We start from the raw sequence: 57671 nt of genomic DNA on the forward strand, positions 1-57671 counted from the left end.
CGAATCCAAAAGGTTATGCTGGTGAATGATAGATAGGTTTCATAAGCACAATCTGTATCATTAAAAAATCCCTCTACACGCCTGCTGATAGCAGCAACGTTTAGAGGGATTTCAGCATTGTACGTATCTATTGCTTTCTCAAATAAGTTCTCTAGCAACGCACAACGCATACGTCTACATGTACATCTACATCTACATCTACATCTACATCTACATCTACATCTACATCTACATCTACATCTACATCTACATCTACATCTACATCTACACGTCAATTGTAGATGTAGTTTAAGAAACGCTCTATTATTTCACCAACTGACCACGCGTAACACCAAGCTGATTCGTTGCTTTCAACTTACGCCATACTTGCGTACCGCTAACCTGTCCACGCAAAGCCTGCTGATAAAGGTCAATAACCTCAGTTACCTGCTCTGGCGTCTCTTCCAAGAACTCAACGCGATAAGACGGCACGCCCAACTCCATAAAGTTGGCCAAGTATTCTGCACCCGATTGCTCGATTGCATTATACACCGTATTACGGCAGCCTTCATCAACACGAACTGGGTGAGACATACCGATACGGTCACGCAAAGAGATGTTGTGCTCTTCACAAGGACGGCCACAGTTCGTATAATCAGTACCTTCACTTAGGAATGTACAATACGTACAGTGCTCCGTATGGAACATCGGCAAATGCTGATGAATAACGATTTCAAGCTTAGACGTTTCAGAGCGCCCCAACATATCGACCATTTGCTGAATATTCAGGTCATACGAAGGTGTAATTTTGTCCAAACCTTCTTCCATAAACAATTGAACCGTTTTATGATTCGCTACGTTCAAAGAGAAGTCACCTATAATTTGCGGGAACTTACCGTACTCCAGCTGAACATCAGCAGGCACGATGCCTTCCGCTATTTGTCTCTCCCAATCCGCTTTCGCTTGTTGATAGAAATACAATGCTCCTGTATTACGCACCAACACTGCATCTGGCTTCAGCTTCAAAATGTTGCGATGGTATCCGTTCTCGTTCGGCATATGAATACGCGGTGTAACGAGCGCAATTGGCTTGCCAGCAGCACGACATGTTTCGATTGCAGCTGGGAATTGCTTAATGAATTCGAAGTCAGCGTAAATCATCGCTACATCGGTCTTCACCGCAGTTTGCACCTGCTCCAGCGTACGGCATAGCGCTGTTAGCTGCGCTTCGCCATAAGCGATACTAGTATGCTCAACAACCGCATCTGCCAATACATCCACGTCACGCTTCACATAGACAGGAGGCTTTGGTCGCTCGCCAGCCAAGTGATCTACAGCACGACGGCGAATCGCATTCAACTCGCGCATTGGTACGATAACGTCACCTTCCAGCGTTACGTCGATCTGTTCCAATTGGTACACCGTACCGCCAAGGCGGCCAAATTGCTCTTCTAGCAAAGCTTTGTCCATAGGACGCTTCTGCGCCGCTTCTAACGCGATCTCAGAAACTACTTCAACAGTTGTACCCTTTTGCACATCTGTCCACCACGTGCGCATTGGCTCACCTACACGGCCTTCTACACGCACATGCATCGGGAATACCTTATAAGGCTTCTCCGTGTCAAACGTAGCACGCATACGCTTATCCAACGCCTGGTCACTTGTCTTCCAAATCTTATCGCCAACCTTAACTCGACGAAGATCCACATCGCTGCGCCCTGGTACAATGTCCACGAGCCAGCCTTCTTCCGCTTCGCCTTCGAGCTTAACGCCCTTGCGACGAAGGTCATAGATGCGGCCGCCTTCTTCCTTCTTCGTCGGGTCACCCGCATCAAAGCCAATACCATCTCCGCGCTTCAATGGCGCTTCGATCTTACACACGACGCCGTCACGCAGCACCTGCTCAACGCGTCCCACATACACACCGCGGCTCTTCGGGAACGTACCGTCTACGAGCTGCTTATTGTTCGTGCCGTTCAAGAAGCCATGCGTAAAGCCGCGAGAGAAGCTCTGCTGCAGCTCACGTACTTCTTCCTTCGTCGGGCCAGTCCAAGTATCTGCGAAGTAATCATCGATCGCTTTGCGATACTTGCTCACTACGTTAGCAACATATTCCGGCTGTTTCATACGGCCTTCAATTTTAAAGGAAACAACGCCCGCTTCGATCAAATCAGGCACAAGCTCAATCGCTGCCAAGTCCTTCGGTGACAACAAGTATGTGATATCACCCATTGGCTGATGCTCACCGTCTACCATCATGTCATATGGCAAGCGACATGCTTGTGCACATTCACCGCGGTTCGCAGAGCGACCGCCCCACATCTCGGACGTCAAACATTGTCCAGAGTAGGATACGCACAATGCACCGTGAACGAACACTTCAAGCGGTACATTAGCCGAATCAGCAATTTTCTTAATCTGCTTTAAGTTATTCTCACGACCAAGCACAACCCGCTCCATATCATACGGTTTCGTAAACTCAACCGCTTCAGGAGACGTTATCGTCATCTGAGTCGAACCATGAATCGGGAAGTCTGGCGACATCTCACGAATCATTTTCACAAGACCCAAGTCCTGTACAATAACCGCGTCAACCCCAGCGTCGATACATGCATCAATTAGCGCTTGCGCGTCTTTTAATTCATCTTCAAATACAAGTATATTGAAAGTCAAAAACCCTTTAACTCCATAGCTATGCAAATAAGCCATAATGTCTGGTAGATCATCCATGCGGAAGTTATTTGCACGCGCACGCGCATTGAACTTCTCTACACCAAAAAATATCGCATCTGCTCCGTTTGCAACGGCAGCTCGCATGCAATCCCAATCTCCAGCCGGCGCCAACAACTCTATATCTTCTCGTCTAATATCTCTCATTCTCATCCTCCGTAAGTTGCGTTAAGCACTAACTATATAGTTTACCCCATTCCCCTGCTCCGATCTACCTAAAGTGATCATTTGCCATGAGTTCCATCACAAAAAGACACCCCTAGGGGTGTCTTTTTAGTTTAAAACTCGCAACGTTTAGCTATTGATATCGTGTCGAATTAATCTTCCAATTCTACCTTAAGGACTTTACCTGTCTCAGCACTTACGTATACCGTAGCATCGTCACCTTTTTTCACATCAATTTCTACTTCATATACGTACTCATACACATGATTACGAAACTTTTTCTCAAGTTCAACCTCTTCAACTTTACCAGTTACTTGAGTTAAAGCTATTTTCTTAGCTTGCTCCTTGCTAATGTTCACTTTGCCTGTTGGTATGTTTTTCTTCTCATCACGATCATCGCGGTCATCATTATCATCGTCGTTATCATCACGGTCGTCATGATCGTTATCGTCATCGTCGTTTTTGAAGTTCTTTTTAAAATCTTTTTCCCAAGTCACATGAGCTGTCGTTGCATCAATGATCACTTCATCTTCTTTATCTTTACGGTTCTCGAACTCAACATGATAAACGAGACGGCCATTGATTTTTTCCAATTCGATTTCATCAATTTTAGCATCCTTGTACAAGCCTTTAGCGATTATCTTCGCTTGTGCGAGAGATAGTTTTACTTCATTTTGATTAGCCGTTTGCACAGCTCTTGCCTTCGATTGGTCATTGTTATCCGCCATGACTACCGAACCAAATCCTACGCCACCTACTAATACTGCTCCTGCAACTGTTGCTACTACCCAATTTTTCATTTTGTTTTCCTCCTAATAATGTATCGTTTGAATTTTTAATTTGCGCTTATACTCATTTGGCTCTAAGATGCTGCCGTAAGTTCTTGTTGTTCTTTCCTATGACCTTATATTAACGCTGCAAAATGAGAACACATGGATAGAAAGATGAGAAATTGATGAGAAATAAGCTATAAAAAATGAGATGCTTTATCATGATTGCAATAACTCTGTACAGGCTGTTCGCTCATGTCTAAGCCCAAACATGCAAAAAAGACACCTCCTGGGGAAAGGTGCCTCTTATCAACCCTGCCAATTATATAAAAACAATCGCAATGACCTACATCGCACTAGCTAGCTATAGCTGTTTTTGCAATTGTTTCATCTGACAGAACACATCGAATAACTAGACTTCTAAATCTTAATCTTCGTCACCGTCATCGTCGTTATCATCATCTTGATCGTCATCGCTGTCGCCATTGTCGTCGTTGTCATCATCATCCTGATCATCATTGTCATCGTCTTGATCGTCGTTATCATCATGATCATCGCGGTCATCGTTTAGATCGTCATTGTCATCATTATCATCGTTGTCATCGCGATCATCATCGTCATTGTCATCATTCAATTTGAAATCTTTTTCGAATGTCACACTTCCCGTATCTGCATCAATGTAAATCTCATCTTCTTTATCTTTACGATTCTCAAACTCGACATGATACACAAGACGACCATTTTTCTTTTCCAGCTCGATCTCTTCAATCTTGCCACCGTTATATACTTGATTCGCAATCTGTTTCGCCAATGCTAACGAAATTCGAACTTCATTCTTTTTCGAAGTTTGCACGACCTTAGCTTGCTTATTATCATGATCTGCATTTACTACACTGCCATATCCAAGACCAAGTCCACTTACTACTAACGCACCTGCCACTGAAGTCGCAATCCATTTTTTCATTTTACAATTCCTCCTTGAAAGTTGAATTTTCGTTATACTTCCTGCTGTACGTTTCTACTGTTCTTGCTTACATCCTCATCATAGATGTTGAAAATGAGAAGAAAACAATAGCAAAATGAGAAATTGCTGAGAATATAAGACAACAAAAAACCTGCCCCGTGTAAAAACAGAAAGCAGGCATATACCATCTTCTTATTTTTTTCCTAACGTTACTTTCCTCTCAACTACTTTACCATTAACTCGCTGTTTCACCTTCACCTTAATCGTTTTACCCGGCAATACACCTTTTAGCGCCTCATTCACATCAACAATCGTTTGAACAGGTTGACCGTTTACAGCGAGCATTTTGTCTCCTTTACTCAAACCTGCCTTTTTGGCATTAGCCGCTTTTACCTCTGTAATCGTTAATCCTTCTTTCGTCGGCAAACCATAAGAAGCAGCCCAACTCTCTTCCAACATAATCCCAATCGAAGCTCGTCTTACCTTACTATGTTGGAGCATTTCAGCTACTACCCATCTCACCGTATCTACAGGCACAGCAAATCCAAGCGTATCAACATCCTCACCGAATGCCTTCAACGTATTCACGCCAATTACTTCACCACGTAAATTAACAAGGGGTCCACCACTATTACCTGGATTAATCGCTGCATCCGTTTGCAAATATCGATAGGGCTCATCAATGTTACGATCCAATCCGCTTACAATACCTGCACTGACACTATTTCGCAGCTTCACTTGTAGAGGGACTCCGAAAGCAACAACCGTTTCACCAAGCTCCACTTTCGCGCGGTTGGAAGCCAGCTTCAACGTCCTCAAGTTCTTCGCGTTTATTTTAACTAGAGCAATATCTGTCTCTACATCTACAAGAGACTTCACTACATCGTACTTCTTCCCATCCTGAAAAATAACTTTTGCATCTTTGAGCCCTTTCACCACATGTGCATTTGTAACGATCCAACCATCACTAGCAATGACAAAGCCACTCCCAAATCCTAATGCATCCCGCGGATCTTCCACTTCTTCTAATAGCAATGGATCTTGCCCAATAATCATCACTACCGCAGGGTTTACCTGTTTTACTAGATTCGGAATTACATGTGATGATACCTTCGATAAAGCAGCAGTAGATTGTGCAGCTCCCACAGAATGAGGCGTTACTGTTGCAGTTACAGCTATTACTAACGTTATTATGATCGTGATTAATGGCCAATTTCTTATTCTTTTCAAAAACAACACTCCCACCATGCATATAATCATATTCTCATATCTATTATAAACGTTCTCCTCCGTTCGGAAATAAAAAAACCCTTTGACGATAATCATCAAAGAGCTCAACACCATCCGACGTCTATGAATCGGTCCCCACTTGACCGAATTCTTCTATACATATGCATGAGACTACTTTCTAACGGCTCCTACACTACTTTAAAAAGAAGAAGTAATCTGGAGGAGTAATTCCAAGATATCCGCATACCATAACGACGTCTGCAAGAACAAATGTAAGCAAGCTTACTGCAGCAAACCCTAGTGCAAATAAGTTACGGGGACGCTGCTTCACTTGTCTAATCACTGCCCAGAACAAAATTAAAGTAAATGCGATCATAAATACATCGAACCAATCAAAGGCGACTTTGCCTGCCTCACCTGCAGCTATTAACATGGTGGACCTCCCTTTATGCAAAGAGTTTACCTATCTTATCCCATGTTATATTTATCCATTCTATCTTGCAACATAAATGTTGGAAATCGAACTAGATTGTCACGATTTAGTCACATTTCAGAGTGACATGTAAGCTGTATCGAGACTATATTTATGACCCCCACTGATTAACAACGTTAATTATATACTTCGTAAAACACTGAAGTTTACATGACATACGAATGCTCGCTATTTCAAAAAAAGAGATTTCGAATGAGCCGTAACATCTACTTATCTATGGAAGCAGTTCAATCTCATCATAAGAGCGAATCATTACATCTGCTGATGCCGGCTTCTGCTGAAAAAGACCATCCTCATCAATGAAAATGTGCATCGCACAGCCTGCGCTAGCGCTCATTTCCATATCCCCAGTAGAGTCTCCAATGACTACAACGTCCTTCGGCTCCAACCCAAGCTCCTCACAAGCCAAATACACCATATCTGGATATGGTTTGCCATGGGACACACAATCATCCCCAACCACACTATCAAAATGCTGACGAATCCCCATCTTCGTCAAATGATCTTGGGAAGGTTCTTTATCGTCGGCAGTAACTACGCCTAACTTCAAGCCAAGTTCTTTACAGCGCTCTAAGAACGCCACAACACCACGTACAGGCTCAATTTGAGCGTTCAATACATTATTTGCATTTGCATGTTCAAATACATCTGTAGCTCGACGCACCGCATCATTCCAAGGGACACCAGCACGGTATAAGTAATAAGCTGCGATGCCTATCATCTGTGAAGGAGAACCCATCGCCAGCGGGCCAAAGCGGTCATGAGATAATACGTTACGACCCTCATCAAGTTCAACACCTAGCAAAAAGCCAGGACCTTCAGGAAGTTCTGCCCCTTCTAGTCGCAGCTCCCGCTCCAAGCCATCTAGTACAGTCTCTGCCCAACGTCCCCATAAACTTATAAACCGCAATAAAGTACCGTCCTTGTCTAAAAGTACACCTTTTACTTGCACACGATTGCCGCCAACACTTAATTCTGCCATCTCTCTCACCCTTTATTCTGTAGTCCATTCGCGGGTATTTCGTCTATACTACGTGTTCGACATAAGTAGTGCATTTCCTTCCAAAAATCGCCTTCCTTAGACAACAGTTTAAAAAGCTTGCGTACCCAACATGTAATAGGGACACTAGACTAAAGTCGCCAGCTAGTATGCAAACAGCTCATAAGATGGTACGGACGCAGCCGACATCTGTACGCATATTAAAAGTGCGATGTAATCAGGAAAGGTTGCATAACACTCCCTTCCCTGTTACATCGCACTTTATCCAGATCACGATTAACAGTCACCAATTCATATACACAGATAACAACCCCATGATGAATGGTGTCCTGATTATCGTTGATTATCAATCATCGAATTCCACTTACCTTCCTAACTCTGCTTAACTAGCCTTAATTAAACCTTACGTTGAACTGCCAACTTCTTCACCTTCATCAACTTGCTGACCTTCCAACTCAACTGTACGCTCACGATCCCGCTCCATAATTGGCAGCAAATACTGTCCCGTATAAGACTCCTTTACTTGAACGACTTGTTCCGGTGTACCTTGTGCGACAATCATACCACCGCCACTTCCACCCTCTGGACCAAGGTCAATCATATAGTCAGCTGTCTTGATTACATCCAAGTTATGCTCAATAACAAGCACACTTTCACCTGACTCAACTAGACGATGCAGCACTTCCAATAATCGATCGATATCCGCCACATGCAGACCGGTAGTCGGCTCGTCCAAAATATACAGCGTCTTACCTGTACTTCGACGATACAACTCAGAAGCGAGCTTCACACGCTGTGCCTCACCACCGGACAAAGTCGTTGCCGACTGTCCCAATGTCATATAGCCAAGTCCAACATCAAGTAGCGTCTGCAGCTTACGATGAATACGCGGCACGTTCTGGAAGAAGACAACCGAATCCTCGATAGTCATGCCTAAAATGTCAGCAATGTTTTTGCCTTTGTACTTCACGTCCAACGTTTCACGATTGTAGCGTTTACCCTTGCACACTTCACAAGGCACATACACATCCGGTAGGAAGTGCATCTCAATCTTTATAATTCCGTCCCCGCGGCATGCTTCACAACGCCCGCCCTTCACGTTAAAGCTGAAGCGGCCTTTTTTATAGCCGCGAATCTTCGCTTCATTAGTCGTCGCGAACAGATCACGAATATCATCAAAGACACCCGTATACGTTGCTGGATTAGAGCGCGGCGTACGTCCAATTGGTGACTGATCAATATCGATAACCTTCTCAATATGTTCAAGACCTCGAATTTCACGATGCGCACCAGGACGAACTTTTGCCTTATGCAGATCACGTGCTAACGTCTTATAAAGAATTTCATTAATAAGTGTGGACTTACCTGAGCCAGATACTCCTGTCACAGCTGTAAAGACACCAAGAGGGATCTTCACATTAACGTTACGCAAGTTATTTTCCTTCGCACCGCAAATCTCAAGCCAGCGATCATCAGTCTGACGCCGCTGCAACGGTACAGGAATAAATTTGCGCCCGCTCAAATATGCGCCTGTTAAGGATTGTTCATCCTGCATCACTTCCTGCGGTGTACCTTGGGATACAATCATACCACCGTGAATACCCGCTCCAGGACCAATATCAATAATATAGTCAGCGGCAAGCATCGTGTCTTCATCATGCTCAACAACAATAAGCGTATTGCCCAAATTGCGCATATGCTCTAGCGTGCGAATCAAACGATCGTTATCACGCTGATGAAGTCCGATGCTCGGCTCGTCTAGAATATACAGTACACCCATCAGACTGGAACCTATTTGTGTGGCAAGACGAATCCGCTGCGCCTCGCCACCTGACAATGTGCCAGCTGCACGATTTAGCGTCAAATATTGAAGCCCGACATTTACTAAGAAACCAAGTCGAGCATTAATTTCCTTCAAAATAAGGTTCGCAATCAGCAATTCCTTCTCTGTAAGTGTCAAGGACTCAAACCATTGCTGTGCTTCACCAATCGACAATGCTGTCACGAATGCCATGTTCTGATCGTTAATCGTAACCGCTAGACTTTCTTTGCGTAGACGGTGACCTTTACAGCCGCCGCATGGCTTCGCACTCATAAATCCTTCGATAAATTCGCGGATGCCTTCAGAAGCTGTCTCGCGATAGCGACGCTCTAAATTATGAATAACGCCTTCAAACGTAACTTGTGCTTCCTTGCGATGCCCGAAGTCATTTTCATAGACGAATCGAATCTTCTCAGCTCCTGTGCCATGAAGAATCTTCGTCATATGCTCAGGTTCCAGTTGTGAAACCGGAATGTCTGTCGGGATGGAATAATGTTCGCAAACAGCACGAAGAAACTGTGGATAATAATTCGACGTACTTCCCGCCCAAGCTTCGAATGCTCCATCATCAATTGATTTATCTCGATCCGGTACAAGCAGTTCAGCATCGACAATCATTTTCTGTCCCAGTCCATCACAATCTGAGCAAGCACCGAAAGGACTGTTAAATGAGAACATACGTGGTGCCAACTCATCAATGCTAAATCCACACTCTGGGCAAGCAAGGTTGGAACTAAATACAAGTTCTTCCTGATCGATAATATCAACGATAAGCTTGCCCCCGGACAAGTTCAACGCAGTTTCAATAGAATCTGCAAGTCGTGCTTCAATATCGTCCTTTACAACGATACGGTCAACAACCACTTCGATATTGTGCTTCTTGTTCTTCTCTAACTCAATCGTATCAGACACTTCGCGCATTTCTCCGTCAACACGGACACGAACGAAACCTTGTTTTTGAATGTCAGCAAACACAGACTTATGCTCACCTTTACGCCCTGAAACGATAGGAGCAAGCAATTGCAGCTTCGTTCGTTCTGGATAAGTCATAATTCGATCGACCATTTGCTCAACCGTCTGAGATGTAATCTCAATACCGTGATCTGGACAGTGTGGACGACCAATTCGTGCAAATAGTAGACGAAGGTAGTCATAAATTTCCGTTACCGTGCCTACTGTAGAACGAGGATTACGGCTAGTTGTCTTCTGATCGATTGAAATCGCAGGCGAAAGCCCATCAATTGAATCTACATCCGGCTTCTCCATTTGTCCAAGGAATTGACGTGCATAGGCAGACAAGGACTCTACATAACGACGCTGTCCTTCCGCATAAATCGTATCGAAAGCCAAAGATGACTTACCAGACCCACTCAAACCCGTCAATACGACAAACTTATCACGCGGGATCGTGACGTCAATATTTTTTAAGTTATGGGCTCTTGCCCCTTTTATGACGATATTCTCACTAGCCAACTTACACCCTCCGCTCTAGGTTCGCGCGAACCACAATTTCAAGCTTCTATATCATTCAAGTAGAACGAAATATCGTTCTTACCTATTCATAACTTCGTTAATTACTTATTACTTAATCCATTGCACGCAATTCCAACAATGCATCACGCAGCTCCGCAGCACGTTCGAACTGCAAGTTTTTCGCAGCTTCTTTCATATCCTGCTCTAAGCGCTCAATGACAGCATGGCGATCCTTCTTCGACATCTTCTCGATTGGCTTGTTTGTTGTATACTCTTCCTTCGATTCAGCAGCCTTCGTTGCTTCGATCACATCCCGCACTTTCTTGCGGATCGTTTGCGGCGTAATGCCATGCTTCTCATTGTATGCGATCTGAATCGCACGGCGGCGTGCTGTTTCTTTAAGTGCCTTATCCATCGAATCTGTAATCTTATCACCGTACATGATTACGAATCCGTCCGCATTACGCGCCGCACGTCCAATCGTCTGAATGAGTGATCGTTCCGCACGCAGGAATCCCTCTTTATCTGCATCGAGAATGGCCACCAATGATACCTCTGGCAAATCCAATCCTTCTCGCAGCAAGTTAATGCCGACTAATACATCAACAACACCGAGACGCAGATCACGCAGAATCATCATCCGCTCTAACGTCTTAATATCCGAGTGCAAATACTTAACCTTAATTCCTATCTCTTTCAAATACTCGGTCAAGTCCTCTGACATCTTCTTCGTCAACGTTGTAACGAGTACACGCTCATCCTTATCAATGCGCGCGCGTATTTCTCCAATAAGATCATCGATTTGCCCCTTCGTAGGACGAACCTCGATAACAGGATCAAGCAATCCTGTTGGACGAATAATTTGCTGTACCATCACTGGTGTATGCTCTAACTCAAACGGTCCTGGTGTTGCCGAAATAAACAAAGCTTGGCTCACTTTACCCTCGAATTCCTCGAACCTAAGTGGTCGATTGTCCAGCGCAGATGGCAAACGGAAGCCATGATCAACTAGAACGGTCTTCCTTGCTCGGTCACCATTGTACATACCTCGAATTTGCGGAAGCGTTACATGTGACTCATCGACAACAACAACAAAGTCATCAGGGAAGTAATCCAACAAGGTGTATGGCGTTGCACCAGGCTCACGGAACGTGAGCGGACCCGAATAGTTCTCAATACCAGAACAGAAGCCCATCTCCTGCATCATCTCAATATCATAGCGCGTACGCTGTTCAAGACGCTGAGCTTCTAATAACTTATTCTCACTGCGCAGCACTTGCAGGCGCTCTTCCAATTCACGCTCGATATTAACGAGCGCCACCTTCATCGTTTCCGAAGCTGTAACGAAGTGAGATGCTGGGAATATCGCCACATGATCACGTTCGCCAATAATTTCACCCGTAAGCACATCAATTTCCGTAATGCGCTCAATCTCATCGCCAAACAACTCGACTCTAATGGCCTGCTCTCCCTTAGACGCTGGGAAAATCTCGATTACATCGCCTCTAACACGGAATGTTCCACGCACGAAATTCAAGTCATTGCGCTGATATTGAATATCTACCAGCCTAGACAGGATTTCATTGCGCGACCGTTCCATACCCGTTCGTATAGAAAATACTAGATTCCCGTATTCAATCGGAGAACCCAAACCATAAATACAAGATACACTCGCCACGATAATAACATCCCGACGCTCAAATAGAGATGATGTTGCAGAGTGACGCAGCTTATCGATCTCTTCATTAATACTTGAATCTTTCTCAATATACGTATCCGATGATGGAATATAGGCTTCAGGCTGGAAGTAATCATAGTAACTTACGAAGTATTCCACTGCATTGTTAGGGAAAAATTCCTTGAACTCGCTGCACAACTGAGCAGCCAATGTCTTATTATGTGCGATGACAAGTGTAGGTCGATTGAGCTGGGCAATCGTGTGAGCAATCGTAAATGTCTTACCCGTACCTGTTGCACCAAGCAGCGTTTGATATCGCTTCCCCTCATGGACGCCCTTTACCAGTTCTTCAATCGCCTGCGGCTGGTCTCCTTGGGGGCTAAAATCCGACACTAACTCAAACGACTTCGAACTCATCTGAATATGTTCCATACTCGCTTATCACCGCACCCTTCATCATTAATCCTAATCTAGTATTGCCGTGCTTCTAGGTCTTGAGATTCATTTCCCTCAACCACCGTCATTATGCTAAAGTTTCGCTTCCGAACACCCGATATATGAAACAGTATAGCCTTATCACAACAGCAAATATCAATGCTCAACAGCTATATTTGAAATGAGCGGATTTATTAGTAATCCATCATCACTTACATATGTTAAAATAAGAATGTTTGTTCCCTTTTATTATACTCCTAACACGGTTTGGATGCAAATGGGAACTTCATTTAGGAGGATATGATTTATGGACAAAACGACGATAATCGGAATTGCCGCTGGGCTCATCGCACTTATCGGCGGATTTATTATGGAAGGCGGACATTTGAGCGGTTTGTGGGAAAGCACAGCAGCTATCATCGTATTTGGCGGTACGATTGCTGCAGTCGTTGTCAGCTTCCCAGCCAATCGTTTGCGCACGATACCTGATGCGTTGAAGATGGCTTTCACACAGCCTAAGTCAGAAATGCCTCAACTAATTGATGATATGGTTGCCATGGCTACGCAAGCGCGTCGAGATGGTGTACTCGTTCTGGAAGATGCAGCACACAAACACAACAATCCCTTCCTGAAAGAAGGGCTGCTGCTCGTCGTTGACGGCACAGAAGCGGAAACGGTGAAAGAACTGACTGATTTAGATATCGACGCTATTGAACAAAAGCACGAAGGCTATGCCAAAATTTTCGAAGCTGCAGGTGGATATGCTCCAACTATGGGGATTATCGGTACGGTTATGGGTCTTATTCACGTACTAAGCAGCTTGAATGATCCTGCCAACCTTGGACCTGCCATTGCAGTTGCATTTACAGCTACTTTGTATGGGGTAGCGACAGCCAATGTCATCTACTTGCCGGTATGCTCCAAGATCAAAGTTCGCAGCAGTCAAGTCATTCGAGAAATGGAAATGATCCAATACGGTGTTCTTTCTATTCAAGCAGGTGAAAATCCACAGATCATCCGCAAAAAACTAAGTTCCTTTATGCTGACTGAAACTTCTCATCAACCGTTAGCTCGTATGCCAGAAATGAAGCGAGGGATGAAGGTTGAGACGCAGAAGTAGAAGGCGCGGACAAGCCGCTGCAGCGGAAAATCAAGAAAGATGGCTCATCACCTACGCCGACCTGATTACGCTGCTTATGATTTTCTTTGTCGTTATGTATGCAATGAGTCAGGTTGACTTAACGAAATATGAATCTCTATCCTCCACCCTTTCATCTACTTTTAGTGACGGTGGAGGCACAGGCCCACTTCCTGACGGAAGCGGTATTTTAGAAGGTGCCCACTCTAAGCCAGGAGAAACAAGCGGATTAGAAACGAAGGTGGACGGGGGTTCTGGCGACCAGAACACGGACAATCGCGACGGCAAGCAGCCAGCATCGAGCCAAGGCGTTATGATCGGTCAAATTACACAGCAAGATTTGGCTTTCCGCAAGCAAGAGCAGCAGCTTCAAGACACGATGAAGAAGATCCAGCAATATATCGATGAAAATGATTTGCAAAATTCCATCAGCGTCAACGATGTGCCTAAAGGAATCGAAATTCGTCTAAGTGACCGACTATTATTCAGTCTCGGACAATCCGAGCTAACTGCTCAAGCAGAGCCAACACTTAAAAAGCTTGCTTCCCTGTTCAGTCAACTTGACTCTATGATTAGTATTGAAGGTCATACAGACAATTTACCATTTGCTTCAGGCAGCCGTTACAAAGATAACTGGGAGCTGTCAGCTGAACGCGCATTGTCTGTGCTTCGCTTCTTTATTACAGAGCATAACTTAAAGACCGAACAATTCCAGATCGCAGGTTATGGAGACACACGACCTGTAGCAACTAACGATACGCTAGAAGGACGACAAAAAAATAGACGTGTAGAAATTATCATTCTACGAAACGTCATGCGCCCAACTTCATAATGGTATAACCAACAACGCACCGGGGATAACCCTCGGTGCTTTTTTCTTCCATTTTTACATTACACACATTTTATCCACATTTTCACACAACTTATTCACATATACTTTTTGGTTATACACATTATCCACTTACTTATGCACAAACATTGAATAACTTCTGTGTATATTCCATGAAAGCACTTTCTTATCCACAAAAATGCCCTGATTCCTTATTGGAGTCAGGGCATAAATGACACTATTAACAGCTTATTAAGAATTAATAAGAAAATTAAGAAAGCATTTGTTCTTCCGAAGCTTGCTCGAGCCGTTTATTGGATTTTCTCCACGGAGATAAGAACAACTGGCGCACAGATAACGGCTTCATTGCAGCAACATAAGATACGTTGTCGTCTGGAGCTAATAGAACACCTAATTGATGATGCTCATCCGCATACATAGCACGTTGTACGAACTTCACGTCCCCGTTTCCATTTAACACTTCAAGCTTACAAAAGGCCGCATTTGCACGTAACGCCTGATGTAACGCTTCTTTCGTATGAACAGGGATACCGTTGACTTTCGAAATAATTTCTCCCGGCTGAAGCTTCAATTCCTCCGCTGGGCTTCCAGGCAGCACCGCTTGAATAAGCAACCCTCGCTTGTCATGCGTATAGATCGGGCTTCGCCCTAACTCCTCGCTGCGGCTTTGATAAACAAGCCATTCATGCATCGCTATAGCTACTAGCGCTCCAATCGGAGCTAACGGATACCACCAGTTGGATAGCAATGCCGCTGCCAGCAAAGCTGCGGCATACATATACAACCTGGATGCTGTTACTTTTGCTTTATCCTGCGGTAAATACGTATAGGTCATATCGCTAAATCCAATGACAATTGGCAGCGCAGCAAACGCCCATCCCGAAGTCCCAAGCCCTTCTGCAAACAAAGGAATCCAAGGTAGCGTCAATCCATCGGTTGCAGGAACGAGCAGCAACAAGGGCATCGGCCAGAACATGTTCATCTGATAACCACCTACGATGCGACCACGCTTACTATCCATATAGAAAGGACTTGCAAAGCGTGCTGCTTGCTTGCGCACAAGCCAAGCCTCCGCTCCATGAACGAGCGCGATAATGACGAGCAGGCCTGCTGCATTCATGTCTCTTAGATCCGTTACCCACGATGCCATCCACCCTGCTGGCTGCCAATCTGGCATAAGCCGCAATAAAAGCTGTAGAAGCACAAGTGCTCCGCCTGCATAAGCGAGACAGATCCAACGCACACGAAACAGTACAAGTACAAAAGTTATTATCCAAAGTAATATCATGACAGAGCTAGGAATGAGTGCACCAAGCCCTACAGCTGCAAAGCTGACAATGACTCCGGCCACTAGTCCCCCAAGCCAAGCCCTCCATGTCTGCTCAAGCCAGCTCCGCATCTTAACTGCATATAACCGTCGCTCCAACAGCATTTGACGACGATATTGTATCGCTATAAACACAATTGCTAACCAATAAAATGGATTCAACAACCCTAATAGGATTGCTTGAGCGATTCGAGTACCGAATGCAACGATGAGGTCCACATCTTTCGCCCCTTCCTTATCTGACAACCTTTTTTACCTTACCATATAAAATAAACGAACCGATACCAACCAAACAAAAAAGAGAAGGCACAAGCCGAAGCCCGCAACCTTCTCTTTATTCGACAACGACTAGCGAATTTCCTTCTGTACCGCTTTAATTGCAGCATCCAATTGTGCATCGTTCTTCGGATCACGGATCGCTTTAATAACCGCTTGTTCCAACTTCTCCGCAGTCAGCTTATTCACTTCCCCCGTTACCGGAACATGATGATCGCGCTGGAACTTCTCTACAGCCACTTTCGTATCGGGCGAGAAGTAACCATCTACTCGATCAACCGAATAGCCAATGCCCTTTAAAATGTGTTGAACGTTCGCCACATCTGCGGATGTCAAATTAAGCTTCAATGTTTTATCTTTGGGAATAGGCGCTGCTTGGAAGTAGCTTGGCTGAGCTACCTTCACATCAGGTTCAATTCCTTTTTCATGTATCCACTTACCCTCCGGCGTCAGCCATTTCGCAATAGTAAGTTTGATAAGATCCCCATCGTTTTTGGATACAAGATGACTTGATTGCACCGTACCTTTGCCAAAAGTGTTATCCCCTACAAGAATGGCACCAGCCGACTCTTGCAAAGCAGCTGCCATAATTTCCGACGCGCTAGCGCTACCTTTATTCGTTAGCACCGCAATCGGATATGGTTTCACATCTTTCGCACCTTTGGACTTGTATACATCCCGCTTCTTATCTCTATACTCTATTTGCAAAATAGGCTTACCAACTGGAACAAAGTGCTCTGTCATTTGCTTAACCGTATCCAGCACTCCACCCGGATTGTTTCGAACATCGATAATAAGCCCTTTCATCTGCTTCGCTTCAAGCTCTTTAAGTGCCTTCTCGAAGCGTTCCGCTGTATTCGCAGAGTATTGACGAAGCTCAATATAACCGATGTTACCTTCCAACATCGATGGATATACCGTCTCTAAGTCTACCTTATCCCGCTTAATTTGGAATACCATAACTTGCTCATGGCCAGGTCGCTTCACCTCAATCTTAACGGTAGAACCTTTAGGACCGCGGATTTTGCTAACCGCCTCCGTCAACGTTTTGCCATCAAGACTTTCGCCATCAACCGTTAGGAGTACATCCTTAGGCTGCAAGCCTGCTTTCTCAGCTGGAGAGTTCTTGATAGGAGAAACGACCGTCACCGCACCATCCTCTAAAGAAACTTCAGCCCCGATTCCTGTAAACTCTCCCTCCACACTTTCATTAAAGGAAGTAGCTTCACTTCTTCTCATATAAGTGGAATAAGGATCTTTCAATACAGCAAACATTCCGTCCAACGCACCAGACAATAACTTTTCCCGTTCAACTGGCTCTATATAATTGCTCTCAATAGTATGAAGCACAGAGTTAAGCTTCTGCATCTGCTGCGATGAGAACCCCGTACCTGTTGCATTCACATGGCCGGAAAGAGCCGGTACGTTCATTACAGCCACCGTCAGTAGGCTGCTCAACACGATTGCACTGCCTACCATGAGCGCTACTGTCCGTCCTTTGAATGACATCTGCTCACCGCCTTCATGAATTAGAGCTTGTAATATGCTCCACCATTGTAGTATATGTCTATGTCTATCTTATCCATTCAAATAATTTTCTGGATCTACCTTATTTCCATTTAAACGAACTTCAAAATGAAGGTGGTTACCTGTCGAGCGGCCTGTTGTTCCAACCTCAGCAATCTTCTGCCCTCGGCTCACAACATCACCCTTACTTACTTTGATACCACCGTTGCGAATATGGCCATAAAGCGTCCACAAACCGTTGCCGTGGTCAATAATGACTGTATTGCCGTATCCATTCCACAACTCTGCCATAATGACAGTACCACCCTCAGCAGCATAGATTGGTGTACCTGAAGGAGCAGCCATATCTATACCACTGTGATTAGAAGCTCGACCTGTAATTGGGTCCGAGCGCCCTCCGAAACGAGAAGTCAGCGTATAGCCATCTTTTAGCGGAACTGCTAGTTTACCGCCGCTATATGTTGGTACACTCGTCACATAAGAAGTTGTCGATTTTTTCGCTCGCTCTGCAGCTTCACGCTTTCTGCGCGCATCTTCTGCTGCTTTCTCTTTCAACAATTTAGAACGTTCCATCGCGAACTCTACAAGCATTTTATCTTGTTCTTCACTCAAACCGTGAGCCTCTTCAATTTGCTTATCGAGACTTGCGATCATGACTTCCTTTTCGCGCTCTTTCTGCATAAGATCCTGCTTCGTTTCATCTAACTGAGCGTACAGGCTTTTGACACGTTTAAGATCCTGCTCAATTTCTTTTTTCTTCTCAATGACAAGCAGCTTATCCTTTTCATGATCCTCTAGAATCTTCTGATCTTGGTTTGCGATCATTTCTAATGAATCAAGACGATCTAAGAAATCTTTAAAGCTAGTCGCGCTAAATATAACATCTAAATAAGAAACATTGCCACTCGTATACATCAGCTTCACACGTGTATCCAACATTTTGCTCCGCTCATCAATACGTCGATTTGCTTCTTCTAATTGGAATGCATTCTCGCTCAACTTAAGCTCAGTCTTATCAATATCAAGCGAAACTTTGGTCATTTCTGCTACCTTAGATTCGATCTGACCAGAAATTGCTTTCATATCCGCTTGGGTCTTTTTTTTACTTTTAGCTGCCTTAGCAGCCTTAGCATCAGCATTTTGCTGGACTTGCTCGGCTTTACGCATTTCCTGTTGTAAATCTTTTAACTTGCGGTCAATGGAACCAGCCTGAGAAGCTTCTGTGACTGCAGCAGGTGTCATCGTAAGCAGCATAGCTCCGCACAAAGCAACCGCGATACTTTTCTTCTTCAACCAAGTCTCCTCCTCTTTCCATTACATCGATATAACGATTGTCCAAGCTATATCCGCTGTAGGATTGAATCCAGCTTACACTTTCAAGAACTTGCGAATCGAAATGGTACTTCCCCATACTCCGATCAAAATTCCTAAAGCCAGCAAGCTACCAAATGCAAACACCCAAATGTCGCTCAAAGGCAGCATATCTATAAACTGAATGCCCATCGTATTCGCCGTAAGTGCAAACAACTGGTTGTAAGCTAAGAATAAAATAGCAATCGTTACAACAGAGCCTATAAGTCCAATCAATGCACCTTCAACAAAGAACGGCCAGCGGATAAATGAGTTTGTTGCACCTACCATTTTCATGATGCTAATCTCACGCTGACGCGCCATAATCGTAATCTTGATCGTGTTCGCAATTAAGAACATAGCCGTGAAGCCTAATCCGATAACAAGAATTAAGCCAAAGTTACGGATCATCTCTGTCAGTTTGAATAGTTTCTCTACATGACCTTGTCCATAGTTAACAATATCGATAGGCTTGTCCTTATTCGTTTCGTTCAGAGCTTGAATCTTCTTCGCTACCATCGGAACCGTCTCTGGCTTGTATACCTCAACGGTGAATGAATCAGGAAGTGGATTCGTCTCAGGCGTATATCCTTTAACAAGATCCTTTCCTTTATCGCCAAGCTTCTTCTCTAGAATCTTCAACCCCTCTGCTTTAGGGATAAGTGTCACTTGGCTCACTTCCGACATATTTCCGATGTCGGTTTCCAGCAGATCAACTTGTTCTTTAGATGTTCCGACTTTTAGATATACACTTATCGTAATCTTACTATCAACCTGACTCATCAAATGGTTCAAGTTAAATGACAATAGAATAAATACACCTAAAATAAACAATGAAATAACGATAGAACTTATAGAAGCAACTGACATCCAGCCGTTGCGCACAATGCTTTTGCTTCCTTCTCTAAGATGGCGGGATATTGTATTAAGTGTCATAACCGTAATCCCCCCGAACCTCATCGCGCACAATCGTACCTTCTTCAATCGCAATGACACGACGCCGTATTCGGTTGACGATGTCTTTGTTATGCGTTGCCATAATAATGGTAGTGCCTCGATAATTAATCTCTTCTAACAGTTTCATAATCTCCCACGATGTTTCAGGATCCAAGTTCCCTGTAGGCTCATCCGCCACAAGTACTGCAGGATTATTAACGATCGCACGTGCAATCGCTACACGCTGCTGCTCTCCACCTGAAAGCTGAGATGGCAAGCAGTTCATCTTCTGCTTCAAACCAACCAATTCCAGCACTTCTGGGACACGACGTTTAATCACTTTCTTAGGGGCTTCAATAACCTCCATCGCAAATGCGACATTTTCATATGCCGTCAGCTTCGGAAGCAATCTGAAATCTTGGAAAATGACGCCGATATTGCGGCGTACATATGGAATTTTGCGCTGCTTCAATTTCCCAATGTTAAATCCATTTACGAAGAGCTGGCCCTTCGTAGGCACTTCTTCTCTATAAATTAACTTCATAAATGTAGATTTACCCGCTCCTGATGGACCAACTAGGTATACGAACTCATCTTTGTCAATGAGGACATTGACGCCGCGCAATGCATGCGAGCCGTTCGTATAGGTCTTCCAAATATCTTGCATCTCAATCAAAAGTTATCACTTCCTATGTGTATAAGATCAGCCCTTATATATTCGACACTAGGCCGCTAAATCCTCTTCAATTATTACAATTTCTACACCATTTTGCAGTTGACAGGTAAGAAATTCATTATTTCCCGGGAAAATGTCTTAACATGTCCAACATTAGCCAAATAAATCGATATAAATGGAATAATCACCCTTATTTAAATAGACTTATAATAGTTCTAAATGGCTTTAATCGATATGGAAATATTCACAGCTTATCCGCATAAGATGGGGAAGACGACCTTGATGGACAGGGGGTAGCTTCCTATGCTAAAAAAATGGTATGCATGGATAGTTGGTATTTCACTTCTTTTCGTCCTTTCGTGCGCTGCCTTATGGTACTGGGCTGAACGTTATACACAATCTAATACCATCCCCGCACATGTGCAGTTATCCGGCTGGCTAATCAGTGGAATGGATATCCCAACATTCGAGCAACAACTAGCTGAACGAGTACGCAAACTCGAGCAAAGGCCGATTGTATTCACTTTCGATGCCGCTAAGCTCCCTCCCGTTCGGACCACGCTTGCAGATATTGGCGTACGTTATCAAGCTGCAGCACTCGTGGAGCAGCTTAAGCAATTACAGCAAGGTTCTTTATGGCAGAAAATACACAAACGAGTACACTTCCAAGAAAAGTGGTCGCTAACATTTGATTGGGAGCAGTCTATTTGGAGAAAAAGATTCACTCCACAATGGGAATCAAAAGCATTTGGTACACCTATCTCTGCTGAGCGAATCATCACAGCAAGCGATACGATTGAGTACAAAGCAGATATGCCTGTTTATCGCCTCGACCGAATACAGATGGAGCAAACCATTCGGGCTGCCTTACCAGCTCAATGGACCACAACCCATTCTGTCATGGTAGAGGTACCGCTTCAGCGATATGACGCACCTGTTACCCTTCGCTCCCTACAAGCAGAAGGGATCGAACGCAAAATTATGGAGTTCTCGACAACTTTTGTTCAAGAAGAAGACGGAAGAACCCATAACGTCAAAGCAGCGGCTCAAACGATTAACAATATGATACTCAAGCCCGGTGACATTTTTGACTATGATCGCATTATTGTTGACACCGAACGACAACATGGCTTTAAGGAAGCCCCCGTCATCTTCAATGGAAAATTAGTACCGGGGGTGGGCGGCGGAATCTGCCAAGTTTCGAGCACGCTGTACAATGCTGTACTACGTTCAGGGCTCCACATCGTAGAACGCAGAAACCATTCCTTACCTGTGAAATATATTCCACTAGGATTAGACGCCACTTTTTCACAAGGATATATTAATTTCAAGTTTAAAAATACGACTGGTAAACACCTACTTATTCGAACAGCAACAGAAGAGGAGCGGCTCACGATTAAGCTCTTTGGAACGATGGATTCAAACGTACAGTACAAAATGGAGACGAAAACGATTAAAATCATGAAACCAGATGTCAAATACGTACGGAATAATCAACTTACACCCGGAACACAAGAATTGCTACAGCCTGGAAAGAACGGCTTCCAAGTCGAGACCTACCGTTTAAAGCTCGTAGACGGTAAAGAAGTATCACGTGAACGAGTTTCGTTAGATACATACAAACCACAGCCTTCCTTAATTGCTGTCAATAATGGAGGCACGCCTGAACGTGAAAAGACAGAAGAGCGCAAGCCAATTGTAGAAGATGGCTTACATGGTCCAAACTTTGATCAAGGCAGATAAAGAGAAGCTTTTCTAAAATAAACGAAACAGCACGCGTTAGCGCCTCACGGGACGCTATTAACGCGTGCTGTTTCTAGTGAGCATCATGCTGCCCTTGAATTAGTTACCTAACCCTAAGCATAATGCTGATTAAATTCTGTACCTCATCCCTTTGCAGTCACGGGTTGAACTTGGGCTGCAACTGCTTCAGCTTGCTTCTGCTCACTCCAAGCAATCGTAACTTGCAAAGCCTCCATTGCACGAACAATCGCCGCTTCCACTTGCGGCTTAGCCGTTCCGCCGTAAACATTTCGTGCATTCACGACCTGCTCAGGCTGCAGTACATTATAAATCTTCTCATCGAACAACGGAGAGAACTGCTGGAATTCCTCAAGCGACAAGTCCAGCAAGTAAACGCCTTTTTGAATACAATACAGCACCGACTTGCCAATAACTTCATGCGCTTGGCGGAAAGGCAAACCCTTGTTCACAAGAAAATCTGCAATATCCGTCGCGTTTGAGAAGTCTTGGTTAACCGCTTGACGCATGCGGCCACGGTTTACTTTCATCGTAGCAATCATTGGAGCAAACAGACGCAATGCACCATCCAACGTTGCAACCGTATCAAACATGCCCTCTTTGTCTTCCTGCATATCTTTGTTATAAGCTAGCGGAAGTGCCTTTAGTACCGTCAACATACCGATAAGATTGCCATATACACGTCCTGTCTTGCCTCGTACAAGCTCGGGTACGTCTGGGTTCTTCTTCTGCGGCATAATGCTAGATCCCGTGCAGAAAGCATCATCCAATTCAATGAATTGAAACTCTGTACTGGACCACAGTACAAGCTCTTCACACAATCGCGATAAGTGCGTCATAATAAGCGAAGCATTGGCTAGAAACTCCACAATGAAGTCTCTATCGCTGACCGCATCTAGACTGTTCTCGTAAATACGCTCGAATCCAAGCTGCTCAGCAACAAAATGGCGGTCAATCGGGAATGTCGTCCCCGCCAAGGCCCCTGCGCCTAATGGCAGCGTGTTGATACGCTTGTAACTGTCTTTCAATCGCTCAATATCACGTTCAAACATGGATACATAAGCCAATAGATGATGTGCAAATAGAATTGGCTGCGCACGCTGGAGATGTGTATAACCCGGAATAATGGTGTCCACATTCTCCTTCGCCTGTGCGATTAGCGCTTCTTGTACATCGCCTAACAACTCAACGAATTGAACAACATGCTTGCGCAAATAAAGATGCATATCCGTAGCAACCTGGTCGTTGCGGCTGCGACCTGTATGCAGCTTGCCCCCAACAGGTCCGATCAGCTCAATCAGCTTCTTCTCGATATTCATATGAATATCTTCATCCGACACCGAGTACTCCATCTCACCTGCTTGAATTAGTGCCAGCACTTGCAGCAGCCCATCCTTGATGCGATCCGCATCCTGCTGCGGCACGATTCCGCAGCGACCGAGCATCGTAATATGAGCGAGACTGCCTTGTATATCTTCTTCAGCCATCTTCTTATCGAACGTAATCGATGCCGTATATTGTTCCACCAGTTCATCCGTCTGCTTCGTAAAACGTCCGCCCCAAAGCTTACTCACACTGTCCCCTCCTGCCCATGAGAATATCTGTCTACATCCGAATCCGAATGGTATGCTCTCCTACAATACATATCACATATCGTTACGAGTTACGGTCCGTATAATGCTCAATTCGTGTATACCGCTTCAGCCGATTGCTTTGGAACTGCTGCCGTCAAGTTCGCACCGTGCACTCCAGCAGATACTTTCAAGCGCAATGCATTCAACTGAATAAAGCCAGTTGCATCATTCTGATCGTAAGCCTGCGTCGGATCAGCTTCCATCGTTGCAATATCTGGATTATAAAGGCTGACTGGACTCTTAACCCCAGCACCAATCACATTTCCTTTATAAAGCTTCAAACGCACCGTACCTGTAACGTTTTTCTGACTTTCTTGCACCAATGCTTGAATAGCCAAGCGCTCTGGCGCAAACCAAAAACCGTTATAAACGATATTGCTATATTTCGCAATTAATGAATCACGCAAATGCATTACTTCGCGATCCATCGTCAACGACTCCATCTTACGATGAGCCGTAAATAAAATCGTTCCGCCCGGCGTCTCATACACTCCGCGACTCTTCATGCCTACGAAGCGATTTTCAACCATATCCACACGACCAACGCCATGCTTGCCGCCGAGTTCATTCAATTTCTCCATTACTTGCAGTGGCGTAAGAGCAGCACCATTGATCGCAACGCAATTCCCCTGTTCAAATGATAGTTCAACATATTCAGCCGTATCTGGCGCATCTTCCGGAGATACACTCAATACGAACATTTCCTTGTTCTCATCCGAACTTGGGTCGAACCAAGGGTCCTCTAAAATGCCGCTTTCGAAGCTAATATGAAGCAAGTTACGGTCCATGGAATAAGGCTTCGCAGCAGAAGCTTGCACAGGAATGCCATGTTTCTCCGCATAAGCGATCATTTCAGCACGGCCCGGGAACTGCTCCCGGAAAGCTTCAGAACGCCAAGGGGCAATTACTTTAATTTCTGGCGCAAGTGCAGCCGCAGTAAGCTCAAAACGCACTTGGTCATTCCCTTTGCCAGTCGCGCCATGCGCAATAGCAGTGGCTCCTTCTGCACGGGCAATCTCAACCATACGCTTTGCAATAAGTGGGCGAGCAATACTCGTTCCTAGCAAGTATTGTCCCTCATAAAGAGCACCTGCTTGGAACATCGGTTGAATGAAATCGCTCGCGAACTCATCGCGCAAATCATCGATATATACTTTAGAAGCACCTGTCGCTAGTGCCTTCTCCTCTAAGCCATCCAACTCTTCTTTTTGCCCAATATCTGCAGTAAAAGCGATAATTTCAGCATCATACGTTTCTTTCAACCACTTCAAAATAACGGATGTATCCAACCCACCAGAGTAGGCCAGCACTATTTTCTCCTTCGCCATCGTTCCCGCTCCTCTCAAACGTCCACTACAAAGTCTATAGAAATACTAGTCGCGCATAATAGCGGCCATAATCGCTTTTTGTGCATGCAGTCGATTTTCAGCTTCATCAAACACTACAGAATGCGGGCCATCGATGATACCCTCACTCACTTCTTCCCCACGATGAGCAGGCAAACAATGCATGAACAAATAATCTGACTTTGCATATTTCACAAGTGACTCATTCACTTGAAAGTTCTTGAATGCTTTTTCGCGCTTCTCTTGTTCAGACTCAAAGCCCATACTCGCCCATACATCAGTGTAAATAAAATCTGCATCCGCTGCCGCTTCCTGTGGATCGCTCGTCAACGTTATCGCTGCTCCGTAAAGTTCAGCTTGTTCTTTGGACTGTTTAATCACATCCGAATCCGGCCCATAACCTTCTGGTGTTGCTACTGCGATGTGCATACCCAACTTAGCAGCACCCATCATAAGTGAATGTGCCATATTGTTGCCATCACCGATATAAGCAATCTTCAGCCCTTCCAATTTGCCCTTCTTCTCATAAGCAGTCATATAGTCAGCTAACGCTTGACACGGGTGATTCAAATCAGACAATCCGTTAATAACCGGAACGGTTGCACTGCGTGCTAAATCAATAACGGTGCTGTGCGCAAATGTACGAATCATAATGCCGTCCACATAACGTGACAAGGTTTGCGCCGTATCGGAAATCGTTTCGCCACGACCAATTTGGATATCATTTTTACTCAAAAACAACGCCGTTCCACCTAACTGGAACATTCCCACTTCAAAGGATACCCGTGTCCGAGTGGAAGACTTTTCGAATATCATCGCAAGTGATTTGCCTTTAAGAGGCTGGGACGGTGTACCCGCCTTTTGCAGCTGCTTCAGTTCAATAGCATCATGTATCAAGGCATATATTTCTTCTTGTGTATAATCTGCAAGAGCGACAAAATCCCGCCCTTTCAAGTCCAATTGAGTCGTTGTCATAGGGCTTATGCCTCCGTTTCAAACCATTTCTGTGGCTTCATCTATATTTTTATAGCTGGCGTAGAGCCAACTTGCTAAGTCATTCTATCCTTTTTTCACAGCTAGGCTGCTCTGATTACATGCAACTAACCGACTTGAGCTGGTTGCTCTGTCAGTACACGTTCTATGATTGCTACAGCTGCATTGATTTCTTCTTTCGTGACACGCAAACTTGGCAGCAGTCGAATCACATTCGGACCCGCAGGTACCACTAACAATCCTTCTTGGTGCATTTGAGCAATCATTTCTCCTGCCGCACCATCGTATTCAATACCGACGATAAGCCCCATTCCCCGAATTACTTTCACCTTCGGATGTGCACCCAGTTTCTGATGAAGCTGCGCCAATAAATAACTACTGATCTCAGCTACTCGTTCTGGAATGCGCTCTTCAATATGCGTTTCTAATGTACCGAGAACGGCTGCCATAGCAATTGGTGTTCCACCAAACGTCGTACCATGGGTACCAGGACCAAATGCATCGCGTAAATATTGCTTCGCTAACATTGCTCCAACTGGGAATCCACTGCCCAATCCTTTAGCTACTGTAAAAATATCTGGTTTCAATCCAAAATGCTCATGGGCAAACCAGCGTCCTGTACGTCCGACTCCTGTCTGCACCTCGTCAATAATGAGCAGCAGCCCATGCACAGTACATAGATTGGCCACACCTTCAGCAAACTCAGCTGTAATCGGAATAACGCCACCTTCTGCTTGCACCATTTCCAGCATGATAGCGCATGTTTTATCCGTGATCGCTGCTTCAAGCGCTTGGATGTCGTTATAAGGTGCATAGCGGAATCCCTCAGGTAACGGTGTGAAACCATCCTTCACCTTGTCTTGACCTGTCGCTGTCAGCGTTGCCAATGTCCGTCCATGGAACGACTGTTCAAACGTAATCACTTCATAGCGTCCTGTATTCGCAATTTTTTGGTGATAGCGACGAGCAAGTTTGATTGCCGCCTCATTCGCTTCAGCACCACTGTTGCAGAAGAACACGGCATCCGCACAGCTGTGCTCGGTTAGCAGCTTTGCCGCCTGTTCTTGCTGCGGGATATGAAACAAGTTCGAGACATGCCACAACGCATCCAACTGTTCGGTCAGACGTGCTTTGACCTGTTCAGGTACATGACCAAGATTTGTTACAGCAAGCCCGCTCATAAAGTCCAAATATTCTCGCCCGTTCTCATCCCACAGTCTGCTGCCTTCCCCTTTTACAAGCGTAATCGGGTAACGGTTATATGTAGGAAATAAAGAACTATTGTTGGATACGCCTATCATATTATTGCTCATCGACTATCCCTCCCTAATTGAAAGTACGAATTACTACGAATTCTATACGATAGAAACGGATTCACGTACAATTCTAGTACCGATCGCTTCTCCCACTGCTAATTTTCGAATCACATTCGGCTCTGTCCCATGCGCGATAATTACTTCAGCTACGCCGCCTTCCATACACTTCATAGCCGCTCGCACCTTCGGGATCATACCTCCGTATATTTCACCACTAGTAATCATGGCTTCGATCTCCTCTGTCGTAACGACAGGAAGCACTTGCTTCTCTCCATCCACAACTCGCATAATACCCGGCACATCCGTAATGACTAGGAGCTGCTGCACACCTAGATGGTCTGCCACCGCACCCGCCGCTGTATCAGCATTGATGTTATAGCGCTGGCCTGCCGCATCAATTCCGATCGGTGCAACAACTGGCATATATCCCATTTCAATAATGCCGTTAATGATTTCTGCTTGCACACCAACCACATCGCCAACAAAACCAATTTCAGCTGCGTTCGAGACAGGCTGGGCCACAATTAGCCCTCCATCTGTGCCAGATAACCCAATAGAGCTTGCACCTAGTCGGTTCAGTCTGCGCACGATTTGCTTGTTCATACTGCCGGCTAGTACCATTTCTACCACATCGAGTACTTCTTCACTCGTCTTGCGCAAGCCATTGACGAATTCCGTCTCAATACCAAGCTTGCTCAGCGTCTCTGAAATGGCAGGGCCTCCACCATGCACAATAATCGGCATCGTTCCCGATTGCTGTACCTCTCTTAATTGTTCGTAGAAGCTGTCGGGCAAATCAGCAAGTGTGCTGCCCCCGCACTTCATCACGAATCGCCTCAACTTCCCTGCTGAATGTCCCATACGACTTCTCCTCTCTATGTTCGATATGCCGCGTTAATACGGACATAATCATATGTGAGATCACAACCCCATGCAGTTGCACTTCCTTGCCCCATATGGAGATCAATCATAAATACGATCGTATCTTCCTTCAAATAAACCAACGCCTGTTCCTCGTCAAACACAACGGGAGTAGACTGTTTCAATACAGGGATCGGTCCTAGGAAAATATCTACGGAATCCGTGTTCACCGCTTCACCTGAGTACCCGACAGCCGCAATAACGCGGCCCCAGTTCGCATCAGCTCCAAACACAGCTGACTTTACAAGACTGCTGCCGACCACACTTTTCGCAATGGCGCGAGCGGCTTGATCATGCACCGCCCCGTTAACCCGGACTTCGATCAGCTTCGTTGCTCCCTCTCCGTCACGAGCGATGGCTTTAGCCAATACTTCGTTCACATAGTGGAAAGCTGCCGCAAAGGAAGACCAATCTGGATGCTCGGCATGCAGCGGCTGATTGCCTGCCACCCCACTTGCCATAACGACCAGCATATCATTGGTGCTTGTATCGCCATCGACGGTAATCATGTTGTACGTTGCATCCGTCGTCTGCTTGAGTAGAACATGAAGTACGTCCGACGACACGACCGCATCTGTCGTAACAAAGCCAAGCATTGTCGCCATGTTCGGATGGATCATGCCCGAGCCTTTGGCTGCGCCTGCGATTGTCACCAACTGGCCGTCGACCTGAACCGTTACACATACTTCCTTCTTCACGAGGTCGGTGGTTAGTATCGCCTGGCAAAATTGCTCGGCACCGTCTCGCGCCGAGCTAAGCTCAGCTGGGAGCGCCGCAATGCCGCGCTCTACGCAATCCATCTTCAGCGGCTCGCCGATGACGCCTGTCGAGGCTACCGCTACTTGATGCGCGGGCACGCCGAGCTGCTCGGCGAAGGCATCGCGCATTCGGTACGCGTCCTCCTCACCTTGCACACCTGTGCAGGCATTCGCGTTGCCGCTGTTGACGATGACGGCGCTAAGCTTACCTTCCGCCGCTAAGCTTGCACGTGTCACGTGAAGCGGCGCCGCTTGGAACGCGTTCAGCGTGTACACAGCTGCCGCCGTTGCAGGAACATCGCACACGATCGCGCCGATGTCGTTGCGGCTCGTCTTTTTCAATCCACAATGAAGACCTGCTGCCCGGAACCCCGCCGGGCTTGTAATCGAGCCGTCTACAACTGCAAATGGCTGTTGCCCGCTCCCACTCTGATCTGCACCATCGGCAACCGTTGCCGACTCAGATATCGCCTTACTCGTCATAGCTATCCCTCCGCCTACTCTATATCCAACTGCTTTATATCTAATGGATACTGGTCCGTATCGATCTAACGATTACGGATAAACAGGTACATAGGACAGTCCTGTTGTTTCATCCCAGCCCATCATTACGTTCAAGTTCTGAATGGCCTGCCCAGCCGCACCTTTCACCACATTATCAATGACGCTAATAATGGTTACTCTCTGCGTGCGCTTATCTACGCTAAAGCCAATATCGCAATAGTTAGAGCCGTACACTTCCTTCGTTGCGGGCCAAGTGCCCTCTGGACGGACTCGAACGAACGGACGACCCGCATAATGCTCACTGTACAATTGCACAAAGTCTTGATCGGTATAGCTGCCGTTCAATTTGGCATACATGGTGCACATAATTCCACGCGTCATCGGCGTCAAATGCGTTGTGAACGTAACCGTCACTGGCTGCCCATGCACATCTTGCAACACTTGCTCAATCTCAGGAATGTGCTGATGTCGATTAACTTTATATGCTTTGAGATTCTCATTAATCTCCGCATAATGGCTGGTCAAGCTAACTCCCCGCCCTGCACCCGATACACCTGATTTCCCATCAATAATGATAGAATCTGCATCAATCCAGCCTGCCTGAAGAGCCGGCCCAAGCCCTAACAGCGTCGCGGTAGGATAACAGCCAGGATTGGAAATAAAAGAAGAGCCTACCACATCGTTACCGTACCATTCACATAGTCCATACACAGCAGCGTTCAACAATTCATTGGATGCTGGCTCATGTTTATACCACTGCTCATATTGCCCACCATTTTTTAATCGGAAGTCTCCTGATAGATCAATTACTTTCAGCCCGACAGCCAGCAGCTGTGGTACCAACTTTGTACTCACACCAGAAGGCGTAGCCGTAAATACAACATCTGCCTTTGTTTTTATTTCAACGGGATCAACACCGTCCAACGTATTCATCAAAATTTGATTCAAATGCGGATAGCCCGCCGCAATCGATTCTCCTGCGCTCGATGCTGAGATTACTGATGTAATTTCTACTCCTAGATGATGGACCAAAAATCGAATAAGCTCGACACCCCCGTACCCTGTCGAACCGACAATTGCAACTTTCACTTTTGATTGAACTTGCTCTGTTGTATGCAACTACCTCTCTCCCTCCATTTGACACTCTGGAATCCAACCGCCCGCTGGCTCCAAATAAGTATCTATTCAACTATGTATTACCGATTTAGAAGTTATGCATTATTATACTTACTATGTTATATAGATACAACAACTTTTTTGCTCAGCTTGTCGTATAAAATGAGTAAAAACAGACGAAAAGCAAAACAAAACCCTTATGTAACAGCGTTTTTACGAATTCATAATTTCTATAAAATTTTTATTTATGAATGCACATTATTCATTTATGTATGAATAATGTATAACATAAAAAGTGAATCTCTCTTATCCAACTAGCCTCATTTTAAAAATGAGCATTAAAAAAGGACCGTCTGCACGGTCCTACGTAGTCCAACAATACAACAATTGCATTAGTAGTATTCTTTTGGGGTCAAAATAGGTAAGCCCCTACCTCACGCATCATTTTATGCTGGAATTTTAAAGCCCTCACCTAACACTTCATTTGTATCGCTTATAATAACAAATGCATTTGCATCAACACTCTGCACAAGCTGCTTGAGCTTAATGACTTCCGTTTGGCCGACTACTACCATTAGCACAATACGTCCTTCACCGGTATAGCCACCTTCACCCTGCAACTTCGTCAAACCACGGTTTAAGTCCTTCAAGATCGCACTGCTCATCTCATCTGTCTTATCCGTAATGATAAATGCTACTTTCGTATAGCTGAATCCGACTTGCACGACATCAAGTGTCTTGCTCATGACAAACAAACCAATCAGGGCATACATTGCATCCTCAAACGACAATAATACGCCCGCCAAAATAATGACGATCCCATCACACATCGCGATTGCGAGCGGCCTGCTGACACCTAGATACGTATGAATAAGTTGAGCCGTAATTGCATTCCCGCCTGTTGAGCCACGACCATGGAACACAAGTCCAAGACCAAGACCAATTCCGATACCACCAAAAATCGAAGCCAGCAATGGATTATATGTAGCAGCCGGCAAATCTGAGGTTAAAAAAATGAATGATGGCATAGCGATTGAGCCGATCAATGTTCGAATACCAAATTGCTTGCCTAGCAACATGACACCTAAAATAAAGAGCGGGATGTTAAATGCATACTGAGTGATTGCTGGCACCCATCCAAATACTTCTTCCAAGACGATCGACAATCCAGAAATACCTCCGGAAGCAATCTTATTCGGCAATTGAAACATATTGAATGTAATACCCATAATGAAGGCTCCGAACAAGATTAATCCGTAATCTAACACAACACGAATCGGGTGATTGACCGGAAATAGCGGAGCTCCTCGTCGTTCACGCTTTAATGACCAAGATGACATAAGTATACATTCTCCTCTTTTATAATACTGCTTACATTTTCACACCTCAACATGTCATATCTCAAAATATACCGATACGGCCCACTTCACATGTAGTATGCGCATCTATTCAATGAGCATTCTTTGTTAAGGTACAGCGTTCAAGCATACAAAAAAAACCTGCCCCGACAATGTCGGCGCAGGTTCATTTTAAAGTTACTATTAGCTTTCCGAAGAAGATACAATCCTAGTGCGCAAATAGGCTTCAATGAACATGTCGAGGTCACCATCCATGACGGCGCCGACATTGCCAGTTTCCGCTGATGTGCGGTGGTCTTTGACCATGCTATACGGGTGGAATACGTAAGAACGGATTTGACTGCCCCAGCCAATCTCCATTTGCTCTCCACGTATTTCCGCCAGATGCTTCTGCTGCTCTTCGATCTTCCGCTCAACGAGTTTGGAGCGAAGATGCGTCATCGCACGTTCACGGTTCTTGATCTGAGAACGTTCTGTTTGACAGGTAACAACGACACCAGTAGGGATATGCGTAATCCTTACCGCAGAGTCTGTTGTATTGATGTGCTGTCCACCCGCACCACTTGCACGGTACGTATCGACCTTCAAATCTTCTGTACGAATTTCTACCGTTGTATCATCCGTAATCTCAGGTACAACATCACAGGAAACGAACGATGTATGTCGACGTCCAGAGGAGTCAAATGGCGATATACGAACGAGTCGATGAACACCCTTCTCTGCTTTCAAATACCCGTAAGCATTAAAGCCTTTGATGAGAAGTGTAACACTCTTAATTCCCGCTTCGTCGCCAGGCAAATAATCAACGACTTCAACCTTAAAGCCACGCTTCTCTGCCCATCTCGTGTACATACGCAGTAGCATTTGTCCCCAATCTTGAGACTCCGTACCACCAGCTCCGGGATGCAACTCTAGAATTGCATTAAATTTATCATATGGCTCGCTCAATAACAATTGCAGCTCAAAGCTTTCTACCTTATCAAGCAGTTGCTTTACTGAGGATTCCAACTCAGTCGCAAGCGATTGATCCTGTTCTTCCTCGGCCAACTCCAGCATCATAGCTACGTCTTCATGTTCCTGAGACAAAGCCTGATATTGGTCAGCAATGCCTTTCACACCGTTAAGTTCAGCAATCAGGCCTTGCGCACGTTCGTTATCGTCCCAAAAGTCAGGTGCAGCCATTTTTTCTTCATAGTTCGCAATCTGCTCCAACTTAAGGTCTAAGTCAAAGAGACCCCCTAAGATTTGTGAGCTTGGATGCGATATCTCGCAGTTGATGACGGACATTTGGATCGATCATCATAATTCACCTCACTAAATATTTATGCACATAACAACGGGCACCCAATGCGGCTGCCCGTTGCTACATACAGTTATACCTCTAGTAAGAATCGTAACGCACACCAGTCAATTAAACTTCTGCCTACATATGAAGGCTATCCGCTCTCAGACTAGTCATTGCACGTCACTTACTTACCGTGGCACTGTTTATATTTCTTGCCGCTGCCGCAAGGACAAGCGTCATTACGTCCAACTTCTTCGTCCTTTTGTACAGGACGCTTCACGCCAGGTTCAGCATTCGTAGAGATTTTACTCTCATCAATGACAGCTTGACGCTCTACTTTTTGCTCTACTTGAGACTTCATCACGAGTGTCGATACTTCTTCCTGAATCGCTGCAATCATTTGATGGAACATTTCGTAACCCTCAAATTGATATTCACGAAGCGGATCTGTACCGCCGTATGCACGAAGATGAATACCTTGACGAAGGTGATCCATCGCATCAATGTGATCCATCCACTTCGAATCTACCGCACGTAGCACGATAACTTTCTCGAATTCACGCACAAGCTCTTCGCCCATCGTTTCTTCGCGCTCAATATATTTAGCTTCAACTTTCTTGAAGAGGAACTCTTTAATCTCCTCTTTCTCTTTGCCCCAAAGATCGTCCTTCGTAACTGAACCATCCTCAAGCAAATGAAGGTGCATATATTTCACAATTTCTTCGTAGTCCCAGTTCTCTGGAACTTCTTCATCGTTACAATGTGCTTCTACAATACGATCGACACAAGGTGAAATCATATCCATAACGATTTGGCGGATATTCTCTGCTTCTAGCACCTCACGACGCTGCTTGTAGATGATCTCACGCTGTTGGTTCATCACATCGTCATATTGAAGAACGACTTTACGCATATCGAAGTTGTTACCTTCAACACGCTTCTGTGCGGACTCAACAGCCTTCGTAATCAACTTCGACTCGATCGGCTGATCTTCTTCAAAGCCCATACGCTCCATCATTGCCATAATGTTATCAGCACCGAAACGGCGCATTAGCTCGTCTTCAAGAGACAAGTAGAACTGAGAAGAACCTGGGTCACCTTGACGTCCAGCACGACCACGCAACTGATTATCGATACGACGGCTTTCATGACGCTCTGTACCGATAATGTGCAGACCACCCTTTTCAGCGACACCTTCGCCTAGCAAGATGTCCGTACCACGGCCTGCCATGTTCGTGGCAATTGTAACGGAGTTCGGCTGACCTGCACGAGAAATAATTTCTGCCTCTTCCGCATGGAACTTGGCATTCAACACTTTATGCTGAATACCTTTCTTACGGAGCATGTCAGATAAGCGCTCTGAATTTTCAATGGAAACCGTACCTACTAGTACTGGCTGTCCCTTCTTGTTACATTCAACGATTTGCTCAACCGCAGCCTTAAACTTGCCGTTAACTGACTTGTAAACGACATCCGGTATATCTTTACGTTGATTCGTTTTATTCGTTGGAATCTGAATAACTTCAAGACCGTAAATGCTCTTGAATTCTTCTTCTTCTGTTTTCGCTGTACCTGTCATACCCGCCAACTTGCGATACATACGGAAGTAGTTCTGGAATGTGATCGTAGCAAGAGTCATGCTCTCGTTCTGAACTTCCATTCCTTCCTTCGCCTCAATCGCTTGGTGCAAGCCATCGCTGTAACGACGTCCAGCCATCATACGTCCTGTAAACTCATCGACGATAACAATCTCGCCATCATTAACTACATAGTCTACATCAAGACGCATAATATAATGCGCACGAAGTGCTTGCTGAATATGATGATTTAGCGTTACATTCTTCACATCGTACATATTTTCGATACCAAAAGCTTTTTCAGCCTTCGCCACACCAGCCTCTGTAAGAGACACCTGACGCGTCTTCACATCGATGGAGTAGTCTTCCTCCACCAAGCGACGGATAAAGCGATCTGCTCCAAAGTATAATTCAGCAGACTTTGCAGCCTGTCCCGAAATAATAAGTGGTGTACGTGCTTCATCGACCAAAATAGAGTCTACCTCATCGATGATCGCAAAGTTCAAAGGACGCTGAGTCATTTGTTCTTTATACAACACCATGTTGTCACGCAAATAATCGAAGCCGAACTCATTGTTCGTTCCGTACGTAATATCACAAGCGTATGCTTCCTGCTTATCATCAGGATCCATATTCGCCAAGTTCAAACCTACTGTCATCCCGAGAAAGTTATAAACCTGAGACATAATCTCGCTATCACGAGTTGCCAAATAGTCATTGACTGTAACGACGTGCACGCCTTTACCTGCCAACGCATTCAAATAAACCGGCAAAGTTCCAACAAGCGTTTTACCTTCACCCGTTTTCATTTCCGCGATCTTGCCCTCATGAAGTACCATACCACCAAGTAGCTGTACATCATAATGACGCATACCCAGGGTACGCTTCGCAGCTTCTCGAACAGTAGCGAACGCTTCCGGTAAAAGCTGATCCAATGAATCACCTTTCTCGATACGCGCACGGAACTCATCCGTTTTCGCACGAACCTGTTCATCCGTTAATTTTTCGAACTCCGGTTCCAAGCCATTAATGAACTCAACGGTCTTCATTAACCGTTTTACTTCACGTTCATTGGCATCTCCGAATATTTTTTTCACAAGTCCTAGCATGGTTAGCCCCTTTCACGCAAAACAGAACGTATTCTCACGGCTTATCTTGCTAAATTAGGCCTGCAACAGAGAACTTGTTCGTTGACTCGTTTTGCAATAAATTGTAACATTTTCATGGGATTGTCGCAACCGTCCCAGCCCCGTCTCGGGGATCTATAAGTCTTATAATCTATTATACGTGAAAAGAGCCCATTCCGTTGTGGGAAATAGGCTCTAATCTTCATAAATTAGGGACGTCGTCCTTTATAATTAGAAAGTGCGCCTTATCAATTAGCCTTGCTCAATGAGGCCGTAGCGACCGTCATTGCGGCGATATACGACGTTGACTTCCTTCGTGTCAGCATTAGAGAAGACAAAGAAATTATGTCCAATCATATTCATCTGGAGAATCGCTTCCTCCACATCCATCGGCTTCAGTGTGAAACGTTTCGTTCGAACGAGCTCTAGCTCATCCTCTTGTTCCTGGACTTGTACGGCTGAATGTGCAGCATCCCCATCAGTAAACAATTGCTTCAATCCACCGTCATGACGCTGGCGGAACTTACGGTTTACTTTGGTCTTATGCTTGCGTATTTGACGCTCTAGCTTATCAACTACTGCATCAACGGATGCATACATGTCTTTGCTGCGGTCTTCCGCACGCAATAGTAAACCTGGCATTGGAATTGTGACTTCAACACCGTGTAAATCACGGGTAACGCTTAGCGTTACGTTCAAGTCAGAAGTAGGTGCTTCAAAATAGCGTTCAAGTCGGCTTAGCTTCTTCTCCACATACTCGCGGAGAGCGTCAGTAACTTCAATCTGTTGGCCTCGAATGCTGTAATTCATAGGGCACTCCTCCTTTGCTTACCTCTATTATATCATATGGGCACACATGATTTCAAAAGAACGTTTACGATTGTAAGAACTTTATTTCATTACATGTACCCGTTCTGAATGAGGATTGAAACAATAAGAGGACATCTTAATGAACATAGATGATCAAACGTGCTGTATTATGAAATTGCAGAAAGAAGCCGCATATTTCAAGTGAAATACACCCTAACCTTAATACAGATAAAATGGGTGCCAATGAGTGAAATGTTGAGGAGGAGTAGGAGTATAAAGAGCAACAGTAAGGCTAACAATACTATACAATTCCAACTAGGATAAGTTGTTCGACTACTATGTAATATAGACAGAAAAACCCTCTGAACAAGTCAGAGGGTTTAGCTACCGTATCATATATTATTCGGCAATTGCCGGTATAATTACAATTTGATTACGTTAGCTGCTTGTGGTCCGCGAGCGCCTTCCACGATATCAAACTCAACTGCTTGACCTTCTTCTAGTGTCTTGAAGCCATCAGTTTGGATAGCGGAGAAGTGAACGAACACGTCGTTACCTTCAGCTGTTTCGATGAAACCGTAACCTTTTTCTGCGTTGAACCATTTAACTTTACCTTGCATCTTTATACATCCCTTCATCTTCAAGTACCGTGAAGTTTATCTTCACAATATCGACTATATCACCAGGTGGAAGCGGTGTCAATGAAAAATTGTTATATGTTTCTAGTCCGATGTTTTCACCAACTTCGCCCAACTCGACACAATTTCAAACCCCACCTTTTCATGCATTTTATGTGCTTGGAAGGTGTAATAATAAGCAAACACTTCTTTTCCTTCACGCAGCAAATCTGAGCAAAGTTTACAATAAATCGAGTAAGCGTACCCCTTGCCTCTTTCCTCCGGTTTAGTAAATAACCCAGAAGTCACACCTAATTGATTGGTTTGCGCATAAGTTGCACAATGAGAAATAATAGTTCCGTTACTCTTTACCACATAATTCCTACCGAATCCTTCAGCATGTCGCTCTTTTAATTGATGCTCTAGCAAAGTAGCATCGTAATGCCCTCCCAGCCCCTCATCTTCAATCAATAACCTTGAAATTTCATACATATCGTCTATTGAAGCTATCTCGATATTGCTGGAATCAAGATTAACGACATTTTTTATTTGTCCAACACTTCCAAACTCAGCTTCATATTCTGGCAGATACTCTTGAATATGGTTAATAATTTGTCCCGTTCCTGTAATAATGGAGGGGTTATTGGCGCCAATAAACTCTACAATATCATCCAGCGCATAAGCAGCATGATGGCTATAAATATGGATGCCAGTATAGTATTTGGCCATCAATGCATTTATTTCACCATTGTCATCCAAACTAACCCAGACATTAAAGTTGCTATTATTAAATCCATATTTATTTAGATTTATATATAAGTATAAACACTTAGAATAATCGTCTCCAATATACTCTAGCACAGGGGTTCTCCATGACATATCACATTGCATTAGCATTCCGTCCCCCCCCTTTCTTGTTATATCAAAAAATCCGGGCTACTTCTTCTTTCTTTGTAAAACAAACATCCATTGCTTTGTTTCTTTCTGAGCTTTAATGTCCTCATAGAAAAACTCTTCGTTAGTCTTCAATTCAAAGCCTGCATTATACCAGACTTCAAACATGTCTTGATATTCTGCCTTTGTTCTATAAATTGCACTATACTCATTCTCCAAGTCTTCAGAATAAAACTTATTCAGAGTGAGCCTTCCATCCAATGCAATCGGCTCCGATAAATAGATCAAGCACTCATCATCAAATCGTTCAACAAGTTTACTCATCACTTCTTTGGCATCATCATCATTTATGTACATCAATACACCACCTGATATGACAAAGCGGTTGAATTTCTTTTTAATAGGAAACGAAACAGTTTCATCTACAAACTCTTGGATAGAAGAATGAACAAAATAGGTCGTATCTTTTTTTTCTATATCCTCTCGCAGTTGTATGATATTGATGAATTCCTTTATATAATCTAAACCGACAAAAGTATCTGCAATTGGAGTTATATACTTAGATATTCGACCTGTCCCACAGCCTGCTTCAAGAACAACACTATTCTCATCCAGCTCCAACAAAGGAAATCGGTGTTCTAATTCAAAATTTGTCCATGCCTCTATCTTGCTTTTATCTTTATCGCCACACAACACTACCGGCGCATCTATATCAATAGAAATTTTATCTACTGCTCTTTTTTTATAAAAGTCTTTCAAACTCTCTGGATCAATGTGAACATGCTCTTTATATATTCTTTCCAACAGCCGTCCCCCCTCCTAAACACATATGCTTGCTATAGCTATAGCTTTAGTTCAGTCCCATCCAGAAATTTAATATACGTCGCATAAGTATGTCCATGCCGTTTCTCTTCTGGAGGCAGCTTCATATACTCTCCATAAATATAAGTCAAAATTTCATCGTAGCCTTTAGGTGCATCAAAAGTATGTCCTTCAAATTCAACCTTTATCGTCTCAGAAAACCACTCACGTTTAAATATGTATCCCGACATATAGTTGTGAGAGGCAAGTAACGCTGTTTCATTTTTATTATCTAAATGAGCAAAAAACTCAAACACACGTATAACTAGCTTTCGTGGAATAAAGGAAAGAACGGTGTATAACGCTTTACTAAAAGGATTACTTAACGTTTTCTTGCCAACAGGAGCCCATAAAAGTTTTCTACATATTTTACTCATAAACATAGATAGCTTCTGCTTATGCTTATTACGAGACATGTTGTCTAGCGGAAAAATATCAATGAATATCCCATCTAGTTGTTTGAGATGTTCTTGTCCATATCGAATAAAAGACGTATCCTTCAATTTCAACTTTCCATAAACCCAATTGTAGTGCTTATCCGTTTGCTGATTTTGCAAAAAGAACTTGGTATCATCTAGTTCAACACTGCAAATTTCGCAAAATTTATCATAATCTCCCCTACTCATTTCGATATCTATATCATCATCCCAAGGAATAAATCCTTTATGTCTAATTGCACCGATTAACGTTCCATATGATAAATAATATCGAATATTATGTTTTTTACATATTCGATCTACTTCAATTAATAGAGACAACATTTCCATTTGAAGCTTTTTTAACTGTTCATCCGTTAGCTTAATATAATCTATTCCTTGTCTCATATCCCACCTATACTAAACAACCTTTACTTTATTTATGTGTGCAATGATTCTTTCATAATCATCAAAATAATCAATTTCCGACCAAAACATTCCGCTAATATCAATCGTTTCTATGTTCTTCTTTTCTTCTTCGACTAATGAATATAATATATTTTCCCACCACAATTGGTGCTGTTGAGTTCCTATTAAATATTCTAATTTCTCTGTGAACTCTGCTAAAAATGCCTTTCTTATTTTTCCAATCCCTACATATTCGCAAGTTCGTTCTTTTAAAGGTAGATCTTTACCATATTTCTTAATGTATCCATTCTCTAGCATTAAGAAGTAATCACCTTCTACTGTCCTACCCGTGTCCACCATTAATGCACAATCTTTCTTCGTCTCTATAATTAAATCTAAAATATCATCTTCAATATACACATCACCATTCATAATTATCGTATCATCTGTTAGCTCTTCTCTGGCAAACCAGAAAGAAGCGATACTATTCGTCACATTATAGAACGGATTAAAATAGTAGGTGACATCCAAACCTTCCAAAGCTTCATAAATTTTAGTTTCACGATAACCGACGCAAACAATTGGTTGAATATTTCGCTCCAATAACATCATTACACTTCTTCTAATTAACGGCATTCCACTAACAGGTAATACAGATTTGGGGATTTCCTCTATCATTCTTGATATTCTTGTTCCTCTTCCTGCTGCCAACAAAATAGCCTTCATGAGCTCGTATCCCCCTCTATACTGAATCTATGTACATATCACATCATTAACTTGATCCACTTCTTTAAACTGCTCCCAAAATATGCGCATAGTATCAATGCTGCCAGTAGTTACTCTAATCCAATCCGACAAAATAGGTGCATGATAAGTCTTTATTAAAATATTTCTCTGCTTCAATGCTTCAAAAATTTCTTTCGGTTTCTTATTGCTTTTAATTAGTACATAATTACCGTAATTAAAATGATATTTATAGTTATACTGTTCAAGCTGCGATAATAAATAATCTCGACCATGTTTCTCTATCTCAATTAAATCATCAATAATTTTTGTATCCTCCAGTAGCATTTCAGCGAATCGAATTGCAAAACAGTTAACAGGATACGTTGAACACGCTTTTTTTATTTCACTAATCAATTGATCATTTGAAATGATAAATCCAACTCGACATCCAGCAATAGATAGCATTTTTGAAAATGTTCGAAATACCATAACATTATCGTATTCATTCACAACATGTAAAAATGTTGTAGGATTGAAATAATAATAGGCCTCATCGATGACAACTACTGCATTGTTTTCTCTCGCTTTTTCTATTACAGCTCTTACTTCCATTTCCGTCCAAGAAGCTCCGACAGGACTATTAGGATTCAATAAAACAACGATTCCCGTATCAGAATCAACGGTGGCGAGTATATCATCTAGACTCACTTCGAATTTTTCATTATAAGGAACAGGTGAATGCAGCATTCCGTACATATTTATGTACACAGCGTACATTTCGAAGCTTGGGCTAACTGAAACCACCTTTTTCCCAGGCTCACCAAATACTTCGAACAACAATCGAATCGCATCATCTGAGCCGTTTGTTAAGCAAATATTAGTTGGTTCACAATGCAAATACCCTGCTAAACGTCCGATTAACGAAGCCATTTCAGGATATGTGGCAACATACTCAGGAGTTATACTATTCATTACTTTCTCAAAAAATGGAGTAGGTAGCCCTTCTGGGTTCTCATTCATATCCAATCTAAGATAATTTTTTCGACTTTCACTATATGATGTTCTATATAATTTTTTTATATTTGGATTAACATAATACATGTTAATTCTACCTTCCTTCATGTAGCGCAAATAATTTTTGAAGCACTTCTTTCTTAATACTTTGATGAATCTTTTGTCCCGATGTACCATCCGCATTACTTATGCTGTTTATAAATCTGGAAATACGCTCTTCTTTATTAACATCTTCATTATTCTCTACCATTTCGACAAATTGTGATACAGTTGTATTTTTACCAGTAAAGTAACAGCCTAAATAGTCAGCATAATAATACCTATTAGGTTCCAACATGTGTTCACTTAAGAGGCCTAATACCGGCTTCTCCGTCACAATGTATTGCAGCATAACAGAACTATAATCACTTATGATTGCGTCAGATGCAGCTACTGCTGGATAAATATCACTACTATAATCAATAGTTATATTAGCAGCTTGCTTCAACTGTTCTTCCATCTTCTCAAATGCATCAACTAGATGCGGCCGCATTGTCTGTAATGTGACTTTCGTAAGCGGGTGCGGGCGCCAAATTAATGCACTTTTCTTATGAGAAATAAAATAATTTAAAACATGCACAATTTGTTCAAACCAGCTGCTAGTAGATAAGAGATCAGCTATACCTGTATTAAATAAAAATACTTTCTTATCTTTCATCGTTTCTTTCCAAGAAACCGGAAGCTCTTTATGCTCTTTCATTACTGCCAACGTAGCATCAAGTTTAGGAGACCCTAAATTCAATACTTTATTAGCCCCAACTCCGTTTATAAGAAAAGCATCTTTTGTACGATTTGATTGCGCAATAATTTTAGTTACATTTCTGAAAGCTGGGAAAGCGGGTATATCTGGTTTCTCCGAACTACCAGCCATATAATAAGGAACATAAACTAACATATCTGTATACCGGGCGAGATTATCCGTAAAGAAGCGCGGGTTAACCATCGTAAGTGTATTGTATCTATCATATGGATTGTGTATATAGATAATATCCGGACATCTATTTTCGAAATCATACTTCTCATATGACACAACATTTAAATCCTTGGGAAATTGATCTCCTTCATAGCAAACCTCAGAAAATTGCCCTTCAGAGTTCTTTTCATAGTACGGAATTGGCACGACATAGCAAGAACAATTTAGATCCTGCTCAGCTTCTCTGTAAATGCTTTCTAACGAGTCCCACATAGACACCTTGTATGGCATAAACGCTATTTCTATATCGGTCCTCACATCATCTACAATCATAGATTTTATATTAATTAATATATGCTTTATTTTTTCTAAATGAGAGATATAGAATTGAGGTTCTACTGTATCTAACATTGCCAAAGAAATAGTGTTGATTGCTTGCTTAAGAAGTACACATACTGCATGCTCTTCACTCATTAAATTAGTCAAAAATACTAATCCATCATGACAATCCCGTAGTATGACAATTTCTTGCTTATTATCAATTTTTGCAGCATAATCTACGCCGTTCTCTATCGTAGCAACAAGATCTAATATTTGTTGTTTTTGACTTAATCTCATCTCATGTATCCTCTCTAAATTAAGAACTTATGATCATATAATATTAGTTTTCGTAATAAAGAAATAATTAAATGGAATTCGATACCTTACCTGTATTATCGACAAAATAGAACAAAAAGATGAATAGTTTTTCCCCTCTGCCTATCTATACACCTTATTCGCAGAGCTATATTTCAATAGTGTCTCCTATTCCATGAACAAATAAAAAAACGACACCTAAAAAGGCGTCCATATTGTGAAAAAGCCTGTCCTTTGTAAGATGAGACAGGCTTTCTTTGCTCCAAACTGTTTAATTTTTTAAAGATGAGACATTTATTACATCGTCAGAGGAAATCCAAGTGGATCTCCATTTTCATCATAATCTGCACGACAGTTGTTATCAAGACTTGTTCCCTGATATATAAGGGAACAAGTACATGTCTCTAAAATATTCGAGCATATTTTTATTATTCTGTATAGATGACATATGACTTAACGTGTGAGTATCTTTAATCGGTCATTTGCAACATCATATCCGTCAAGAGCTGCACACTGATAATGATGCTTCGCACGCGATATATCTCCAACAATTTCCCAGTACACGCCTAAATTGAAATGCGCCTTGAACGTACCTACTCCTTTTGAAGTTTCATAGTTCGAGGAGTTGGTCTCACCTAGAGCTAGACAATGCATAAACACATCTGGAATTAATTCTAGGGCCGACGAATGCCCCATACTGGTCAAAGTAAGTCCATATACAAAATACAAATCTGTATAGTCAGGATACAATTCGATCGCATTCATAACTATTTTCAATACGTCGTTATATTGTTTTAAGTAAAATAGAGAATAACATAATGAAAGCCATGCATTAGACATATAAGCAACCGTCTTTTGCTCATCCATAGGAAGCAGCTGGATGGCATTATATAGATGCTGTACAGCCTTCTCATACTGTTTACCAACAAAATATGTTTGGCCAAGTTGATATTGCGTATATGGATTGCTCTGATCCTGACACTCTGCTTCCAACAGTAAACGTAGGTTGCGTTCCAATTTACCGCGTTCCGCAATGGCACTGTCTGTATATCCTAGATGTAAGAGACTAACCGAGGTCATAATCGACGAAGGCTGTATTCCATTACAATTCAATTGTTCATGAATTTTACCCTCGTATCTATAACTAGGAGTATTTGGGAACAAACGTGTTACCTGGCTGTATACTACACTCCCATCCTCTTTAACATTTTCAACTTTTACTTTACCCGGACTGCTTGTGCCAGATTGAACATATCCCTGTAATGCATCTATCGAACTCTCTATCAACCGCTCATCAGCATCCATTATAAGTATATAGGGTTGGGTGGCAAGCTCAATAACAGCATTTCTAGCAGTTGCGAAGCAATCTTTCCAAAGTATCGGTATCGTTTGAATTCCATATTGCCGTGCAACACCCTCTGTATTGTCTGTAGATCCTGTGTCCCCAATAACTATTTCATTAACAACATCGGCTACAGACGATAAACATTGTGCAAGCATATCCTCTTCATTTTTTACGATCATACACACAGATATCGGTAGCTTCACTCAACGGCCCTCACTTCTACATATTTTTATCTTTGACAAGCGTAGCCAAATGAGCCAAAGTATCGAATCCATTCTCTTTAAACAGCTTCGATATTTGTACAAGGTAAGTTGTATTATGTTCAATAACTCGCGAGAAGTTCTGAATAATAAACACCGCATATTCAGGCGTAAGATTTTTATGAAATCCTGAAATGCCTATCATGTGCATCTTCAGGACAGAGAACAAAATACATATTTTTGTATAGTCTTCAAATATTTTATTAGAACTTGTATTTGGGAAAAGACTCTCATATAAATAATTAACCAAATAATTTTCAAGGATATATTCGTATTTTTCTAGAAATGGTTGGTAAAATTGCTTGTAATTCTCAATATAAACTTTCTCTAAATCACTCAATTCAATACCAACTTGTTCTTGTATGTTTAATCCTTGTATCATTTCATTAAGACACTTCGTATATCTTTCGTTACTAATACCCATGTTATTTCTAATTTGCACCATTTCTATAATCATTTTAACCTGGAAAGTAGTACTAATCGAAATTTTCTCTAAACTGTTTATATAATCAGGGTGGTTCATTTTCATTCTATATTCTTCAATTATATGCGGTACAACATCTAATTGATTATTGTCTAATTTTTGTTGGACATTATTTATAAATATCCCTAAGAAAATAAGTCTGTCACCAATTTTCATGCTTCGATTTTGTATAATTTCAATAGAAAACATCCGTAAGCCCCAGAAAAGCTGCTCAGCAAACCTAGGATGCTGCGTATTTAAACGGTAATTCAATCCCCAGTCAGAATTAATATCAAACTCTAGTTGTTCAAACTCTATTCCATCTGGATTTAGCAAAGCTAGTCTAGCAATTTCTGGACAAGATAATTTGGCTGATAATTCAATCGTACTGTCAACTTGATTGACAACCCTCGGATAGGTAGTACAAGTAGAACATAGCGCTTTTTCCCCTAAATTTAACTGAATCCTACATAGTTTATTTTCATCAAGCATCGGACATGCAGCAGTCTTAGCATCTAATATGAATGATGCATACTTTACATCTGATGCTGTATCGTTCTTTATGCGTTTCATCCCTTTATTGAGTAAGTTAGTAAGAGTAGGGTGCTTTACACTTTTATATTTTTTATACGTTTTCTTATCAATTGAAATTCCCCAACCCGCACAGCAAGTATCTTCGCACTCACTTCCTATACACGCAAAGGACTTCATATATAATGGGATTAACACTTGTTTCTTCATCATTTCACTTCCTACTCCTTATTACTTGAAAGAAAGGGACCTAAAGAAGGTCCCTTTCTTAAGTATTACTTGTACTCAAAATTAAGAGAGCTACTTGATTGTTTACCATCAGGATTTACTACTGTAAAGCTGACAATACCTGGAGCAGTTGCACTTGGGACTGTAAAGTATATTCTTCTTGAATTTACATACTCAGCCTTATACTCAATACCATTAAAGATAATTTTGATGCCTTTTACGAAATTGGAACCATCAATATATATCGTGGTTCCACCAGCAACAGGACCAGAAGATGGTGACACAGAACGCAGTTGCGGTGCCGGTACTTCAGGTGGTGCCTCGTAAGTAAATACCGTACTTGTTGAGTTACCTGATGGATTTGTCACTGTAATCGTAATTTCACCTGGTGTAGTTGACGCAGGAGTATTGAAAAAAATCCGAGTGCTGTTTACTAAAGTATAAGGTATCGTTTGGTTATTCATAGTTACAACAAGTCCAGACTCTAGGTATCTGCCGTCTACATAGACAGTTGTCCCCCCTGCCATTGGACCTTTATTTGGAGTGATACGTGTAATTTCTGGCTTAGCTTCTTCATACGTATATCCATTTGCTACTTTAACTTGATTACCATCTGGATTCGTTAACGTAACATCCACACTTCCAGCAGTAGGAGAAGCAGGTACATAAACTCTTACTGATGTTGTCCCCAAGAAAGCGGCTAAATCAACTGTTTGAGTACCAAAAGTAACTTTTGCTCCTTTTTGGAAATCGGTACCTACAATATCAATTAAGCCTCCCCCTCTTTTATTTCCACTATTAGGGGTAATGCTTTTAATTGTTGGTGGAAGAATCTCTGGCGGTTTATCGTAAGTGAACCCATTTGGCAATTCGCCAAACTTAGTGTCCGGATTTACAATTTTGATCGTAACCGGACCATGGGAAGTAACAGCCGGAGTAGTAGCATACATACGAGTTGCATTAACAAAAGTCGCGTTCAAATCAATTTCCTGACCATTATGGATCATGTACATTTTTGCCCCAGAACGAATACCGCTACCATCTACGTAAATCGTAGTACCTCCAATAATCGGGCCATTCTTTGGGCTAACAGCTCTAACTTTTGGTGCTTCAAATTCTAACGGCTTGTCATAAGTAAATGTTTCAGGAGCAAGGCCGGATTGAGTATCCGGATTAGTAACTTTTAGAGAAACACCTTCCGATACGCTCCACTTTGGAGAAAGTACTGAAAGGCGATTTGAATTAATAAAGTCCGCCTCAAGTTCAATTTGCTCTCCCCACAGCACTTTAGCACCTTTTACAAAGTTAGAACCATCAATATATACAGTGGTTCCACCCTCAAGCGGTCCATTTTTAGGACTTATCCCTGAAACCTTTGGTGCTGGTGGTGGAGGTGGCAAAATATATTTAAAGCCTTTTTCAAGAACTGACACAGTACCATCTGGGTTTTGAACCTTTACATCAACAATGTCCACAGTTGGCCATACAGGTGTCTCAACCGTTAACTTATTTGAAGAGAAATAAGTTAGTTTAGGTGCTTCTACCGTACCGAAAAATACTTTTGCATTTCTATCAAATAATTGACCATTAAGTGTAATTGTTTCATTACCAGTTGTCACACCTTCAGCTGGTGTAATCGACTTCAACTCCATCTTGGGAGGCTCTTCATAGCGGAATGCATCTGTTACTAGCACTTGTGTGCCATCAGGATTTTCAACTGTAACATTTACTAGTCCTGGTTGTTGTCCAGCCGGTGTTACTGCCTGCATGTATATGCTTGTGTGATAAGTAACGCTTGGAGAATAATTCTCCCCCACCTTTATCTTAACACCTGGCATAAAGTTTTTCCCTGCAATAGTTATCTGCGTTCCACCAGCTAATGGACCTGAAGACGGTGAAATACTTGAAACTTCTGGGTCAGCGAAATAAGCAAACGGTGCAGTAGCTTCCTGGTTGTCATCATTTACAACTTTTAAAGTAGTCTCGCCTTGTTTTCCTACTGGAACAACTGCCTCAATTTCCTTATCATTAATGAATGTTACGTTTGTAGCAAATCCGCCACCTACTGGAACATTCAGATTTGGGCGGAAATGTTCACCTACGATTTTTATCTTTTCCCCACCAGCTATGTGACTTTTTGCTGGAGTTACTGACATAATAATAGGGGCTGGATATTTAACTTCTAGAGTAGTAGCAGGAGGTGAGTAAATTCTATTCGCTCCTGTGTAATCCTTATACGTAATTTTGGAGTCTGCAGTCGTCACTTGAACTTTGCCCGCGCCTCTATCAGCCTTATGTCTGATTTTATAAGTAAAATCAAGCTTATCATTTTTTAATTCTAGGAATTTCCAAGTCAATGTGTTACCATTTACAACTGGCTTAGGAATGTTATGTTCATACGATCCCGGAACAATTTCGAAAGCGTCATTCACAACTTCCGTAACGGTTACATCATAAGCACTTGCAAGTCCAATCTCCTTAACAATCGCAGAATAAATCTCTGCTAATCCCGTTGACCCCAAAACAAAATGATGGTGATGGGAGGTCGTAGCCATGTCCATCATCAATTTGTTTGGAGCACTGTTATTAGGATCATCATTTTTCGACAACAATGCAATGGTATAAAAAACAATACCTGCATTTTTAGCGTCTTCTGCTTTCTTAAGCGCATACTTATAAGGATCCAGTCCATCTCCACCTACAGTAGCCGCACCGTCAGTCATGAGAACAATAACAGGCTGTGCATCAGGACGATGATTCGTCAGTTCCGCTATTGCCTTATCAATGGAAGCTCCTGTAGCCGTGCTTCCATTTGCTATGATCGTATCAATATAATTTTTAGCAGCCACTGCATCTGATGTTAGTGGAAAGCTTGTTGCAGCAGAACTAAAGTCTACTACCCCTACTCTATGCTTTGAAAGATCCATAAGATCAATAAAGCCTTTCGCAGCATCAAGGGCATTTTTCATTTTATCTTCACCATTATTGGCACCAGGACTCATACTGCCTGATTTGTCAATTACCAAAATAACATCATTAGGCTTTACAACATTGACAGGAGGTGTACCCTGGATACTTAGTTTCACTTCTGCTTCTTGTCCTACAATGATGCTGTTTGGATTGACACTTCTTGAAGCACTAACATAATTTGTCGAAGCCTGTACAGTTGACAAAGGTATCTGTACAAATAAGACAATAAATGTGAGCACAAGAGTAAAAATGTGCTTCATCTTCCTCACCGTAATTCCCCCATATCAAAAAAATATTTCCTGATCCCTCTACCATTTGCGGTCTACAAAATAAGCATCATTAGGTTGTGCGTATGAATCATACGACACTTCTTTCATCCTCTTACTTAAGGCTTGCTTTCGCTGCAAAAGCTGCTCTACTTGCTTATTAAGTTGATGCAATTCTATATAGAGTAATTGAATTGGCTCAGACAGCTGTATGTCTCCCCTAGCTATTGCGTCCCCTTGTAAGTATCCATACAGCTCATCTAATTCATCTTCATACTGGAAGTAAGAATCAACCTTAGATGCATTTAAAATTATTGTATAAATCTCTTTTATGCGACTCGCGGCTTCGAGTGTATTCATTATGCATTCCCCGTTTTGACAATATGCAGTGCTTGTTTCCAAGTTTCAGCATATTCTTTTGCAAATTGAATAACCTCTTCAAGCACCTCCTCATCTTTAGTAACGATAAAGTCGGTAATACGACGCAAGTAATAGTCATACAAAGCGTGAAGTTGCTGTGAAATCTCATAATCCATGTTCAAAGTCGTAATGAGCTCATACATAATCTCGCGTGCACCATGCAATTTTTGCAGCATTTCCCCTTGCAGCTTCTGTTGATTCAGTTTTTTGGCCATGTTCAACTTTCTAAACAATTCTTCGTATAAAAGGAGTGTCAATTCACCTGGACTTGCGGTCTCTACCTTTGTTTTTAAATACTGCTGCTGATAATTCATCGGTTTCATGAAACATCTCCCTTTACACAAATCATTCTGAATTGTTTACATATAAGTTTAACCTTGACCTAATTGCTGCGATAACCAAGATCCTTGACTATTTAGCTTTTGTAGAGCTTTCTCCATAGCGGTAAACTGTTTGTAATACCGTGTCTCCGCCATGCTGGCTCTTCGTTCAAGAGAATCCATCTTGTTGTTCATTTCGTATAATCTTTTACCCATTAGGCTGTTGTCTAATGCTTCTGAAGATTTCCCAGATCCTATTTTTTTCGTAATTTTATTAATGGAATTCGTAAGTGATTCATATACTCTCTCAGCAAAGCCCATTTCAAGCTTACGATCCGGATCTTTTTTATCCTTCGTGCTCGTTTTCGTAAACAATTCCATAACAGCATTTGGGTCTTTATTGATCGCATCTTGAAGCTTTTGCTCGTTCAACTCTAGTTTTCCGAGTTCTTTAGTTCCGCCCATCTCGAACTTTTTAAATGTAATCCCAATATCCTCTAATGAATCCATGGATTTAGGTAGTCCTTTAACGCCATTAAGCAAATCTTGACGCAAAGATCTCATTGCATCTTGTAAAATATCATCCCGGTACATTAATCCAGCCTTCGCTTTAGACTCCCATAGATCGATCTGCTTGTCAGTCATAGCCGCTTTTTCTTCTTCACTTAGAGGCTTATAGTTGCGATTTGGCTTTTCTGTCGTTTCGGACTGTAATTTATCTACAAGATCATTGTATTTATTTACAAAATCTTTAATTTGGTTGGTTAAATTTTGCGTATCTCTATTTACCGAAACTGTAACCTCAGAAGTAGAAACACCTTTCAAATCAAATCTAACTCCGTTGAATTCAAAAGCATTATTAGCCAACTCCATGCTAGCACCATTTACAGTTACCTTAGCATTTTGACCAGCCTTTGTTTTGGCAGCTGCTAGATTAAAGTTACCCGCTAACACGCCCGAACTGTCATCAATTGCAAATGAAGAGGATTGCCCTGTACTCGTAGAGGTCAACATGAATCTTCCATTAATACTGTCAAAACTCATGCGCACACCAATATTGGCTTTATTTACTTCGGCCATTACAGATTCACGCGTAGAATCAGCAGTAACTTTGAATTCGCGACCTGCAATTTTGAACGTTCCTGCAGTAAGACCCTTTGCTTTCAGATCTACAGCCGCAGGAAAAGCATCTCCAACATTCGTCGAAGACGTAGCCAAAGCATCAACTTTAATAACATAACTACCATTACCAGCTGAAATAGATGCATCAGCCGTTATTACAGTCGAATCGCTACTTGTAGCTGATAATTTATTAAAGGATGCTGAAAATCTCAAATCACCTGCAAGTTTTTGAAAGCTAGACAATGTCGAGTTCATGTTTCTATATTCTTCACGCTGCCACATGAGTGTTTGCTTTTGTTGATTCAGCTTATCTATCGGCATACGCTCAACTTTCATCAAATCACTGATGAGTTTGTCCGTATCTAATCCCGATGCCATACCACCGAATCGAATAGGGTTAATCATCTACTACTCCCTCCTTTATCTCTTTTCATCAACGAAAATTCCAAGTTGTTCACACAAATTGTAAACGAGATCAAGAATCTTCTCTGGAGGTACTTCCTTTACAACCTCATCTGTATCCTTGTTCATAATCTTCACAACAATTTGTTGTGTCTTTTCATGTACAGATACTTTGAGATACGTATTGGTATTTTGTAATGGCTTATTGCTCTGCTCTAATATATTGATAAGCGTTTGCTCTCCAACAGGCATGAAGCGTTTTTCTTGAAGGGTTTGTAGATTAGGTAAGCCTGAATCTACTATTTTATTTGCCTGAGTTGGCGAATGCGTTGACTGCAGAGCAGAATTTGTATCCACTCTCATCATCAAATGCCCCTTTTTCCACTTATTTTACTATTTAGATAGTAAAGAAGCCGACCGGTATAAACCGGCCGGCTTCAAGAAAATCTTAACGAAGCAATTGAAGTACGCCTTGAGGCTGTTGGTTAGCTTGTGCCAACATTGCAGTAGCAGCTTGGTTAAGGATGTTGTTTTTCGTGAATGTGGACATTTCTTTCGCCATGTCAACGTCACGAATACGAGATTCTGCAGATTGCAAGTTCTCAGCAGTTGTACCAAGGTTGTTAATTGTGTGCTCCAAACGGTTTTGCACAGCACCCAAGCCGGAACGGATCTCGGAAACTTGGTTAAGTGCCGCTTGAACTTTCTCAAGGTTACCTGTTGCTGTAGCATTTGCACCATCAAGTTTAGTCAAGTTATTAACTTTAAGTTCAGCAGCTGTAGCTTTAGAAAGAGTCAACTTGATAGTTTCGTCTTTGTTAGCTCCTACTTGGAATACGATTTCTGCTGGAGCAGAAGCACCAAGCAAGTTCTTCGTATTGAAGCTTGTTTGAGTAGCAACAGCATCGATTTGCTCAGTCAACTGTTTAACTTCAGCATCAATTTTAGCTGTATCAGAAGTTGTTAGAACTTCGTTCGCACCTTGCGTGTAAAGCTCAGCCATACGTTGAAGCATAGCATGAGTTTCGTTCAAAGCACCTTCAGCTGTTTGGATCAAGGAAATGCCGTCCAAAGCATTCTTGGAAGCTTGCTCCAAGCCGCGGATTTGGTTACGCATTTTCTCGGAGATTGCAAGACCTGCTGCATCGTCAGCTGCACGGTTGATACGGTAGCCAGAAGACAATTTCTCCAAAGATTTACCTTGTTGAGTGTTGTTGAAAGATAGTTGACGGTGTGCATTGTATGCACTCATATTGTGATTAATACGCATGATTAAGTTCCTCCCTGGAATCGTGTTATGGTGTTCGCTTCCTTGCTTACACCCTACTGGTCAACGTATGTTCTTCGGCCGATAGAATCATTACGTTTGACCTACTAATTTATATATCGGCGGCATATTTGCGAAGTTTATAGCAGAAGAAGAATTTTTTCATTTTTTATCGTTTTTTCTGTGAAATGCTGTCGCTTATAGCACCCCAATCATCCATAGACAAACTTTCCTTCGAAGCAGCTTCATTTTGCGCCTTAATACTTAGGAAAATTTCCTCTCGATATACCGAAATATCAACTGGTGCATCTACGCCGAGACGAACTTGATCACCATTCACTTCCACCACCGTTAATACGATATCATTGCCAATCATAATTTTTTGGCCTTTAGCCCTCGTTAATACAAGCATTACGATTCGCCTCCAATCGGATGCTGTACATCATAAGGCACACCTTCTAGTACAATCTGAGCTGCTTGTTGAGTTGTTATATTAATAACGAGTGGAGCTTTTAAATTGGTTGTCATTCGCTCTCCTCCTCTTATCGTCATTATGGTTCTAACCCCCACTTGTTGATCGGATTCAATCATGAGTTTATCTTTCCAAATCGTTGATAATTCAAACCCATACTCCGGTTCATACTTAAACGGGTTTATGACAATAAAGGTCAAATCAGCGTCATCCACGCTTTGCAGCAAATCAATCTCCATTTTAAATCCAACGGCCTGCAGCCAAACATACTCTTTATATTCAGAGAACCCCAAAATTCCTTCCTCAAATCGAATAATATCTGATGAATCAACTTCCAAGACACCTAATCTTGTAGACTGTACTTCCATCTCTGTCGTTCCTCCTCGAAATAAAAATAGCTATAAAGAACAAAGTTCTATATAGCTAGATCTTATTACATGACCGCATCTAACTGCTGTCCTGTAGCATTAAAAAATATAAAATTCTTCTGTATTAAGTACGGATTGATTTTACCCGGATAATAATCTATAGAGGGCTTCGTACGCTCGAATTCAAAACTGACGCCCCCTGGCTTTACATTAGTTTGTAATTGCCCAGGTGTGTAGGTAACATCGACATTGTCGTAATCTGGCTCACCTGCAATATTGATAGGGTACGCCCTAAACATCTTCTCACGAGCAATCTCGGCAAAAGCATTGCTTTTTTGATGAGATGCCATCATTCGATCGCCTTCTTGAGCCAGGTTAGCAATGTTTTGCATTGAAATCTGTAACGACTGTTGTGCAATGCGGTCCGTTACTTCTTCAAAGCGCCCTCTGCTAAGAGCTGACCAAGCTTTACGTGAATCAATTGTTAGATCATCTTTGCTGTGAGAAAGCTCCACCGTTACATGCTCTTGATGAATTTGAAGCTCAGGTGAAGGCGTCTCTATTTTCAGCTGTCCGGACTGCCGTTCAAGTCCCAATCGAGAAAACTGCTGATTAATTTCTATGCGCGGCAAATTCATTCCGCATCACCTACCGTAGGAAATCAAGCAAACTTGGACGTGAAACACGCGCAATTGTATCCAAGGAAGCTTGGAATATACTTTCTGCTGTTTTCAGTTCTGTAATTACTTTAGGCATATCAATATCTTCCGTCTTTGATTGGAGACCGATATAATTCAAATTGAGATCTTCTAGTCGACTTGTTGTAAACTCCAATCGGTTTTGTTTCGCACCTACCTCTGCCTGCGCCAACGTCAGTCGTTCTAAATTAGCCTGCAACTGAGGAATGGTAGCAGCAATACCAGCAGTATTGTCATCCACAAGTGCCTTTCGCATATCATCGACAACTTTGAACATGCTTTCTGCACCGAATTTGCCAAATACTTTATCTCCAAGCAAATTAACATCCACGTAAAGCCCTGCTCCAACTTGATATTGTACTACACCTTGATCCAATTCATAGTTTTCTCTAGCTGGGTCTGCTGGGTAAGGTGGTTGATCGATCCTTTGCCCGTTAAAAATATATTTCCCTTTAAATTGAGAGTTACCGAGTGATACTAAATGTTCATATAGCTGTTCGACTTCACGCGCAATATTTTCACGTGCATCTTTTGGCACTGTTTCAGATGAGCCTTGTACAGCAAGCTCAGCTAATTTTTGAATAACTTGAGTAGCTTCACCCAATACCTCATCAGTGTATTTCATAAAGCTGTCTGCATCTTGTACATTATCCGTAAACTGTGTTGTCGCACTAATTTCCGCACGATAATGCAGCGCGCTCGCTACACCAACTGGATCATCAGAAGGACGATTCAAGCGACGGTTTGTCATAAGTTGTTCTTGATACTTATCAAGTCGTTTGAAGTTGCCTTGTAGGTTCTTCATCATAGAATCACCCATCATGGACTGTGTAATGCGCATCTAGCTTACCTCCTTCTATCTACCAACGACACCCGTGCCGTTTATAAGCTTGTCAAGCATTTCATCCATTGTCGTCATTACACGTGCAGATGCACTGTAAGCATGTTGGAACTTAATCATGTTAGCCATTTCTTCATCTAACGAAACACTGCTTACAGACTTACGAAGATTATCCGCATGTCCTGTTAGCAACTCACTGTTCTCAACCATTTTCATAGCATGATCTGACTCATTACCAAGTTGGGCAACAACCGACTGTACATATCCATTAATAGTTGCTGAGTTTGTAACCGACCCTGGCTGTGTGAAGCTATATACTCGCTCACTTAAACCAGCAATAAGCAATGCCATGTCACCATTACCTTGCAGGGCAACTTCAACCTGCGCACCACCGGGTTGTGTACGCATTTCCGTTCTCATAGACACGCCGATATTTTTCACATCATCCTTAATAGAAGTGTGCAGAACGATATTATCAGCCGTAATCGTCGCACTTCCATCTTTCGTAGTGAAGAATGGAATACCTGATTGTGCTGGTGATTGCAAATTATAACCTAGTGCATGAAGTCCATTCAAGCCGTTCACCGTATGTTTCGCATCTGCCAGTAATCGACGTGGGTTTGCAGGGTCCATTTGCGCTCCAGGAATCGTTACTCCTTGTGGAAGAATCGATCCTGCTGGCAGTGTTACTTCAACCGGACCCGTTGCAATCGTGTTCGCAATAATGTCCAACTGCTTGCGATAGTTTGCAACATGGATATCACGAGAATCGACATATCCCTTGATTTCACCATTAGTTAAGGCACCAGTATCACCGACTGTTATTGGTGTGGACACCATATTGTCTACAACCATTGTACCGCCAAAAGTAATCTGGTAATCCGCAGCTGTTTCCGTTACAGTGACGTTACCTAATCCAGACAGTTGATCCACCAACAAATCTCGCTTGTCACGCAAATCATTTGCATGATCGCCAAGTCCTTCGATACGTTTAATCATCGTCGTCAAATCAGAAATTTGTTGAATGTAATTATTAGCTTCAGACACCTTCACGTTAATACGTTCAGTTAAGTTACTCTCTAGTACCTTCAACTGACTTGAAATGTGTCCAAAAGTTTCTGTCAAAGAAATCGCCTTCTGCTGAACAAGTGTACGAGCCGATAAGTCAGAGTTACCAGGATTCTTACTCAGCAACTGCCAAGAATTCCAGAACTCTGAAAGATTTTTGGCAATACTATTATCCGATGGCTCATTGAAAATACCTTCAATGTTGCGCAGTGTTTCTTGCTGTACTTTCCATGTGGACTGCACAGTGTTCTGATTGCGGTACTCAATATCTAGCAGAAAATCTCGAATGCGATAAACGCTTTCAGCTTCAACACCCATCCCCATCTGGTTAGGGAGCTTTGAATTATTATGAAGTCCCGGATAATCAATTGGACGAGCCGCAACTAGTCGAGTTGCCTGTCGCGAAAATCCTGGTGTATTAGCATTCGTTATGTTATGGCCTGTCGTTGCTAGTGATAGTTGATGGGCAGCGACGCCGCGCTTACCGATTTCTAACGTATGAAAAGTTGAACGCATGTGGCAATATCCTCCCTCTCTTAAATTAGTTCCTCTATGTATGATCGTCGCGTATAAAAGCGAACAGATCTCTAATTTTCTATCATTCTATTTAAAGTTTGCTTGCACGAACTAAGGCTTAAGCAATAAAAATTGTATTTCATGTGCTCATTACATCCGTATGTTCATAATTTATTACGCTCTTGTATCAAACATACTGCGCCCAATTTTGGACTGTGGCTGCTGTGGATGACGATACAATGATTCATCCTCTGGGCGGCTCGTC

48 protein-coding genes (1 of these 48 running past the window's edge) are annotated in these 57671 nt (G+C 42.6%); 3 read left to right on the forward strand and 45 right to left on the reverse strand.

All coding sequences use genetic code 11. From position 1 onward, the window contains the following. Positions 1-303 precede the first annotated feature (303 nt). From H580_RS0104705 to uvrB, 8 genes are all read right to left on the reverse strand, one after another. Entirely contained in the window at positions 304-2856 is a 2553-nt protein-coding gene (locus H580_RS0104705; protein ID WP_028593758.1) for a U32 family peptidase, read from the reverse strand. A gap of 170 nt (positions 2857-3026) precedes the next feature. Next, positions 3027-3674 carry a PepSY domain-containing protein gene (locus tag H580_RS0104710; protein ID WP_028593759.1) on the reverse strand — a complete coding sequence of 216 codons (648 nt, stop codon included), beginning with the start codon at positions 3672-3674 and terminating at the stop codon, positions 3027-3029. A 397-nt stretch (positions 3675-4071) separates the two neighbouring features. After that, positions 4072-4608, reverse strand: a complete 537-nt coding sequence (locus H580_RS23395) for a PepSY domain-containing protein (protein ID WP_084508958.1) — start codon at positions 4606-4608, stop codon at positions 4072-4074. A gap of 192 nt (positions 4609-4800) precedes the next feature. Next, the gene (locus H580_RS23400; protein ID WP_169449348.1) at positions 4801-5838 is read right to left on the reverse strand and encodes a S1C family serine protease; all 1038 of its coding nucleotides are present in this window, start codon (positions 5836-5838) and stop codon (positions 4801-4803) included. A gap of 193 nt (positions 5839-6031) precedes the next feature. Next, positions 6032-6271, reverse strand: a complete 240-nt coding sequence (locus H580_RS23405; protein ID WP_051217259.1) for a hypothetical protein — start codon at positions 6269-6271, stop codon at positions 6032-6034. A gap of 274 nt (positions 6272-6545) precedes the next feature. Next, positions 6546-7313, reverse strand: a complete 768-nt coding sequence (locus H580_RS0104730) for an HAD family hydrolase (RefSeq protein ID WP_028593760.1) — start codon at positions 7311-7313, stop codon at positions 6546-6548. 421 nt (positions 7314-7734) lie between these two features. Further along, positions 7735-10626 (reverse strand): excinuclease ABC subunit UvrA, encoded by a 2892-nt coding sequence (gene uvrA / locus H580_RS0104735; protein ID WP_028593761.1) that lies wholly within the window; start codon positions 10624-10626, stop codon positions 7735-7737. A 112-nt stretch (positions 10627-10738) separates the two neighbouring features. Then, complete coding sequence (gene uvrB, locus H580_RS0104740; RefSeq protein WP_028593762.1) at positions 10739-12736, reverse strand: excinuclease ABC subunit UvrB; 1998 nt, start codon at positions 12734-12736, stop codon at positions 10739-10741. Positions 12737-13046: 310 nt separating this feature from the next. On the opposite strand from uvrB, the gene H580_RS0104745 reads away from it, so the two are divergent. Further along, entirely contained in the window at positions 13047-13859 is an 813-nt protein-coding gene (locus tag H580_RS0104745) for a flagellar motor protein (protein ID WP_028593763.1), read from the forward strand. Then, the gene (locus H580_RS0104750) at positions 13843-14709 is read left to right on the forward strand and encodes an OmpA/MotB family protein (protein WP_028593764.1); all 867 of its coding nucleotides are present in this window, start codon (positions 13843-13845) and stop codon (positions 14707-14709) included. Before H580_RS0104745 ends, H580_RS0104750 begins: the two co-directional genes overlap by 17 nt. 268 nt (positions 14710-14977) lie before the next feature. Here H580_RS0104750 and H580_RS23410 read toward each other — a convergent pair whose 3' ends face one another. The 5 genes from H580_RS23410 to ftsE all read right to left on the reverse strand — a co-directional run bounded on the left by H580_RS23410 (position 14978) and on the right by ftsE (position 20819). Then, the gene (locus tag H580_RS23410; protein WP_051217260.1) at positions 14978-16273 is read right to left on the reverse strand and encodes a PDZ domain-containing protein; all 1296 of its coding nucleotides are present in this window, start codon (positions 16271-16273) and stop codon (positions 14978-14980) included. Positions 16274-16402: 129 nt separating this feature from the next. Next, entirely contained in the window at positions 16403-17839 is a 1437-nt protein-coding gene (locus tag H580_RS0104760; protein WP_028593765.1) for a S41 family peptidase, read from the reverse strand. 69 nt (positions 17840-17908) lie between these two features. Further along, entirely contained in the window at positions 17909-19150 is a 1242-nt protein-coding gene (locus tag H580_RS0104765; protein WP_028593766.1) for a murein hydrolase activator EnvC family protein, read from the reverse strand. Between the two features lie 75 nt (positions 19151-19225). Beyond that, positions 19226-20143: a permease-like cell division protein FtsX gene (gene ftsX / locus H580_RS0104770; RefSeq protein WP_028593767.1), complete on the reverse strand. Its 918-nt coding sequence runs from the start codon at positions 20141-20143 to the stop codon at positions 19226-19228. Then, complete coding sequence (ftsE, locus tag H580_RS0104775) at positions 20133-20819, reverse strand: cell division ATP-binding protein FtsE (protein ID WP_028593768.1); 687 nt, start codon at positions 20817-20819, stop codon at positions 20133-20135. Before ftsE ends, ftsX begins: the two co-directional genes overlap by 11 nt. 303 nt (positions 20820-21122) lie before the next feature. On the opposite strand from ftsE, the gene H580_RS0104780 reads away from it, so the two are divergent. Then, positions 21123-22562, forward strand: a complete 1440-nt coding sequence (locus tag H580_RS0104780; protein WP_036604666.1) for a VanW family protein — start codon at positions 21123-21125, stop codon at positions 22560-22562. A gap of 143 nt (positions 22563-22705) precedes the next feature. Here H580_RS0104780 and argH read toward each other — a convergent pair whose 3' ends face one another. The 32 genes from argH to H580_RS0104940 all read right to left on the reverse strand — a co-directional run. Continuing rightward, a complete protein-coding gene (gene argH, locus H580_RS23415; protein WP_051217261.1) occupies positions 22706-24154 on the reverse strand; it encodes an argininosuccinate lyase in 1449 nt (482 codons plus the stop codon). Between the two features lie 107 nt (positions 24155-24261). Continuing rightward, positions 24262-25542, reverse strand: a complete 1281-nt coding sequence (locus H580_RS0104790; protein WP_028593770.1) for an argininosuccinate synthase — start codon at positions 25540-25542, stop codon at positions 24262-24264. A gap of 45 nt (positions 25543-25587) precedes the next feature. Further along, entirely contained in the window at positions 25588-26535 is a 948-nt protein-coding gene (gene argF / locus H580_RS0104795) for an ornithine carbamoyltransferase (RefSeq protein WP_028593771.1), read from the reverse strand. Between the two features lie 125 nt (positions 26536-26660). Continuing rightward, positions 26661-27866, reverse strand: a complete 1206-nt coding sequence (locus H580_RS0104800) for an acetylornithine transaminase (RefSeq protein ID WP_028593772.1) — start codon at positions 27864-27866, stop codon at positions 26661-26663. A 42-nt stretch (positions 27867-27908) separates the two neighbouring features. After that, positions 27909-28730 carry an acetylglutamate kinase gene (argB, locus tag H580_RS0104805; RefSeq protein WP_028593773.1) on the reverse strand — a complete coding sequence of 274 codons (822 nt, stop codon included), beginning with the start codon at positions 28728-28730 and terminating at the stop codon, positions 27909-27911. Between the two features lie 14 nt (positions 28731-28744). Then, the gene (gene argJ / locus H580_RS23420) at positions 28745-30031 is read right to left on the reverse strand and encodes a bifunctional glutamate N-acetyltransferase/amino-acid acetyltransferase ArgJ (RefSeq protein ID WP_084508959.1); all 1287 of its coding nucleotides are present in this window, start codon (positions 30029-30031) and stop codon (positions 28745-28747) included. A gap of 72 nt (positions 30032-30103) precedes the next feature. After that, entirely contained in the window at positions 30104-31171 is a 1068-nt protein-coding gene (gene argC / locus H580_RS0104815; RefSeq protein ID WP_028593774.1) for an N-acetyl-gamma-glutamyl-phosphate reductase, read from the reverse strand. A gap of 443 nt (positions 31172-31614) precedes the next feature. Continuing rightward, positions 31615-32508 carry a YitT family protein gene (locus tag H580_RS0104820; RefSeq protein WP_028593775.1) on the reverse strand — a complete coding sequence of 298 codons (894 nt, stop codon included), beginning with the start codon at positions 32506-32508 and terminating at the stop codon, positions 31615-31617. 201 nt (positions 32509-32709) lie between these two features. Continuing rightward, positions 32710-33826 (reverse strand): peptide chain release factor 2 gene (prfB, locus tag H580_RS0104825; protein WP_245583501.1). Its coding sequence is split into 2 segments (ribosomal slippage): positions 32710-33753 and positions 33755-33826, totalling 1116 coding nucleotides; the frame shifts between segments, so codons are not numbered across the junction. Between the two features lie 169 nt (positions 33827-33995). Beyond that, positions 33996-36497 (reverse strand): preprotein translocase subunit SecA, encoded by a 2502-nt coding sequence (gene secA, locus H580_RS0104830; protein ID WP_028593777.1) that lies wholly within the window; start codon positions 36495-36497, stop codon positions 33996-33998. A 270-nt stretch (positions 36498-36767) separates the two neighbouring features. Then, on the reverse strand, positions 36768-37325 hold the full coding sequence (gene hpf / locus H580_RS0104835; RefSeq protein WP_028593778.1) for a ribosome hibernation-promoting factor, HPF/YfiA family: 558 nt from the start codon (positions 37323-37325) through the stop codon (positions 36768-36770). Positions 37326-37747: 422 nt separating this feature from the next. After that, positions 37748-37945, reverse strand: a complete 198-nt coding sequence (locus H580_RS0104840) for a cold shock domain-containing protein (RefSeq protein WP_019424729.1) — start codon at positions 37943-37945, stop codon at positions 37748-37750. A 102-nt stretch (positions 37946-38047) separates the two neighbouring features. Beyond that, positions 38048-38839: a GNAT family N-acetyltransferase gene (locus H580_RS0104845; protein ID WP_028593779.1), complete on the reverse strand. Its 792-nt coding sequence runs from the start codon at positions 38837-38839 to the stop codon at positions 38048-38050. Between the two features lie 39 nt (positions 38840-38878). After that, the gene (locus tag H580_RS0104850) at positions 38879-39640 is read right to left on the reverse strand and encodes a class I SAM-dependent methyltransferase (protein WP_028593780.1); all 762 of its coding nucleotides are present in this window, start codon (positions 39638-39640) and stop codon (positions 38879-38881) included. 38 nt (positions 39641-39678) lie between these two features. Next, positions 39679-40521 (reverse strand): LicD family protein, encoded by an 843-nt coding sequence (locus tag H580_RS0104855; protein WP_028593781.1) that lies wholly within the window; start codon positions 40519-40521, stop codon positions 39679-39681. A 12-nt stretch (positions 40522-40533) separates the two neighbouring features. Beyond that, positions 40534-41247 carry a phosphocholine cytidylyltransferase family protein gene (locus H580_RS0104860; protein ID WP_028593782.1) on the reverse strand — a complete coding sequence of 238 codons (714 nt, stop codon included), beginning with the start codon at positions 41245-41247 and terminating at the stop codon, positions 40534-40536. Positions 41248-41274: 27 nt separating this feature from the next. Next, positions 41275-42348: a pyridoxal phosphate-dependent aminotransferase gene (locus H580_RS0104865; protein WP_028593783.1), complete on the reverse strand. Its 1074-nt coding sequence runs from the start codon at positions 42346-42348 to the stop codon at positions 41275-41277. 7 nt (positions 42349-42355) lie between these two features. Further along, a complete protein-coding gene (locus H580_RS0104870) occupies positions 42356-43831 on the reverse strand; it encodes a CDP-glycerol glycerophosphotransferase family protein (protein ID WP_028593784.1) in 1476 nt (491 codons plus the stop codon). A gap of 471 nt (positions 43832-44302) precedes the next feature. Continuing rightward, entirely contained in the window at positions 44303-45397 is a 1095-nt protein-coding gene (locus H580_RS0104875; RefSeq protein WP_028593785.1) for a glycosyltransferase, read from the reverse strand. Between the two features lie 16 nt (positions 45398-45413). Continuing rightward, positions 45414-46661, reverse strand: coding sequence for a flagellin lysine-N-methylase (gene fliB, locus H580_RS0104880; protein ID WP_051217262.1), 1248 nt, complete (start codon positions 46659-46661; stop codon positions 45414-45416). A 62-nt stretch (positions 46662-46723) separates the two neighbouring features. Beyond that, positions 46724-49906, reverse strand: a complete 3183-nt coding sequence (locus H580_RS0104885) for an IPT/TIG domain-containing protein (protein ID WP_245583502.1) — start codon at positions 49904-49906, stop codon at positions 46724-46726. Positions 49907-49954: 48 nt separating this feature from the next. After that, entirely contained in the window at positions 49955-50272 is a 318-nt protein-coding gene (locus H580_RS0104890; RefSeq protein ID WP_028593788.1) for a hypothetical protein, read from the reverse strand. Further along, on the reverse strand, positions 50272-50655 hold the full coding sequence (fliS, locus tag H580_RS0104895; RefSeq protein WP_028593789.1) for a flagellar export chaperone FliS: 384 nt from the start codon (positions 50653-50655) through the stop codon (positions 50272-50274). The genes H580_RS0104890 and fliS overlap by 1 nt, the downstream gene beginning before the upstream one ends. 48 nt (positions 50656-50703) lie before the next feature. Beyond that, complete coding sequence (fliD, locus tag H580_RS0104900; RefSeq protein WP_028593790.1) at positions 50704-52179, reverse strand: flagellar filament capping protein FliD; 1476 nt, start codon at positions 52177-52179, stop codon at positions 50704-50706. A gap of 15 nt (positions 52180-52194) precedes the next feature. Then, a complete protein-coding gene (locus H580_RS0104905) occupies positions 52195-52542 on the reverse strand; it encodes a flagellar protein FlaG (RefSeq protein WP_084508965.1) in 348 nt (115 codons plus the stop codon). 82 nt (positions 52543-52624) lie between these two features. Beyond that, complete coding sequence (locus H580_RS0104910; RefSeq protein WP_028593792.1) at positions 52625-53446, reverse strand: flagellin N-terminal helical domain-containing protein; 822 nt, start codon at positions 53444-53446, stop codon at positions 52625-52627. 166 nt (positions 53447-53612) lie between these two features. Beyond that, positions 53613-53855 carry a carbon storage regulator CsrA gene (csrA, locus tag H580_RS0104915; protein ID WP_028593793.1) on the reverse strand — a complete coding sequence of 81 codons (243 nt, stop codon included), beginning with the start codon at positions 53853-53855 and terminating at the stop codon, positions 53613-53615. Then, complete coding sequence (fliW, locus tag H580_RS0104920) at positions 53855-54283, reverse strand: flagellar assembly protein FliW (RefSeq protein WP_028593794.1); 429 nt, start codon at positions 54281-54283, stop codon at positions 53855-53857. The genes csrA and fliW overlap by 1 nt, the downstream gene beginning before the upstream one ends. 65 nt (positions 54284-54348) lie before the next feature. Next, positions 54349-54921, reverse strand: a complete 573-nt coding sequence (locus H580_RS0104925) for a DUF6470 family protein (protein ID WP_028593795.1) — start codon at positions 54919-54921, stop codon at positions 54349-54351. Between the two features lie 10 nt (positions 54922-54931). After that, positions 54932-55822 carry a flagellar hook-associated protein FlgL gene (gene flgL / locus H580_RS0104930; protein WP_028593796.1) on the reverse strand — a complete coding sequence of 297 codons (891 nt, stop codon included), beginning with the start codon at positions 55820-55822 and terminating at the stop codon, positions 54932-54934. Positions 55823-55837: 15 nt separating this feature from the next. Further along, entirely contained in the window at positions 55838-57406 is a 1569-nt protein-coding gene (gene flgK / locus H580_RS0104935; RefSeq protein WP_028593797.1) for a flagellar hook-associated protein FlgK, read from the reverse strand. A 174-nt stretch (positions 57407-57580) separates the two neighbouring features. Further along, a protein-coding gene (locus H580_RS0104940; protein WP_028593798.1) for a flagellar protein FlgN crosses the window boundary here: on the reverse strand, positions 57581-57671 show its end. The gene runs 407 nt beyond the window's last position; only the last 91 of its 498 coding nucleotides appear in the window; its start codon lies beyond the right edge, outside the window — the gene reads right to left on this strand; the stop codon is at positions 57581-57583.

It is taken from the genome of Paenibacillus assamensis DSM 18201 (genome assembly GCF_000422445.1).
Lineage (GTDB): Bacteria > Bacillota > Bacilli > Paenibacillales > Paenibacillaceae > Paenibacillus_B > Paenibacillus_B assamensis.

Excerpts from the sequence above, each read along its gene's own strand:
- H580_RS0104705 (WP_028593758.1), bottom strand. The coding sequence starts at position 2,856 with ATGAGAGATATTAGACGAGAAGATATAGAGTTGTTGGCGCCGGCTGGA.
- H580_RS0104710 (WP_028593759.1), bottom strand. The coding sequence starts at position 3,674 with ATGAAAAATTGGGTAGTAGCAACAGTTGCAGGAGCAGTATTAGTAGGT.
- H580_RS23395 (WP_084508958.1), bottom strand. The coding sequence starts at position 4,608 with ATGAAAAAATGGATTGCGACTTCAGTGGCAGGTGCGTTAGTAGTAAGT.
- H580_RS23405 (WP_051217259.1), bottom strand. The coding sequence starts at position 6,271 with ATGTTAATAGCTGCAGGTGAGGCAGGCAAAGTCGCCTTTGATTGGTTC.
- H580_RS0104730 (WP_028593760.1), bottom strand. The coding sequence starts at position 7,313 with ATGGCAGAATTAAGTGTTGGCGGCAATCGTGTGCAAGTAAAAGGTGTA.
- uvrB (WP_028593762.1), bottom strand. The coding sequence starts at position 12,736 with ATGGAACATATTCAGATGAGTTCGAAGTCGTTTGAGTTAGTGTCGGAT.
- H580_RS0104745 (WP_028593763.1), top strand. The coding sequence starts at position 13,047 with ATGGACAAAACGACGATAATCGGAATTGCCGCTGGGCTCATCGCACTT.
- H580_RS0104760 (WP_028593765.1), bottom strand. The coding sequence starts at position 17,839 with ATGTCATTCAAAGGACGGACAGTAGCGCTCATGGTAGGCAGTGCAATC.
- ftsX (WP_028593767.1), bottom strand. The coding sequence starts at position 20,143 with ATGACACTTAATACAATATCCCGCCATCTTAGAGAAGGAAGCAAAAGC.
- H580_RS0104780 (WP_036604666.1), top strand. The coding sequence starts at position 21,123 with ATGCTAAAAAAATGGTATGCATGGATAGTTGGTATTTCACTTCTTTTC.
- H580_RS0104790 (WP_028593770.1), bottom strand. The coding sequence starts at position 25,542 with ATGGCGAAGGAGAAAATAGTGCTGGCCTACTCTGGTGGGTTGGATACA.
- argF (WP_028593771.1), bottom strand. The coding sequence starts at position 26,535 with ATGACAACGACTCAATTGGACTTGAAAGGGCGGGATTTTGTCGCTCTT.
- H580_RS0104800 (WP_028593772.1), bottom strand. The coding sequence starts at position 27,866 with ATGAGCAATAATATGATAGGCGTATCCAACAATAGTTCTTTATTTCCT.
- argB (WP_028593773.1), bottom strand. The coding sequence starts at position 28,730 with ATGGGACATTCAGCAGGGAAGTTGAGGCGATTCGTGATGAAGTGCGGG.
- argJ (WP_084508959.1), bottom strand. The coding sequence starts at position 30,031 with ATGACGAGTAAGGCGATATCTGAGTCGGCAACGGTTGCCGATGGTGCA.
- H580_RS0104820 (WP_028593775.1), bottom strand. The coding sequence starts at position 32,508 with ATGTCATCTTGGTCATTAAAGCGTGAACGACGAGGAGCTCCGCTATTT.
- secA (WP_028593777.1), bottom strand. The coding sequence starts at position 36,497 with ATGCTAGGACTTGTGAAAAAAATATTCGGAGATGCCAATGAACGTGAA.
- hpf (WP_028593778.1), bottom strand. The coding sequence starts at position 37,325 with ATGAATTACAGCATTCGAGGCCAACAGATTGAAGTTACTGACGCTCTC.
- H580_RS0104840 (WP_019424729.1), bottom strand. The coding sequence starts at position 37,945 with ATGCAAGGTAAAGTTAAATGGTTCAACGCAGAAAAAGGTTACGGTTTC.
- H580_RS0104845 (WP_028593779.1), bottom strand. The coding sequence starts at position 38,839 with ATGCTAATGCAATGTGATATGTCATGGAGAACCCCTGTGCTAGAGTAT.
- H580_RS0104855 (WP_028593781.1), bottom strand. The coding sequence starts at position 40,521 with ATGAGACAAGGAATAGATTATATTAAGCTAACGGATGAACAGTTAAAA.
- H580_RS0104860 (WP_028593782.1), bottom strand. The coding sequence starts at position 41,247 with ATGAAGGCTATTTTGTTGGCAGCAGGAAGAGGAACAAGAATATCAAGA.
- H580_RS0104865 (WP_028593783.1), bottom strand. The coding sequence starts at position 42,348 with ATGTATTATGTTAATCCAAATATAAAAAAATTATATAGAACATCATAT.
- H580_RS0104870 (WP_028593784.1), bottom strand. The coding sequence starts at position 43,831 with ATGAGATTAAGTCAAAAACAACAAATATTAGATCTTGTTGCTACGATA.
- fliB (WP_051217262.1), bottom strand. The coding sequence starts at position 46,661 with ATGATGAAGAAACAAGTGTTAATCCCATTATATATGAAGTCCTTTGCG.
- H580_RS0104885 (WP_245583502.1), bottom strand. The coding sequence starts at position 49,906 with ATGAAGCACATTTTTACTCTTGTGCTCACATTTATTGTCTTATTTGTA.
- H580_RS0104890 (WP_028593788.1), bottom strand. The coding sequence starts at position 50,272 with ATGAATACACTCGAAGCCGCGAGTCGCATAAAAGAGATTTATACAATA.
- fliS (WP_028593789.1), bottom strand. The coding sequence starts at position 50,655 with ATGAAACCGATGAATTATCAGCAGCAGTATTTAAAAACAAAGGTAGAG.
- fliD (WP_028593790.1), bottom strand. The coding sequence starts at position 52,179 with ATGATTAACCCTATTCGATTCGGTGGTATGGCATCGGGATTAGATACG.
- H580_RS0104905 (WP_084508965.1), bottom strand. The coding sequence starts at position 52,542 with ATGATGAGAGTGGATACAAATTCTGCTCTGCAGTCAACGCATTCGCCA.
- H580_RS0104910 (WP_028593792.1), bottom strand. The coding sequence starts at position 53,446 with ATGCGTATTAATCACAATATGAGTGCATACAATGCACACCGTCAACTA.
- csrA (WP_028593793.1), bottom strand. The coding sequence starts at position 53,855 with ATGCTTGTATTAACGAGGGCTAAAGGCCAAAAAATTATGATTGGCAAT.
- fliW (WP_028593794.1), bottom strand. The coding sequence starts at position 54,283 with ATGGAAGTACAGTCTACAAGATTAGGTGTCTTGGAAGTTGATTCATCA.
- H580_RS0104925 (WP_028593795.1), bottom strand. The coding sequence starts at position 54,921 with ATGAATTTGCCGCGCATAGAAATTAATCAGCAGTTTTCTCGATTGGGA.
- flgL (WP_028593796.1), bottom strand. The coding sequence starts at position 55,822 with ATGCGCATTACACAGTCCATGATGGGTGATTCTATGATGAAGAACCTA.
- flgK (WP_028593797.1), bottom strand. The coding sequence starts at position 57,406 with ATGCGTTCAACTTTTCATACGTTAGAAATCGGTAAGCGCGGCGTCGCT.